Genomic DNA, 57137 nt, shown 5'->3' on the forward strand with positions numbered 1-57137 from the left:
GCCGTCTCCGGCCTGGTGCGCGCGGTGCGCGCGGTCCAGATAAAATCCTCGATCCCGCATTGCGGCGCGTATTCCGACACCGCTTCAAGCAGCAGCGCGCGCACGGTCTCCACGTCGAAGCGGTTGCAGGCCTCGTTGAGACGGTCCAGGATGCGCTGCAGCGCCGGCCATGCCAGCTCCGCCTCCTGCGCTCGCATGATCAGCGGATGCCCGGTGCCCTGGGCATTGGCGCCGATCAGCAGCTCCTCATACAGCTTTTCGCCGGGACGCAAGCCGATCTGCCGGATCTCTATCGTGCCTTCCGGCGTGGCATCGCTTTTGACCTCGTAGCCGCTCAAGTGGATCATGCGCTTGGCAAGGTCGATGATTTTAACTGGTTCGCCCATATCCAGAACAAACACGTCGCCGCCCTCGCCCATCGCGCCGGCCTGCAGCACCAGCTGCGCAGCTTCCGAAATGGTCATGAAGTAGCGGGTGATTTCAGGATGGGTCACGGTGATCGGGCCGCCGGCCATGATCTGGCTATGGAATAGCGGCACCACCGAACCCGAGGAACCAAGCACGTTGCCAAACCGTACCATGCAGAAGCGGGTATGTTTTTGCTCGCGGGCAAAGGCTTGCAGGATCAGTTCCGCCATGCGCTTGGTGCAGCCCATCACATTGGTCGGCCGCACCGCCTTGTCGGTGGAAATCAGCACGAAACGGCCGACCCGGGCGTCGACCGCGGCGCGCGCAATGGCCAGCGTGCCGAATACATTGTTGCGTATGCCCTCGACCGGGTTGTGCTCCACCAGCGGCACATGCTTGTAGGCCGCAGCGTGGTAGATGGTATCGACGTCGAAGGTCTGCAGCATGCGGGTGCATTTCTGCTGGTCCAGCACAGAGCCCAGGAAAGGAATCAGTTCCAGTTCGATGCCCAGCGACTGGCGCATGCCCTGCAGTTCCTGCTCGATGCTGTAGAGATTGAATTCCGCGCTTTCCAGCAGCAGCATGCGGCTGGGTTTCAGGCGCACGATCTGCCGGCACAGTTCGGAGCCGATGGAGCCGCCCGCGCCCGTCACCAGCACCGACTTGCCGGTGATGCAGGAGGACAGCAGGCCCATGTCCGGCGCGACGGGGTCGCGCCCCAGCAGATCCTCGATCTCGATGTCGCGCACATCCTGCAGGCGCAGCTGGCCGGACAGCAGGCTGCCCACCGGCGGCGTGATCTTGACCTTGACCTTCAGCGGTTCCAGCCGGTTCAGGATGGTCTTCTGCTGGGCGCGGCTCAGGCTGGGCATGGCCACCAGGATTTCCTTGATGGCGCGCCGGGTGATCAGCCGCTCCAGATTGTCCGAACCATGGACCCGGATGCCGGCGATGGTGGCGCCCTGCAGGTCGCGGTTGTCGTCGATGAAGGCCACCGGGGTGTAGTCAGGCACCATGCGCAAGGCGCTGGCCAGCTGCACGCCGGCATTGCCGGCGCCGTAGATGGCTACCCGGGTGCCGTCCAGCGGACCCATCGCCCGGATGAAGTAGCCGCGCGCAATGAAGCGTCCGGCCACCATGTACAGGATGGCGCTGACCCAGTAGATGCCGAATACGCCGCGCGACAAGCCTTCCAGGCGCGTGACGATGGCCGACATCGTGACCAGGACCACCAGCGACAGCGACACGCCCAGCACAACCACATAGACGATTTTCGGATCGATGAAGCGGATCATGGCCCGGTACAGGCCAATGCGGATGAAGACCGGGATGGAGACCAGCGGCGCGGCCAGCATCAACCAGGCATATTGCTTGATGAGCAACAGGTCGACATGGTCGTAGCGCAGCCAGATGGCGAAGAAGAGCGTGAGCGGCAGCATGACGGCATCGATGCTGGCTGCCAGGAGCTGTTTCTTGAAACGGGATAATTCGAGAATGGCTCTCATCGACGCCGGTTTTTGTGCAATAAAAACAGCATTTTAACCGGCGATGCCGCTTTGCAGCATTTCAACGTTGGCCGGTCTTCGAATTAATTGATCGACCGCAGCCTTTGTTAAAGAATTTGAAAAATCGTGAGAACAGCAATTTTTCATTCCTTAAAAACATATTTACTTGAATATCCAATGCTTCCCAGCAAGAAATCCAATGATGGCAATCACAGGCAGGGATAGGATCTTTCCAGTCAGCGGGCTCCCCAGCAAGGACGCTGCAAGCGACACCATGCCCAGTGCAATCCCGTAATTGAAGGCCACCACAACCAGGTATTTTCCGAACGACGAGGTACGTGCGGCAGAGGTAAAGGTGAACTTTGCATGAAACAGATAATTCACCACCAGTGAAACGAAAAAGCCGGTTGATGTGGCAACCACCAGGCTGGCGCCGTAGACCAGCAGCGCCTGGAAGAGGCCGACATCGATCGCCGCGCTCAGCGCACCGCCAGCCAGGTAAATGAGAAACCGCTGATCAAGCACCACGCGAGCGCCTCCTTGCAAAACGGGCGCTGCGATGCACGGCCCGTGACGGCACGGACGCAATGTCATAGGAGAAGAAGGCAAGAATCAGCTGGATGCCCATGATGACCGGCAGCGCCGACAGCATCACGGTGCCGGCCGGCGTGGCAACGCCCGCCTCGCTCGATCCAGCCCAGCGCAGCCCGCCGTAGATCAGGCCGAACAGCAGCGAGACCACGCCCAGCGGCAGTTCAAGCGAGGCCAGCGACATGTCGCGCAGATAGTAGTTGTAGAAAATCCGCTTGCCGAAATTGCGGATGTGCTTGCCCATGAATTCCCCGACGATCTTGGAAATCTTCAGGTTGCTCACCTCGTCGCCGTAGGTGGCATCCATCGGCACGTCCTGCACCACGGCACGCAGGGTATTCAGACGAAACAGGATGTCGGTCTCGAAGAAATAGCGCTTGCTGATCTTTGCATAGGGCAACTGCCCGGCGATATTGGCGTGGATCGCGGTATAGCCATTGGTGGGATCGAAGATATCCCAGTAGCCGGATGACAGCTTGGTCATCAGCGACAGCAGCGCATTGCCGAACATCCGCACCGGCGGCATGTTGCCGATCTCGTCAAGATTGAAGAAGCGGTTGCCCTTGGTGTAGTCCGCCTCGCCATCCAGGATGGGCTGAACGAAGGACGAGATCAGGTTCGGGTCCATCTGGCCGTCGCCGTCGATCTTGACGATCACTTCGGCGCCATCGGCCACTGCCGCCCGGTAACCCGTCATCACCGCGCCGCCGACGCCCTGGTTGACCTCATGCCGCAGCACGACTACCCGGTTATCGCGGCACTGTGCCGTCACCAGGTCGCCGCTGCCGTCAGGGCATTTGTCGTCGACGACATAAATAGCCGAAATTTCCGGGCCGATGGAGTCAATGACGCCGAGAATATGGCGGGTTACCTTGTAGCTTGGAATGACAACTGCAATGCGGCGTGCAGGCATTTCCTGCTCCTGGGGGAATTCACAAACCTCCGGCCTGGAATCGGTAAAAAACGAAGTTGTATTGTTGATCATGATGAGTGCTGCGTATCCAGTGCATTCACCGAGGCAAATGCGCTGACACGCCCTTTCCTGCGTTCAATGCAAGATGCTGAACCGGCTACTTTACGCCGCGAGCGACACCACGGAACAGGTCACCGAAGCCGGTTAACTGCCTTGAATATCCCGGACTGGCCGGGCAGCACAAGATAGCATCCATGGACAAGCCGCCTTTTGCTTGTCTGCAAAGGCTTGCCCAATTGTCCAGCTTGAATCAAGCCAGCCTGCTAATGCGTGACGCCCTCGCGACGCACTACTTTGAGGAAGGTAAGAACGAGGATATTGAGATCGAACAGCAAGGATTGCCGTTGCAGGTATTCGACATCGAGTTTCACCTTGTCCGGAATCGCCAGTTCATCCCGGCCATTGATCTGCGCCCAGCCGGTCAGTCCGGGCAGCAACGCGTCCACGTGGTAGCGGGTGCGCAGTTCGATCAGGTCATACTGGTTGAACAGCGCCGGCCGCGGCCCGACGAAGCTCATGTCGCCTTTCAGGATGCTCCACAGCTGCGGCAATTCATCCAGGCTGGTTTTGCGCAGGAAGGAACCGATGGGGGTCAGGAACTGGTCCGGGTTGCCGAGCAGGTGGGTGGCGACTGCTGGGGTGTCCGTGCGCATGGTGCGAAACTTGGGCATGCGGAAGATGGCGTTTTTGCGACCGACGCGGTCGGACCAGTAAAGGGCTGGACCGGGGGAAGTGAATTTGACGGCACATGCAACGAACAGGCACGGCAGCAGCAAAACCAGGGTCAGAAAGCAGCCAAGCAACAGATCGAACAGACGTTTCATGCGCGCCCAGACAGAAAGTGTTCAACGGTACGGCGAATGCCTGCCTCCATTGTGACGGGCGGCCGCCATGCCAGTTCGGCTCTGGCCGGCCTTGCATCGACAACAAGTGGGTCGGTAAGCCGCTGCATCATGGCCGTTTTCCCGATCAGACCGGCGCCGGTCTTCAGCAGCCAGACAGGAACAGGCAACAACCGCGCCGGCTTGTGCATCGCAGCAGCAATCATTCTCACCAGTTCGGGCAAGGAAACGTCGTGCTGGTCGGAAATCATCCATGTTTTTCCTGCGGCGCCCGGATGCAGCAGACACACGATTAAAAAATCCACCAGATTATCGATGCCGACCAGGCTTCGGGAACTGGCGACGGCGCCCAGAGGCAAGGGAAGGCCCAGTTGCACGATCTTCATCAGTTGAAGAAAATTTGCGCGCACGCCGGGTCCATAGACCAGCGGCGGCCGCACGATCACCATCTCCATGGACGATCGCCGCATGGCGCGCAACTGCTGCTCTGCTTCCCACTTCGAAAGACCATATGCGTCAGCGGGCGCGGGGACATCGCCGGCGGAAAACGGCTTTCCGACCGACGTCTCGCCATTGACCTTGACTGAACTGACGAACACAAAGCGCCGCACGCCTGCGGCCTCGGCCTGCCGCGCAAGATTGATCGTGCCGTCCACATTCACGCTGCGATACAGGGCCATGGAATCGGATGCGGTATCGTTCATTTGGTGAACGCGTGCCGCAACGTGCAGCACGGTGTCGCAACCGGACAGCGCATCGCGCCAGTCGGTACCAGCGCCAATATCACCAACGACGCGGTGGGATGCATTCCGGCCGGTCCTGACCGCAGGCACATGATCCATGCCCCGACTTTTCATTTCACTACATACAGCCGATCCGACGAACCCACCAGCGCCGGTCACAAGCGTCTTTATCACATTTGGTCCAAAAATAGCCGAGTGCCGGTATTGTAATGAAAACTGTTCGGCTCACGCGGTTCAAGGATCTTAACCCACCTATAATGACCGCCCAATTCGATTCACCGGATCATGCACCAGCATAAGACAGCAAACATGCATCTCGCTAGCGGCGTCAATTTCTCCATTTCCGTGGTCAGTCATGGTCATGCGGATTTCATCGAATCCTTGCTGAAGGATATCCTGCGTCTTCAGCGCGAAGATCTTGAAGTGATCATCACCTGGAATCTGACCAGCGAATCCATTTCCTTCGCGGAGAAATTCCCCGGTTTGCAAATCAGGGAAATCCGCAACCGGCTGCCGGCTGGCTTTGGTCAGAACCACAACAAGGCATTCGCCAGCAGCATTGGGAAGAATTTCGTCGTGCTTAATCCGGACATCAGTCTTGAGCGTGACCCGTTTGAACCCATTCTCGAACTTTTGCAACAATGCGACCATTGCATTTGTGCACCGACAATTCTCGGACCGGATTCGAAAATCGAGGATAGTGCCCGCCACTTCCCCAGTCCGTTGAGCCTGACGGCGAAGCTGGCGGCGAAAATTCTGCGCCGCGACATGCATGTCGAAAAAATACCGGACCTTGGAAGCCTGCTCGCCCCGGATTGGGTGGCAGGCATGTTCATGGCAATGCCACGCCAGGTTTTTCAGAGATTGGGCGGCTTTAACGAGAAGTACCACCTTTATTACGAAGACGTAGATTTATGCGCTCGCGCCCGCCTTTCAGGAATAGACATCTATGTACTCAAGGAAGCGGTCGCGATACATCATGCCCAGCGCAGCAGTCACAGGGAATTCCGTTTTCTCAAATGGCATTTACAAAGCGCTTTGCGTTTTTTTCTGTCAAAGGCGTATTTTCTGCACACCCTTACCAAGGCTAAAAATCGGCTTTTGCGAAATCGCTGAAACCCCGGAACAAATTGCGTTCATAGAGGGCATCCGGATAACGATTGGGGTAGCTCGCATATCCGCCCCGTGCGCTCTCACAGATGCCCGACATCATGTAAAAGGAAGGATCGCTTTCTACTTTTAACCAGGAAACTATGGATGGCGTCAGGCAGTAAAGCGGCTTCTCCTTGAGTTTCCTGACCAGATTTTCAACGCTTCTTGTCCTGGCACTGGACTTGATCAGAACAGGCACCTTGCCGATCAGGTCCTGGTTCCTGTCGTTTTCCGAATCGATCTGAAAATCCATATTGGTGTCACCGGTTTTAGTAAAAACGCGTCCCGGCAGGATATGTCTGTCGAAGAAATATTTCGCCATCGAAGGTTTATGGTCGCCATAGACTGCCACCAGATAGTCAGCCCCCTGTTGATCAAGCATCGTCACGAAATCATTAAGATCCGACACCGATTTTTCCAGGCGTTTTTCATATTCGTTCAGCCCGCCGTCCCCTTCGCTCTCGACATACGGCCCATGGGTATATACCGTCACTGCGGAGAGAAAAACGCGCTCTTCCGGGGTGTTTAACAAACCCTGCGCCGCCTCATACAGCAGCGAGTCGCGCGGAAAAAATTCATCGCCTTCGTAATTCATTTGCTCCAGCGAGACGAACTTCTCGAATCCCATCTTGGGATAGATCTTGTCGCGGTGATAAAAGCCGCGGTGGAAGTTATGCATTGCATATGAACGGTAGCCCAGCCTTTTCAGCTCACTGGGAAAAGTGACGGATTGCGGCGAGAGTTCATCCTGATACTCCTGGTACACATATCCCGTCAGTTTCGAGGAAGGCAGGCCCGTCAGCACTTCGAATTCGGCGTTCGCGGTGCCGCCGCCAAAAACCGGAGACACCATTTCAGTAAGGGTAAAACCATTTTCCAACAGGCTGAAAAAGCTGGATTTTCCTTGTTGCGCTCCCACGTCCCAACATGCCTCACACAGAACAAGAATGATTTTCCTTGGCAAAGGCAACTTGCTGCCTCCCGCAGCCTTGGAAGATTTCAACTTCAATGCCAGGGAAGCTGTTTCCCTGGGCGGTATATTCTGGATAAGACGCTTTTTACTGGTGTAGATCAGATGAAAAGGAAGTCCGTTCTTCCGGACGTCGGTCACCATATGCCAGCCCACATATTCCAATCCGAGAAATTGGGAAAAGAAGCGTTGGCTAATTAGCGGCGAATCCTTGTGTTCAGTGAAATGCGGGTATAAAGAAAAAATAGAAACCAGCCCGCCTAAAAATGCGAATTTCAATGAATTTCTCTTGCGGAAGCCATTGCGCCAAGCCGAATAAATGATGAAGAAGCAGACGAGAAGCAAGCCAACGGATAGCCAGAGAATGGTCGATGGCGCGTAGCTGGGAAGTTGGCTGACCTGCCTGATTGCCAGAAAATCGTAAAATCCCAAGGGTTCACCGTTCATTGCCAGCTTGGTGGAACTTACCTCGCCCAGCAGCACGATGATGAAAGACAAAAACAAGGAAGACTGAAAAAGGGTAAGAAAAGGAAGCAGCAAAAAAATGACAGCATAGACCGGCAGAAGTTTCGGCTGATCCAGAAAAAACGATTTCACGCCGAATTCCCAACCGCTGGCATGCGCTACCGAAAAATAAATCAGGGCAAGCGAAACAAGGAGGCGGGAAAATTTTGAAAAATTCATGAAATCGTCTTAAATAGTCGTGATCGTAATTTAAAAAATCAGACCCATCAGAAATGCGCTGTTAAATTTTGAATAAATCATTTCAGTGCAGCATGATCCATGATAAGAAACGAAATGCTTCCTGCTGGAAGGAGCCGGCACATAAATGGCTGAAAATATAAGCATTCGCCAAGGGCGAAAATACTTCAAAAGCGCCTGGACTTAGAAAGCTCAAAAATTGCGTTGCGTGTTCCTGCATCCAATGGCCTGCGAGCCGCAGGAAATGCACCGCCGACTCCAGCTTCAAAATGTAATCTATTAAATGAAGGGCAACTCCCATGCCCGATTTCCCCACACAGCGCAATGCTTGATGCCTGCAACAGGGCAGCATCCTACCTTATTTTCGCCGGGAAACTATCATGAAAAGTAAATTTTGGCAACATTGTTGCTAAATTCCGTCATACATTTTTACATTATTTCAGGTGGCAGACCGGGAGGAGGTACAGATTCACATCATTCCGGGAATCAGCTTTGCTGCAGGATGCGTCGTTGAAATTCCACCTGCATTCAGCGCGAGGCTCGCAATCCGGGATAGTTTGGGGAGGCAGAGAGACGCCTTGCGGGCAAGAAAGGATGAGCAGTCTGTGAAGGCAGGCCTGACGCACCCTGGATATCTACAGTGCTTTTGGTCAACGCGGCTTTTGCTTTTACCGCGTTAACGATTGTCGATGCAACGTCATGCCGGACGACCGGTCAGGGCCGGGTACTCACCGCTTTTAAAAACATAGCCGGCCGGCTTTAATTAATGCCGTGCCGCGTGACTATGAGGCTAGCGCATTCCCGAAGAGATTTACTGCGTCAAAGCGCGCGTACCAACTATTTTCAGAACGGAAGTTTCGTATTTCTTCCAGTTCTGGCTGGTAGTCTTTTACCAACTGCAACAGGCCTTGCAAATCGGTAGCATGATTAATGATGGATACACCATGCAGATTTCCTCGCAAGGCCATTTCCCCGAAGCTTGTGGAAATGACTGGCAAGCCCAGTGCGCGATATTCGTAATATTTGATGGGATCGACGGATGAGGTTAATGCATTGATCTTGAAGGGAATGAGTCCGGCAGAAAAATTTTGCATCATCTCGATTGCCTCTGGGTGCGGGCAAGCGGGCACAAGCTCGATATTTTTCGGCAGCGGCGCCGGAGGCGGCGAGTAAACCGGCCCGATCAGGCGCACAACGGTTTCGGGGTTTGCGATCGCCAGCCTGATCACCAGCGGCCAGTCAAACCAATTCGCAATTGTGCCGACATAACCGAACACCGGCTTACCGGAGTAACGCGCCACCCCGGCATCGGGAAGGACCTCGGTGGCGCAGGCATTATGCGCCAACACCGGCTTGGGCACATTTCCTGAAAATCTTTCGAGCAGCGCGGTGGACGACGCCAACAGCATGCTTACATTGGCGGCAATCCGATCTTCCCTGCGTCGCATGGCCCAGGAAGAAAATCCGCCATAGAAAGCAGCAAAGTCGTCCATGGCGTCGTAGACGCGCGGTATGTCGAAGTGTCTTTTCGTTAACTGCAAAGCGAGTTCGGACGGCTTTCCAATGACAAGGCAAGTCTCTTTCACTGAAACAAAAGACGCCACTTTATTCATCAGCTCCGTCCACAACAGGCGGTTGATCGCGCCTGACCCAGGACCCGGTTCGATAGGAAGCGATCGGGGCTTAAGCACCGTCAGCCAGGCATTCGCACCGGGTTTTGCGTCCTCTTTGCCCTGAATTGCCGACCTGGAAACGATCCGGCGCAAGTCGGACAATTCTGGAAATCTGGTGGGATAAGGATCTATCCATAAAACCCTGTCGCCGTGGCGGGCCTGAAACCATTCAACGAACTTGTGGGGACGTTGAGCAAAGCTCGCCCACGGCACCGGCGACAGGTAAACGAGCTGCATCAGGCTGCAAAAGCTTTCAGCACATTGACGATGCGCTCCGCGCCGCGGCCATCGCCATAGGGCGAGATGCCGCGCGACATGCCAGCATAGGCCGCTTCATCATCCAGCAGGCGTTGCGTTTCGCTCACGATTCGATCGTAGTCGGAGCCGACCAGTTTCACGACCAGTTGCTCAACCGCCTCGGGTCGCTCGGTTTCGTCACGCAAGACCAATACAGGCTTGCCCAGGGCAGGCGCTTCTTCCTGCACGCCGCCCGAATCGCTGATGATCAGATAGGAGCGCTGCATCGCAGCCACGAAAGGCGCATAGTCGAGCGGCGCACACAGGATGATGTTCGGACTGGCGCCCAGCATTTCGTGAGCAACATCCTTGACGTTCGGATTGGGATGCACCGGGTACAGGAACTGCACGTCAGGGTTACGCTCGGCAAGCGTTTTCAGCGCACGGCAGATGTTGCGGAACGGTTCGCCGAAATTTTCCCGGCGATGGGAAGTGATCAGGATCAGCCGTTTCGAGGCATCGATGTTGATCCCCAGGTCGAGGTCTTTTTTCGCAGTCATCAACAGCGCGTCGATGACCGTGTTGCCGGTAACCGTAATGGCGCTGTCGACAATGCCTTCCCTGAGCAGGTTTTGCCGCGAACTTTCGGTCGGCGCGAAATGCCAGCGCGCGAACCTCCCGGTGATGACGCGGTTGGCCTCTTCAGGAAACGGATTATCCATATCCCAGGTGCGCAAACCGGCTTCGACGTGGCCGATGGGAATACGGTGATAGAAACATGCCAGAGACACCGCCATCACTGTGGTGGTATCGCCTTGCACCAGAACCACGTCGGGCTTTTCGGCAAGCAGCACATCATCCATGTCGAGCAGCAGGCGCGCGGTCAGCGTTGTCAGCGCCTGGTTGGGGCGCATGATATCGAGATCGATATCGGGCGTAATATCGAAGAAATTTAATACCTGATCCAGCATATGGCGATGCTGGGCGGTAGCGAGAACCCTGACTTGCGCCCACGGTTGTTCTTTAAGCGCCAAAATGACAGGAGCCATCTTGATAGCCTCGGGCCGCGTACCAACAACAATTAGAATTTTCATTTCGCTAACCCCTTGCTCCCTCGATGGCTTGGCGAGTGGCGTTCAAATAAGCGTATCCATACCGCTTGTCTGGCTCAAGATAGGTGCCTTCACCCCATTCATTCCAAGCATTGATGAAGATGTACTGGTCTTCCAGATCGTCGCGATTCCTGGCTTCAAGCAGAATATCTTTCAGCCAGCGCTCATATAAAGCCGGCGTTGCTCCCTCAAAGATCATTCCTTTATTGTCACGTCGCGCGGTATTGTCCCACATCGGCATTGCAGCGCGATGCAGCTTAGGATGGTCATATGCGAAATACTTTTTCTGTTCTACGATATCGCGATAATCAAGCACGATGCCGCCGAATTCCTGCATATAGTCGATCTTCGAGCTTATATCAACACAATGCTTGAAAAGCGTGCCTGGATGAAATTCGCTTTGTGCGTCAAAACCGAGTTCAAGCAAATTGACGTCCCAAGTATGCTCTTTCACACCAATGATATAGATATCGCCAATGCCGGCGTCAATACAGTGTTTCCGCCAAGCTGCGATGGTACTGGCACATTCCGGAATGAATGATGGGCGATATACAGTGAGAACTGGTCTGCCATTCATCCGTATATACCGGGCATCACGCATGTATGGGACAACGCTTTCGATGAACGCAGTATAGCTTTCCACAGTTTCGCTCTGCTTCATCAGAATTTCACCACAGGACCCATCGAATCTGCGAGTCCAGGATTCATTTGCCCAGCAAAGCGAAAAGGGAAAATCAATATCCTGGGCTTCCAGAAACATATCGAGCGGCTTATCCAGCAAACGCTTGCCATCGAACCAGTAATAATAAAAACAAAAACCATAGACGCCGTACATCTGTGCCAATTCGACTTGACGCCGGATGTTATCCAGAATTCTTAAATCATAGTACCCAAGTTCACCGGGCAAGCGTGGCTGATAATGTCCCACATATTGCGGTACGGCCCGCGACACATTGTTCCATTCGGTGACTCCCTTCCCCCACCACAGATCGTTTTCTTCGGTCGGATGAAACTGAGGAAGATAATAAGCGAGTATCTTTGCATCGCCCTCCTCGCGCTGATAACGGCGCGAACTCAGCTCGACATGCTCTTCAGTCGGCTTTCCAGGCAACGCGAGAACTTGACTGACATATTTCTGAAGGAGTTCTTCACGGCTGACCGGCGCTGATACTGTCGCTGTGCCGGGGTCGCTCGCGGCTCTTTTCATATTGCGTGAAAATCTCCGAGCACGTCCGACGAGTGACTCCTTGGTTTCTTCAGGCAATGGCAGCCGCCAATATATTCTCCGTAGCAGTTGATATAAATTTTGGTTCACTCTTTTCTCAATTCATATGTTAAAAAAGCAGATTTCGATCTTGCCACTATGGGTTATTGACGGTTTTTATGCCTGCAAGAAGATACATTGACAGGGCCTTTTCAGCCCATGAATTTTTTTCCGCATCGTTGGCAAGCGCCTCCATGTAAGCAGCATCGTCCTTTGATGAAGCTCCAGTAACAAGATTACGCATGAAATCTTCATGAGTATTCGAGACCAGGCATGATTTATATTTGGCGCACTCAGGCAAATAAGTAGTAACAACCGGCTTCGAAGCGGCCATGTACTCGAACAGCTTTACCGGCGAGACAGATTCCGTAAGTTCGTAACGCTTGAATGGCAGGATGCCAATATCGTAGAAAGCTGCATATTCACTCAGAACAAAATAGGATTTGCTACCGAGAAAATGCACATTTGGCATTTGTAAAATGCCGCTCTGCGCCAGCGATTCGTCATGTGCGTATCCAATAAGCACCAACTCATACTTGCCATCGCGCGCTATTTTTTCCAGCAAATCGTAATCGATCCAATTTGCCAATGCGCCATGATAGCCAACTACCGTCCGCCCCGACGCCAATGCTGGCTCCATGTCTGCGGGTGGATAAGGAACTTGTTTGCGCCAATGTGCGAGATCCACCCCATTCGTGGAAAGAATGCATCGGTCACTACGGTATTTATTCACTTCCGCAAACAACTTGTCTGACGTAGCTACAACGAAAACTGCTTCGTGTTTCAATAGCCATTTATGCCGTTCAATTACGAACGAAGGAATTTCCCCGGTGATCTCCTCACTGATCTCGTCAATGTATTCATAAACGACCATAATCCCATCGCCAAGAAAACGCTCAACGTCGCTTATTTTTGTGGCAAGATCAATCGACTGCAAGCGCAGCAGTTTCGGCTGGCTAGCTTCCGAGAGTGCATTAAATACGCAATGCACGACTTGGTCGTCGAGTGCATCAAATACGATTACATTACCTTCGGCTCGATTGAAAACAAAAATATCCTTGTCCACTTGCAAATGGCCGCCGTAAAGGGCTAGTCCTCCGAGTTGGGCAGCCTGTAACGACATATGCTGAAAGCGCTGAAACAGCGGCGTGCTCCATCCCATTGGGACATGGAAAATATCAATGAAATCGGGATGTCCGATAATGATTTTTCTTAATTGCTGCAAGCGCTGTTCGTAGGTGCGGCGGCGGACCAGTTTTTCCATCCACGAGGTGCTTAATCTGTGGGAAGCGCGTACCGCCAGAGGAATAGAACGCAGCAGCCCATGTCGCCGGACACCCTGCCGATAGCGGGTTGCAAGATAGGCAAGCCGTTTACGCCAAAGCGGGTAATCCTCGTACGTTGAAACAGGAGCTGTCTCAACGCCGTCTACAGACACATTTCCCTGCGCCCTGCCCTGATTCTTCATGACCGCTCCTACCATTCTGAGCGGTCTGGTGACTTTCCATGAACGACTGCTTTTGAGAGCCGCGATCTGCTGGCCATATTGCTCTAACCATCTATCCCTTTCCGCGACAGCCTCTCTCAGGAAATTCATTTCCCCGTTCTGCACTTTGACTTCAGATGTCAGGGAATCGATTTCCTCCAGGCTACGTGCAATCTTGTCCTCTGCTTTAGCAATTTCATGGATACGCGCCTCTATGGCCTTCGCAAACTCTGATTGCTTCTCCTCCAGCAAATTGTTGAGGCGAGCTATTTGTTGCTTGTTTTCCTCAATGAGAGAATTTGCCACAATTAATTCTGACTCGCGAGCACTAATAGCTGATGACAAGCGCCCGATTTCAGTCGTCGTATCGCTGGCATACACCAGGGAGTCGGACAAATTTAGTTTGAGGCTGTCTAACCATTGGGGCTCCCCGTACACCACAATTACCTGATCGCCTCCCCACAGCGTATTTGGCAGAAAACGACAATCAACCACCTTGCACCATGCCAACCTGAATCCATTTTTTAAATTGGCTGGTATATTTTCTGGAAGGAAAGAATAAAAATGCTCATCGATCCTCTCATATTCCCTGTAAGGCAATGCCAGGACGACTGCCTTCCTTGCATGCAAGGAAATGTCTTCCAGAACATCGTATGGCTTATGAAAATGCTCAAGCGTATTTGATGAAAAAACAACATCGAATTGAGCACTTGGCTCTGACGGCTGCCCAACCCAATCTTCGGCAATAAAACGGATTGCCGGATAACGGCTTGTCGCCTGATTGATTGCGACATGTGAAAAATCCACACCCGTAATTTGGTCTGCAGCGATGTAGCTGGCCCAGACGTCAGTTCCGTCCCCCTGCGCGCAACCCCAGTCCACCAGGGAAAAAGCATTTCGCTTAATCTCTTCCAAAAGCCAGTCCGGAAGGTTATCGATCGCAATATGGGAAAAGAAACGGGATTGCCGGGGACCCTCGCGAGATTCCCAATTTTCCTGGAAACGGCCATCCCAGTAAATACTGGAATTAATAATATTTTCGTCTGTCATTTATTTAACTAGAACTTCCTGTTCAATGGACGGCTGGAACAAGCCAAAAAACCTCTCATTGGAAACCGAGGAAAAATAATGAGCACCCTCGACATATTCATAATAATGAATATCCCGATATTGGCGGTTCTCTACAGCAGCCACGAGCAAGTATTTTCCAGTAACCAGATAGTTAGTCAGGCGAAATACCATTTTAAACCGCCCGCTTTCTGGAAGCGACGCGACCTCTTGGTCATCGGTTGCGGACACAATCAAATCTGTGCCTTTCAGGTCTTTAATTGAAAAGGCAATGCTCAAATGTTCACGCGGTATATCCGGTGCAATATCGAGTTCAATTGCGATATTGAGTGGCTTGCCCCATGAATGAACGTCTCTGGCAATTCCGCTCTCATCACAGACGGCGGCAGAAAGTATAAGGCCTTTCCGTGAGCCCCAATGCGTGACGGGCCGGGAATCAAGTGATGGAGCCGAGATAACCGGTTCGGCGCCACTCTCCCCAGATTTTGTCGACAGGCCCTTGGCTGCCACGTCGGAACCTGTTTGCCCCTCCAAATGATCAACCTCTTCCCTGGTTTCTCCATTCAGCGATTCTTTGTCGGACTTTTCATCACTGAACATGAATTCCATGAAACGCCCCGAAACGGGAAAGACATCGCCGTCTTCGACCATATTTCCGTGATCAAGCCAGATGGCCCGTTCGCATAAAGTGCGAACCGAGGCAACATCATGGCTGACGAACAATATGGTTGCTCCCTTTTCCTGGATATCCTTAATCCGACGCATGCATTTGGCAACGAATCGAGCGTCGCCTACTGCCAGCGCCTCGTCGATAATAAGAATCTCGGGATCAACATTAATCGCAATAGAAAATGCCAGCCTGGCATACATGCCACTCGAATAGGTCTTGACTGGCTGATCAAGAAAATCTCCCAATTCGGAAAATGCGAGAACATCTTGCATTCTGGCAGCCATTTCTTCATGGGGAAATCCAAGTATCGCGGCATTCATGAATATGTTTTCCCGCCCAGTGAACTCGGGATTAAACCCGGCGCCTAGTTCAAGTAAAGCTGCTACCCGGCCATACGCACTCACTGTCCCATACGTTGGTGTTACAGTTCCGCAAATCATCTGGAGCAGTGTCGATTTTCCACTGCCATTGCGCCCTATGATTCCTACCGTTTCTCCTTTGTTTATAGAAAAAGAAACATTGCGCAGTGCCCAGAATTCACGGAAAAACTGTTTTTTTCCACGAGACAGCATCTGCATCAATCTGTCTCTCGGCTTATCATAAATGTGATAGCACTTGCTCAGCTCATCGACCTTGATTGCCAAACTAGAGGACATCTGCGAATCCTTTTCTCGTTTTCTGGAACCATGCAAAGCCTATCCAAGCAGTTGCCATTGCGACCAGAGTATATATGAGCAGACCAGTCCAATCAGGCATCTTCCCCCATATAAGAATATCTCTCGTCTGTTCAATAATGAAGGTTAGCGGATTCGCCATAATGACTGGCCTGAATCGCTCGGGAACTGCAGTGATTGGATAGAAGACCGGAGAGAGGAACATCAAAACGGTTGTAATAATCCCGACAGTTTGAGCAACGTCTCTGAGGTAAACGCCCAAGGAGGCAAGAATCCAGGCAATGCCAACAACGAGGACGACTAGGGGAAACAATACAGCTGGAATAAATATTGCGGTCCAGTTTAAGTATCCATTGAAAACGAGAAATGCCAGCAGCAGCACGCCAATATTAATAATGGCATGAAAAATTGCCGCACCCATTGAAATTACTGGAAGCACCTCAAGCGGAAACAGGACCTTTTTAACATAGTTTGTATTTGACAAAACCAGCCCGGGCGCGCGATTGATCACTTCGCTAAAAAGATTTAAAACTATCATGCCGACGAATAGCACCACAGCAAATTGCGTTTTGCTTTCGTCGCCTCCCACGCCGCCCCATCGCGACTTGAATATTTCCGAGAACACAAAGGTGTACACGAATAGCATGAAAACAGGACTGAAAAAGGACCAAGCGAGGCCCATGGCAGATCCTCTATACCGGCCAACAACTTCGCGCCTTGTCATTTGCAAAATCAGACGGCGGTTGCTCCAGAGGCTTTGGACCATGGCCAAGAAGGACAATTTTTGTGGACCATGTGGATTAACAGGAATCATAGAACCAACTAGAATATTTATTCGTATTACCGGATGCCTACTGCATTTTCAGCACTGCCAAGGATAGGCCTTCGGATGAACTTAACGAAGCCATTGGATTTTTCAGCTCTGCACTACGCCTGAATACGGTGAAAATTTCAAGTCTAAAATACAAATCGCCAATTTTGAAGAACTGCGCGCTTTCGCTGCAACGCGCAGAAGTACCAGACCACTCGCATTGCCAAAATTTTATAAGCTTAAAATTATTTCTTTTGATGAGAAAACTTAAGCGTAATACGAAATGGCCGCCAACCAACACAAAGATGAGCTAAACGGGGATGTTCTGAGCAGGATCTATTTTTGACACAGGGCGAGCGCAGTTTCCCATTCCGGCAGGTGGCAGAAAGTGCTAATCAACCGCTCACAGGAAAGGGAGGAGTTTTTTGGCCTGCTCGCTGGAAGTGGGTATTCTTCAGTACGAATCGGCAAGACACGGTTTTTTTTGGCATCCGCGTTCGCCAATATCGCCTTGGCGAAATCGTACCATGTGGCACTTCCTTGAGAACTTAAGTGATAGATGCCACTTAAGCCTTTCCTGTCCATCGTGGATCGTTTGCTGCCGTATAGCTGAGCGAGTACATTACTTGTCGTATCCGCAATCGTGCGACTCCATGTCGGGGCGCCATATTGATCACTGACAATTTTCAACTCGTCCCTTTCACGGGCGAGACGTAGAACGGTCTTTAAAAAATTGTTGCCATACATCCCGTACACCCAACTGGTTCGAAAAATAAAGAATTCGCAACCTGCTGCCTGTATTGCACGTTCACCTTCCGCTTTGGTCCGTCCATATACATTGATCGGACAGACTGCGTCATCTTCAGCGTAAGCGCCGTCCTTTGTTCCGTCAAAGACGTAATCCGTTGAATAATGAATCAGTGCCGCACCAATGCGCGCGCACTCCTCCGCCATAACGCCAGGCGCAACCCCGTTGATACGCATTGCTAACTCAGGCTCAACCTCGGCTTTATCAACTGCAGTATATGCTGCTGGATTAACGACGAGATCAGGTTTTAATTCGCGAATAACGTTACGTATCTGGTTGAAATTACCAATATCCAACTGCGCTCTATTAAGAGCCATAACTTCGCCCAAAGGCTGAAGGCTGCGTTGAAGCTCATATCCAACCTGTCCGTTCACCCCCGTAAGCAAGATTTTCATTGAAAAACCTCGGCCTCTGACAATGCCTTCGCGAGCCTGTCCTTGTTGGAGAGTATCGGCTCATCCGCTATTGGCCAGTCTATTCCCAATGATGGGTCGTTCCACAAAATAGATCTTTCGTGTTCCGGAGCCCAATAATCAGTCGTTTTGTACAAAAACTCAGCGTGATCGCTAGTTACAACAAATCCATGCGCAAACCCAGCGGGAATCCACAACTGAAGCTTGTTTTCGGCCGATAGTTGGAGCCCAAACCATTTCCCGAATGTCGGAGAATTCTTTCTTATATCCACTGCCACGTCGAATACACTACCCACAGTTACCCGCACCAGCTTTCCCTGAGGTTGCTGAATTTGATAATGCAGTCCACGCAATACATTTTTTGCCGAGCGGGAATGGTTATCTTGCACAAAGCTTGTCGAGACCCCCGTCAATTCTCTGAAACGCTGATCATTAAAGCTCTCAAAGAAAAAACCCCGATCATCACCGAATACTTTCGGCTCAATAATTAATAAATCAGGTATCGAAGTGGAAATAACTTGCATATATTTTCTATTTTTCAATCACAACGGAGTTACCGAGCATCAGTAAACACAGTCACGCAACAGACCGAGCAAATATTGGCCGTAGCCATTCTTTTTCAATGGCTCTGCCAGAGCCTGAAGCTGCTCTTCGTTAATGTATTTCCTGCGATAAGCTATTTCTTCGGGGCACGCAATTTTCAGCCCTTGACGCTTTTCAATCGTTGCAATGAAGTGAGATGCGTCGAGCAACGAGTCATGCGTGCCGGTATCAAGCCATGCCATTCCCCGTCCCATCAGTTCCACTTTAAGCAAGCCACGCTCGAGATAAATTCGGTTAACGTCAGTAATTTCAAGCTCGCCTCGCTTCGATGGCTTTATGCTTGCGGCGATATCACATACCTGATTGTCATAAAAATAAAGGCCTGTGACCGCATAATTTGTTTTAGGGTTAAGCGGCTTTTCCTCAATGCTGACAGCAGCGTTTTTCTCGTCGAACTCAACGACGCCGTAACGTTCAGGATCAGTTACATGGTAAGCGAATACAGTGGAACCATCCTCACGGTCGGATGCTGCGCGGAGCTGCGATTCGAAATCATGGCCATAGAAGATGTTGTCTCCCAAAATGAGCGCCGAGGGAGCATTTCCAATAAAATCCCGCCCGATGACATAAGCCTGCGCCAGTCCATCCGGAGTTGGTTGCTGCGCATACTGCAAATTCAGGCCCCACTGACTACCATCGCCAAGCAGTTCCGCAAACCTCGGCGTGTCCTGAGGCGTTGAAATAATCAGGATATCCCTGATGCCGGATAGCATCAGCGTCGACAAGGGATAGTAAATCATCGGCTTGTCATATACCGGCAACAGCTGTTTCGAAACCGATGTTGTCACCGGATAAAGCCGTGTTCCAGAACCACCGGCAAGAATGATGCCTTTGCGGCCTGTCGTCTTTTGTTCGATCATGCCTGCTCCTCGACGTTATCGCGTTGACTGTAGTTGCGCTCTATCCATTTCATATAATCGCCCGACTGCACGTTCTTCACCCATGCCTCGTTGTCCAGATACCAGCGGACAGTCTTGCGCAATCCGGTTTCAAAGGTTTCAACAGGCTTCCAGCCCAGGTCCCGCTCTATTTTTCTTGCGTCGATCGCATACCGGCGATCATGTCCAGGACGATCAGCCACGTAGGTGATCTGTTGACGATAGCTGCCTCCGGCTGAGCGTGGATCCATCTCGTCAAGGATGTCGCATAGGGCATGCACGACATCCAGATTCGCTTTTTCATTCCAGCCACCGATGTTGTAAGTCTCACCCAAACGGCCATCGGACAGCACCCGGCGGATAGCGGCACAGTGGTCTTTCACATACAACCAGTCGCGGATCTGTTGACCGTCGCCGTAGATTGGCAAGGCTTTGCCGGCGCGTGCGTTGGCGATTACGAGTGGAATAAGCTTTTCGGGAAAGTGATACGGACCGTAGTTGTTAGAGCAGTTCGTGGTCAGCGTGGGAAAACCGTAGGTGTGATGATAGGCGCGCACCAGATGGTCAGACGCTGCCTTCGACGCCGAATAAGGACTGTTGGGCTGGTAGGGATGGGTTTCGCTGAACGGCGCATCCGATGGGCCGAGGGAGCCATACACTTCGTCGGTCGACACATGCAGAAAACGAAAGTCGTCACGCGCTCGGTCGGACAAGGTAGACCAGTAAGCGCGGCTCGCCTCCAGCAGATTGAAGGTGCCGTTCACATTCGTCTGAACAAAGGCGGCGGGACCATGGATGGACCGGTCGACATGGCTTTCAGCAGCGAAATGTACAATGGCGCGAGGCTGGTGCTCAGCCAGCAAGCGGTCAATCAACTCGCGATCGCAAATATCCCCTTGCACAAAGGTGTGTCGTTTGTCTTCACGCAATGAAGCGAGATTGTTCAGGTTGCCCGCATAGGTCAGTTTGTCGAGGTTCAGAACACTTTCATCGTCAGCCCCTAGCCATTCCAGGACAAAGTTGGACCCAATGAAGCCGGCGCCGCCAGTGACTAAAATCATACTATTGCCTTTATACAATATAACAACATCCTGTGAGGGCAGTATTCTACGTGAATTAAATTACGTGGTTACGGTAATGCCTGCTGAAGTAGCCCCGTGATTCTCCGGACCGTCGGTATTCCTTAAACTAACGATTAGGAATACTGCTATGGATATGCCTATGCCTTCGGGAAGAAATCAGCAAGTGGAAGTCATTACCGGGGTCCAGCGGCGCAGACGCTGGACCCCGGAACAGAAGCTGGAATGGGTCAAGCGCAGTATGGAACCGGGGATGTCGGTGTCCCTGGTGGCTCGGGAAGCGGGTATCACCGCCAGCCAGCTGTTCCAGTGGCGCAAGGCCTATACAGAAGGATCGCTGGTTGCCGTGCGTGCCAATGAGCCCGTCGTGCCAGCGTCTGAACTGCAGGATGCAATGAAGCGCATCAAGCAACTGGAAGCGGCATTGGGACGCAAGACCCTGGAGAATGACATCCTCAAGGAAGCGGTGGACCTTGCCAAAGCAAAAAAGTGGATTGCGCGCTCGCCGCTGTTGCCCGGGGACGACCAATGAGACTGGTGTGTTCGACCCTTGGCGTGGCGCGCAGTCATCTCGTGGCACTGCTCAACCGTTCTGACGACTGGACTGACCGCCGCACGGCACGCAGCCGGATGGATGACACGTTACTGCTGGAAGACGTTCGGCACGTCATTCACGGCCTCGGCACCTATGGCTATCGACGGGTCTGGGGCGTATTGCGACATCAGCATCCCAGGCCGAACGGACAGTCTCCTAACCACAAACGCGTCTATCGGGTCATGCGGGACCATGGCCTGCTGCTCTATCGTCATGGTCAGCGACCGGTCTCTACCCGCAGACACGATGGCAAGGTAGCCGTCGACAGCAGCAATACCCGCTGGTGCTCGGATGGCTTTGAAGTGGCTTGCGACAATGGCGAACGGGTACGGGTAGCCTTTGCGCTGGACTGCTGCGATCGGGAAGTCATGAGCTGGGTGGCGACAACAAAAGGCATTGACGCCGGGCTGGTGGGCGACTTGATGATGCAAGCGATCGAGTCACGATTTGGTCCAAACAGCACGGCGCCATCGGAGATTGAATGGCTGACCGACAATGGCAGTTGCTATACCGCTGCTGAGACACGATCATTTGCGCGTGCACTTGGTCTCAAGCCGGTGACCACGCCGGTTTCCAGCCCGCAGAGCAACGGGATGGCCGAGAGTCTGGTCAAAACCATCAAGCGCGATTACGCCAAGCTGGCATTGCGTCCGGATGCCAAAACTGTGATGCAACAATTGGTGGACTGGTTTGAGCACTACAATACGAAGCACCCGCATAGCGCCCTAAAGTACCTGCCGCCACGCATGTTTAGAGAGAAACAGGCTTTGATTAACTAACGCCGGTGGTACGGGAATATAGGGGCGAGACCACCTGCCTCGCAAAAAATTTTCGCTTTCAAGCTATGTTTATCGGGCCTCTCTTTGTTTATGGTGTTGCAACCCAAACTCAGGCCAACCTAACGCTACATCAACTCAGCTTTACTCTATGACCACCTACGCCATCGGCGACATCCAGGGCTGCCACGCGCGCGCCATCGACCTGATCGACAAGATCCAGACCCGTACCCCTGACGCCCGCCTCGTCTTCGTCGGCGACGCCGTCAACCGCGGGCCGCAATCCCTTGCCATGCTGCGACTGGTGCGCGAACTCGGCGACCGGGCCGAAATGGTGCTGGGCAACCACGACCTGCACCTGCTGGCTGTATCGATTGGTATCCGCAAGCCCGGGCGCGGCGATACGCTTGACGATATCCTGTCAGCACCCGACTGCGCGGAACTGCTCGACTGGCTGCGGCACCGGCCGCTCGCGCTGCGCGAGGATGATTATCTGATGGTGCATGCCGGCCTGTTGCCGCAATGGACGGCCGACCAGGCGCTGGCCCTGGCCCGGGAGGTGGAAGCAGCCCTGCGCGGCCCTGACTGGAAGGATTTCCTGCGCGGCATGTATGGCAATGAGCCAGCGCGCTGGGACGATCACCTGCAGGGCGCCGACCGCCTGCGCTGCATCGTCAACGCGCTGACCCGCATCCGCTTCTGCAGCGCCGACGGCACCATGGATTTCCATACCAAGGATGGCACTGGCGAAGCGCCGGCCGGCTTCATGCCATGGTTCGATGTGCCGGGCCGGCGCTCCTCCGACGTGACCGTCGTGGCCGGGCACTGGTCGACACTGGGACTGGTGGTCCGCCCCGACTTCATCGCGCTCGATACCGGCTGCGTCTGGGGCGGCAAGCTGACTGCGGTGTGCCTGGAAGACAGGGAAATCCTGCAGGTCGATTGCCCGCAATACCAGCAGCCGGGCTAGCGCATCGTCAGCCAGCCGGCAATGGCCCGCTGAACAGGCATTACGCGGCCGCCTTTTCGGCGGCCAGCGCGCCGGCGACCGCATCATGGGCCGCCGCAGCCAGTTCGCGGCGGTGAGCGCCGGCGCTTGGCAGCGCCGGCAGCAGCAGCAGTTCGGCGCGGATGTCGCGGTGGCGCAGTATGGTCAGCATGCTTTGCACGAAGGTGGTGTCGCCAACGTATTCCACCGCCGGATGCGGCCGGCCATGGCGGTCCAGGTAGCGCAAGCCGTAGGGCTGCACCGGCACGTCGGCATCGATTGCCGCCTCGAACAGGTTGGCGTGAAAAGGCAGCACCGTTCCCTGCAGCGACACGGTGCCCTCCGGAAAGAAGGCCACCCGTTCGCCGGCATGGATGCTGTTCACCAAACCCTGGAAAATCCGCCGCACATCCCGCTGGCGGCCGCGGGCAATGAAAATCGTGCCCGAACGCTCACACAGCCAACCGACCAGCGGCCAGTCACGAATATCCGACTTGGCAACGAAGCGGCAGGGCCGCAGGCTGTTGATGGCGAAGATGTCCAGCCAGGACACATGGTTGCAGACGATCAGCGCCGGCGTATCCGACAGCACGCCGCTGACAGACAGCCGCACGCCGCAGATTGCCAGCAGCTTCGCCGACCAGCTGCGTATGCAGCGCTCGCGCAGCGCCGGTCCGGCCAGCGGGAACACTAGCGCACAGGTCGCCAGCCCTTGCAGCAGGTGCAGCACCACCCGCACCAGGTGCAGCGTGCTCACGCCCTGCCCTTTCCCGGCCGGCCGTCCTTGATCATGGGCGGCTGAAGACGACCTGGCCGGCGACAATGGTATGCCTGACCTGGCCGCGCAGTTCATAGCCGAGGAAAGGCGTGTGCTTGCCCTGGCTGGCCAGCGCGGCGGCCTTCACGGTCCAGCGCGCTTCCGGATCGAAGATGCAGAGATCGGCCGGCGCGCCCTCTTCCAGCCGGCCGCCGGCCAGCCCGGCCAGCTGCGCCGGCGCCGGGCTGATCTTGGCGATGGCCTGCGACAGGCCGTCGCCCTTGCCGTCTTCCTCGGCCCACTTCAACGCCAGCGACAACAGCAGTTCCAGACCGGTGGCGCCGGGCGAGGCCTCGCCGAACGGCAGCAGTTTCTCGTCGTCGTCGACCGGCGTATGGTCGGAGCAGATCGCGTCGACGGTGCCGTCCATCAGTCCCTGGCGCAGCGCATCGCGGTCGCGCTGCGAGCGCAGCGGCGGCGTCATGCGGGCATTCGAGTCGAAAAAGCCGATATCGGCATCGGTCAGGTGCACATGGTGGGCGGAAACGTCGCAGCTCAGGCGCAGGCCTTCCTTCTTTGCCGCCCGCACCAGCGCAACGCCAGCGGCGGAGGAAATCCGGCAGAGATGTACCCGGGCGCCTGTCGAGCGCATCAGTTCGAAGATCGTGTACAGCGCGATGGTTTCCGCCATCACCGGCACGCCAGACAAGCCCAGGCGCGAGGCGATCGGGCCGCTGTGGGCGATGCCGTTGCGGCCGAGGTGCGCATCCTGGGCGCGCAGCCAGACGGTGTAGCCGAAGGTCTGCGCATATTGCATTGCGCGCATCAGCACCGTGGTGTCGAGGATGGGCTCATCGGCCTGGGAAAAGCCGACGCAGCCGGCATCGGTGAGTTCGGCCATCTCGGTCAGCGACTGGCCCTTCAGGCCGACGGTCAGCGCGCCGAGCGGATAGACATGGGCCTGGTTCATGCTGCGGGCGCGGTGGCGCAGCATTTCGACCAGGCCGGGCTCGTCCAGCACCGGGTCGGTGTCGGGCGGGCAGACCAGGCTGGTCACGCCGCCCTGGATGGCCGCCTGCAATTCCGATTCCAGCGTGGCCTTGTACTCGTAGCCGGGTTCGCGCAGCCGCGCCGACAAATCGACCAGGCCAGGCGCCACCACCAGTCCCTGCGCATCGATGGTCCGGTCGGCCTGGAAGCCGGCCGGCGCGGCGCCGACCGCGGCGATCTTGCCATCGGCCAGGTAGAGGTCGCGGCTGGCGTCTATCCCGTTGGCCGGATCGATCAGCCGGCCATTCTTGATATGGAGTTTCATAAGTTCCTAGTTCTGCGGCCAGGCATGCCTGGCGATCTCTGTTCTTCTGCTCTGCTGTTCTTCGGCGTTGATGCGGGCATTAATTGCCGGCGAGGATGCTCATCACCGCCATCCGCACCGCGATGCCGAAGGTGACCTGGGGCAGGATCACCGCCTGGGCGCCGTCAGCCACGGCGGACTCGATTTCCACGCCGCGGTTCATCGGGCCGGGATGCATCACGATCGCATCCGGCTTGGCCATCGCCAGCCGTTCGGTGGTCAGGCCGTAGCTCTTGAAGTATTCCTGGGCCGACGGCAGCAGCGCGCCGCTCATGCGCTCGTTCTGCAGGCGCAGCATGATGATCACGTCGACATCCTTCAGGCCTTCGCGCATGTCGGTAAAGACCCGCACGCCCAGTTGCTCCAACCCGCTGGGCAGCAGGGTGCGCGGACCGATGGCCCGCACTTCCGGCACGCCCAGCGTGGTCAGCGCATGGATGTCCGAGCGCGCCACCCGGCTATGCAGGATGTCGCCGACGATGGCGACCGTAAGGTTGCTGAAATCCTTCTTGTAATGCCGGATGGTGTACATGTCCAGCAGGCCCTGGGTCGGGTGCGCATGGCGGCCGTCGCCGGCGTTGACCACGTGCACATGCGAGCGGCCGGTGTCGGTCAGGTGCTTGGCGATCAGGTAGGGCGCGCCCGACTGCGCATGGCGCACCACGAACATGTCGGCATGCATCGCCGCCAGGTTGTCGATGGTGTCGAGCAGCGACTCGCCCTTGCTGGCGCTGGAGGCGGAAATGTTCAGGTTGATTACGTCGGCCGACAGGCGCTTGGAGGCGATCTCGAAGGTGGTGCGGGTCCGGGTCGAGTTCTCGAAGAACAGGTTGAAGACGCTCTTGCCGCGCATCAGCGGCACTTTCTTGACTTCACGGTCGCTGATGCCGACGAAGGAAGAGGCGGTGTCGAGGATCTGATTGACGATGGCCTTGGGCAGGCCTTCGATGGTCAGGAGGTGCTGCAGTTCGCCATTCTTGTTCAGTTGCGGATTATGCATGGTCTACGGTAAAGGAAAGTTTGCCGTCGTCGGCGCGTTGCAGTACGAGGCGCTCGCCGGGGGCCAGCGCAAGGGTGTGGGCGACAAAGTCGGCGGCGATCGGCAGCTCGCGCTCGCCGCGGTCCACCAGCGCGGCCAGCATGATGCGCGCCGGGCGGCCATAGTCGAACAGCTCGTTGATGGCCGCGCGCGTGGTCCGACCGGTGTAGAGCACGTCGTCGACCAGCAGGATGGTCGCGCCATCCACGTCGAACGGGATCTGGCTGGGCTTCACATCCGTGGGCAGGCCTTTTTCGGCATAGTCGTCGCGGTAGAAGGAGACGTCGATATAGCCCAGGCGGCCATCGACATCGAGTTCCGTGGCCAGCCGGTCGGCCAGCCAGGCGCCGCCGGAGTAGATGCCGACCAGCGCGACCTTGTCCACATTGGCCAGCGCGTCTTTTACCTGCCGGGCGAGCGCGGCGTACAGCGCCTCGGCGTCGAGTTCATGATGGGGCATATTCGTCAAAGTATTGTTGCAGGATGATTGCGGCGGACTGGTCGTCGATGCGCTCGCCGCGGCGCTGCGACAGCACCGCCGACGAGTAGCGCTCGTCGACCAGCACGGTGTCGACGCCATAGCGGCCGTGCAGCTGGTTGGCGAAGCGGCGGCAGCGCACCGTCATTTCATGTTCGGCGCCGTCCGGATGGCTGGGCAGGCCGACCACGCAGAGCGCCGGCTGCCATTCGGCGATCAGCGCGCCCAGCGCGGCGAACTTGCCGTCATTGGTGGGCGCATCGATGATCACAAGCGGCTGGGCCTGGCGCATGCCGGTATTGCCTACCGCCACGCCGATCCGCCTGAGTCCGAAGTCAAAGCCGAGCACCGTCTTCACGCGGCCGCCGTACTCAGCGGCGCCGTACCCGGCCGTTTATGCATGCCCGGCCTCGCCGCTGAGCATCATCGGGTCGATGCCCAGCAGTTTCAGCGCGGCGGAAAAGCGTTCCTCCACCGGCAGGTCGAAGATGACGGCCGGGTCGGCCTTCACCGTCAGCCAGCCGTTGCGGGTGATCTCTTCTTCCAGCTGGCCGGCGCCCCAGCCGGCGCAGCCCAGCGTGACCAGCAGATGGCGCGGCCCGCCGGTGGCGGCCACGGTTTCCAGCACGTCCTTGGAGGTGGTCAGCACGATGTCGTCGGTGACTTTCATCATCGAGGAAAAGTCGCCGAACGGCGCATGCAGCACGAAGCCGCGCTCGACCTGCACCGGGCCGCCGAACAGCACCGGCTTGTCAGCCATCTGGCGGGCGTCGATGTCCAGGGAAAGGTCGATGCGCTCGAACAGCGTCGGCATCATCATGTCGGTCGGCTTGTTGATGATCACGCCCAGCGCGCCGTCTTCATTGTGCTCGCACATGTAGACCACCGCGCCGCCGAAGATCGGGTCGAGCATGGACGGCATCGCGATCAGGAAGTGATTGGCCAGATGCAGGCCGGGCTCGGCCGCGAAAGCCGCATCGCTGCGCGCCTGTGCCGTGCCGCGCGATCTGGAAGAGGGGTCTGGAGTATCGCTTTGCTTGGCCATAATCCGCGCATTTTATCAGTTTTGCCCAGCCGGATGCCCGATCTGGCATCATGGCAACTCTTTGCGAGGCGGCCCGGCCGCCCTGCGCCATTCTCCGCAATTTTCCCCGTCATGAGCTTATTCAACACATCACTCGTCTGGTTCCGGCGCGACCTGCGCACGTTCGATCAGGCCGCGCTGCACGAGGCGCTCAGCCTATCGGCCACCGTGCACTGCGTCTTCATTTTCGACCGTGAAATTCTCGATCCGTTGCAGGCGCAGGCCAACAAAGCCGACCGCCGGGTCGATTTCATCCACCAGAGCCTGGCCGAACTGGATGCCGAACTGCGCATGCACGGCGGCGGGCTGATCGTGCGCCATGCCCATGCATCGACCGAGATCCCGCGGCTGGCGGCGCAACTGGGCGTGCAAGCCGTTTTCATCAACGAAGACTACGAGCCGGCCGCGGTGGCGCGCGATGCCGCGGTCGCCGGCGCGCTGATGGCCGAGGGCCGCCGCCTGGTTCTCTGCAAGGACCAGGTCATCTTCGAGAAATCGGAAGTGCTGACCCAGGCTGGCCGGCCGTACTCGGTCTTCACGCCCTACAAGAATGCCTGGATGAAGGCCCTGATGGCCGCAGCCGATCCGCATGCGGACCATCCCCTGCTGCACAAATATGCGGCAGCGCCGGATTATCGCCGCCTGGCAGCTGCGCCGGCAGGCATGCCGTCGCTGGCCGACCTCGGCTTTGAAACCAGCGACCTGGCCAGCCTGGGTATCGCCGCGGGCATGACCGGCGGGCAGGACCTGATCGACGAATTCATGGACCGCATCCGCGACTACGACACGGCCCGCAACTTTCCGGCCGTGCGCGGCACCTCGCACCTGTCGGTGCATCTGCGCTTCGGCACCGTGTCGGTCAGGGCGCTGGCGCGGCGCGCGCTGCAGGCGATGCACAATGGCGAAGGCGGCCAGGGCGCGGCGGTATGGCTGTCGGAACTGATCTGGCGCGATTTCTACTTCAGCATCCTGCACCATTTCCCGCATGTGGCCACGCAGGCCTTCAAGCCGGAATACGACCGCATTTCCTGGGAAACCGGAGCGCATGCCGACCAGGCTTACCAGGCATGGTGCGAGGGCCGCACCGGCTATCCCCTGGTGGATGCGGCCATGCTGCAGCTCAACCGCACTGGATTCATGCATAACCGCCTGCGCATGGTGGCCGCCTGTTTCCTGATCAAGGACCTGGGCATCGATTACCGTCGCGGCGAACGGTATTTCGCCGAGAAGCTCAACGACTTCGACCTGTCCGCCAATAATGGCGGCTGGCAGTGGGCCGCCTCCTCCGGCTGCGACGCGCAGCCCTGGTTCCGGATTTTCAACCCGGTCACGCAATCGGAAAAATTCGATGCCGATGGCGCCTTCATCCGGCGCTGGCTGCCGCAGCTGGCCAGGCTGAGCGCCAGGGATATCCATGCGCCATGGAAGGCGGCGCCCGAGGCACTGAAGAAGGCTGGCGTGACGCTGGGCGAGCATTATCCGATGCCGCTGGTGCGCCACGAGGAAGCGCGCGAGCTTACCTTGCAGCGCTATGCGGTAGTGAAAAAAGAAGCGACGGAAGCAGCATGAATGGCTGCGGGCTTTGCGGCACATCGGACGGCGCGTAGGGCGGAATACCCGGAAAGGGCATGCCGCCTTTGGTCGACCTAGTGAGGTGTCCGGCCTGGCCCACCCCGGTTCATTGCCCTGCGGCCGCCTGCATCTCGCGCCCTGTGAATGCAAGGACGAACTTCAGCAGGTCGGCTTCCTGGTAGGGCTTGCCCAGATACTCGTTCACGCCCAGGTCCATTGCATAGTTGCGATGCTTGGTCGCAGTGCGCGAGGTGATCATGATGATGGGAATGTGACGGGTGCGGCTGTCGCCGCGCACGTTGCGGGTCAGGTCGAAGCCATCCATGCGCGGCATTTCGATGTCCACCAGCATCAGGTCGGGCGTGACGGTCTGCAACTGTTCCAGCGCGTCCACGCCATCCTTGGCCAGCATCACCTGATAGCCTTCGCGCGTCAGGAAACGCTGGGTCACGCGGCGCACTGTCAGTGAATCATCGACCACCATCACGATGGGTTGGCTCTGCGGCGAATGCGACGCCTGCTCGGATGCCAGCCTGGCGCCCTGCCGGGAACGTGGCGCGGCTTCCAGCAGACGCTGCGCCAGCGGCACCGGGTCGAGAATCAGCACGATATCGCCGGAGCCCAGCACCGTGGCGCCGGCCACGCCCGCCATCCGCGCCAGTTGCGGCCCGACGTTCTTGACCACGACCTCGCGGTTGCCCAGCACATCGTCCACATGCACCGCCACCCGGCTGTCACCGCTTTTCAGAATCAGCAGCGGCGAGTATTGCTGGGTCACCGGCGATGCCTTGGCGTCACCCAGCAGTTCGGACAGGTAATACAGCGGCACCTGCTCGCCGCGCCAGGTTACCGCGCCTTCGGCATAGGCATCGGCCAGCGCGCCGGCCTTCAGCTGCTGCACCTGCTCCACCAGCACCGAGGGCACCGCATAGGTATTGCCGCCGGTAGTCAGCACCACCACCTGCGTCACCGCCAGCGTCAGCGGCAGCCTGACCAGGAAGGTGGCGCCCTGGCCGGGGTGGCTGTCGATGGTCACGCGGCCGCCTAGCCCGGCGGCTTCGGAGCGCACCACGTCCATGCCGATGCCGCGTCCGGCCAGCTCGGTCACATCCTGCGCAGTGGAAAAACCGGGATGGAAGACCAGTTCCCGCAGCTCGGCGTCGCTGGGCGAGGCATGCGGTTCCAGCAAGCCCGCGGCCTCGGCCCGGGCACGGATGCGCGCAAGGTCGAGGCCACGGCCATCGTCGGAAAACTGGATGACGACTTCATTGCCTTCCTGGCGGATTTCAACCTTGAGCTCGCCAATGTCCTTCTTGCCCGCCGCCAGCCGCTCTTCCCTGCTTTCAATGCCGTGCACGATGGCATTGCGCAGCAGGTGTTCGAACGGGCCGGCCATCTTTTCCAGCACGCCACGGTCGATTTCCACGGCACCGCCGCGGATGTCGAGGTTGACGCGCTTGTCGAGTTCCTTGGCTGCCTGGCGCGTGACCCGGTACAGCCGCTCGGCCACGCTGCCGAACTGCACCATGCGCACCCGCATCAGGTCCTGCTGCAGGTCGCGCGTCAGGCGCGATTGCTGCTGCAGGTCGGCACTGGCCTGCTCCACGCCACGCACCAGATTCTGCTGCACCGAGGAGACGTCGCTCACGGTTTCGGTAATCATCCGGGTCAGTTCCTGCAGCCGGGTGAAACGGTCGAATTCAAGCGGATCAAAGCCGCGCTCGGCGGAATGCGCCATCTGGGAGGCCATCTGGCTTTCGGCCTGGATTTCCAGTTCCCGCAATTGGGAACGCAGACGCGTCACGTTGTCCGTCAGTTCGGACAGCGACTGGTTGAGGCCTGAAACGCCGTTCTCCACCCGCGAGCGGGAAATCGATACTTCGCCGGCCTGATTGACGAGCCGGTCGATGATATCCACACGCACCCGCAGCAGCGGCGCGCTGGCGGAAGCATGGGTTTTTTCGGCGGGCGCTTCGGCAACGACGGCACTCGATACCGCGCCGTGGACCACGGCGGGCGCCAGCTTGCCGGCTTCCGGATTCTGCAACTGGTCGTGCAGATACAGGCCGACATCGAAGCGGCCCAGCAGATCTTCGAACACGGCAGGCGTCGGCGTTCCGACCGCGCTGACCTGCTCGATACGGCTTTCCATATCATGCATCTGCTGGCCCAGGCGCATTGCGCCGGCCATCCTGGCGCTGCCCTTGACGGTATGCAGCAGGCGCAGCAGACCCTGCACCGGTTCCCTGGAAGCCGGTTCAGCCTGCCAGGCGCGCAACAGCAACTGGATCTGCGGCAGCAGGTCGCTGGCCTCCTCCAGGAACACCGGCAGCAAATCCGGATCGAGTTCATCGCGCGGCATGCGGCCGGTGTCGGCTGACGGCTCCACGGTCGCACCGGTTTCCGGCGTCGCAGCAAGGTCGGCGCCGGCGGATGCCTGGCTGCCAAAGCCTGCCAGCGGCCGCGTCCTGGCGCCGGGAATGCCTGGGTCTGCCGCCTCGACCTGATCCGGCTCGGCAAGTCCGCTCGTGTCCGCAGCGACATCGCCTGTTTGCCGGAGTTCCTCGGCAACGAAGGCAGGCAAGGCGGATTGCACTTCCACAGCCGCCGTGGCGGCGCGGGCCATGACCTGCTGGCGCATTTCTTCCAGGATGCGTACCTGATGCGGCGCGGCGGGCGGCATGTCGCCCAAGGCAAACTGCCGCAGCATCTGCCTGAGCTCGCTGACTGCGGCGTCGAGGTCGTCGAATTCCTGCACGCTCAAGGGAACGGGCTTGCGCGCCAGCGCCTGCAGTACCCGTTCCAGCGCATAGGCCACTTCCTGCAAGGGAACGAAGCCGACCGTGGCTGAGCTGCCGGCCAGCGAGTGCGCCGCGTGAACGGCAACCGTGTTGACGGTGCGGCCGGCCTCATGCCGCCATTCGGACAGGTCCTGGGCCAGCACCCGTACCAGGTCGTCGGTCTCGGCCAGGTAGATATTGTGCAGCGGCACACTGATTTCGAGATCGCCGATGCGCTTGATGCTGTCGTCCAGCCGGTTTTCCACCGCATGCACTTCGGGGAAACTGATCACCTGCGCCATGGGCGCGGTTTCGGCCGGAAGCGCCGGCGTGATGTCGTCAATGCTGGCGCCGTCTTCATGCGCTTGCACCATGTCGCCTGACAATTCCGGTTCCGCCGGTTCCGCCGGCTGCGCCGCCTCTGTCATCTGGGCGGGAATCGCCGGTTCCTGGACGTCATCCAGCAGCGCTTTGGTGTCCAGGACGCCGGCTTCTTCCAATGCCGGCAGTTCGGGCAACTCGACTTCCCCGACGGCAGGCAACAGATCCTCCTGCGCTGGAATCGCTTCCACCGGGTGCGCCTGCAAAGGCTCAGGGTGCAGCGGGTCCGACAGCTCCCCGTGCGGGAGCGCGACATGATCCGCATGATCGGCGGTGGCGAATGCGTCCAGTCCAGCATGCTCGACCCCGGCGGCAGGCGCCTGCCCGGTTTCAAGCGTCAACGTGACCGCTTCAAGGTTTTCCAGCGTTTCAGGCTGGTACGGTGCTTCGCCAGCGGCTTCGGGCTGGTCAGGCAACACCGGCGCCGCCTCGGCGGGCGCGGCCAGTGGCGCAGCTTCCTCGGCAGGCAACCTGCCGCCATCGCGGACTGCCTCTGCGGCGAATACCAATGCGTCGGGGCGGCGTGCAGACGAGCCTTCCTGCTTCAGGTCGGCCACCCAGGCGCTCAATTCGCGATGCGCCCGCTCGATCAGGTCGCACAGATCGGCGCTGGCGGGCGTGCCATCCGACAGGGCCAGGTTCAGGGTCTTTTCCAGTCCCCATGCGGCTTCGCCGAATGCATTGAGCCCAACCATGCGGCCACTGCCCTTGAGCGTATGGAAAGCCCGCCGCAACGTGGTCAGGCTGGCCTGGTCATGTGGCGCCAAGCGCAGCAGCGGCAGGGTAATCGCGACATTCTCCAGCACCTCTTCGGCTTCGCCGAGGAAGATTTCCAGCAATTCGGCGTCGACCGCTTCGTCAGATGTGCTTTCGGTTATCGGCGCCGGTACCGGGTTTGGTGCAGCCACGGACCCATGCGCCTGCTCTGCCGGCACAGGGTCTTCTTCTGACGGCTGGGTGGCGGCAATGCCTTGCCGCTCCGCGCCGTCGACAATCATGGCGGCTGCCATCGGCACCGCCGGGGCTGGCATTGCCGTGTCGGCGGCATCGGCTTCCGCCGCGACCGGCGACGGCGCTGTCACCGTTTCCGCCTGGAGTGGCTGCAACAAGTTCGTCGCCGCTTTGGCGGCCTCCGTTTCCAGAGGCGCAGCTGGCACGGTGGCATCAGCAGGTGCTGGCTCAGCCAGTACAGCGTCGGCTTTCGGTATGGCAGCGCCTTGCGACTCCGCGATGGCAGCGACATCGACCTCCCTGCCCTGGCCTCGCGGCACATTGACGTTTCTGAACAAGCCGTTATGGGCATCGAACACGAAACGGCCTTTCGCCGCCTCGCTATCCACCCGCAAGCTCTCCAGGAAGAAACTGAGCAGGCCAAGGTTACGCGCCACCTGCTGGAATTCGGGCCGGCCAGGCTCGCCCTCGAATTCCGGCAAGGCGAATTCCGCAACCCGCGCGCGCACATTGCGCACCGCAAGCACGGCCTGATCGAGATCGAGGATGGACAGCCCGCCCTCGATCTGGTGCAGGATGCCGTCAATCGGCGCCAGCGCGGTACGCTTGGCGGAATTGCTGAAGAATTCATCCAGCAGCTTTTCAACCTGCGCCAGGTTGCCGCGCATTTCATCTGCAAGCGTGGCGACCGTATCGCGCTGCTGGGCATCGCGGGAAAACTGATCCAGCCATTGCGCCTGGCCAGCCGGCGCGACGCCATCCAGCCGTGCCGCCAGGCGCGCAGCCAGGCTGGCTGCAGTGGCATGCATGCTGGCGCTGGAACGCGCACCGTGGCGCAACGCGTTTTCCAGGAAAAGCAGGCTGGCGGCGACATCCAGCGCCAGGGCTTCGTCCTGTGTTGCCCGGTGCTGGTCGGCGCTGCGGCGCAACTGCTGCGTCAAGTCGTCCAGAGAAGGAGACCGCAGGCCAGCCACCAGTTCGGCAAGGGCGGCAATCTCCTGCACAAAGCTGTCGCCGGCCTGCGCATCGCCGCCAGCCACGCGGTCCCATGCGGTCTTGGCGGCCTGCAGGCGCTCTCTTGCGCTGTGCAGGATGGCGCTGTCAACCAGGCCGTAGCGAGCGATTTCCACCTCATCGGGATTGATCGCGGAAAGGCCATATACCTGGCGGATCTGCTGCAGTTTCGGCGATGGATCTGCCGCTGTGGCGATGAAGAACAGCGCATCCCTGAGCAGGCGTTCGCTGGTTTCGGAAGGCGCATCGTCGAGCTTGCGCAACTGCATGTTGATGCGCCCGAACAGCTGCTTGACATGGACGGCGGGACTGATTTCGCCGGTTGCCACGCCGGCCGCGAAACCATGCAGCACCCACCAGTAGGCCTGCCCCAGCCTGCCCGGCGCGCGCCGCACGAAATCGGCCAGCACGTCGGCCAGCACCGCGGCGCTGCCTTTCTCGGCCTGCGCATCGGTGCTCTTGAGCAGGGGCAGCAATGCCTTCTCAAAGCGCTGACGCAACTGCGCCACGTCTGCCGCACTGGCGGCCGCTGCCGGCGTGGCCAGCCTGGGCCTGATCGTCAGGTCGGGGAAATAGAGATCGGAAGGATGTACCCGGCCTATCCCGCGCGCCTGCTGCAGGTCGCGGAAATAGGGATACAGCCTGAGCGCCTGCGGCGCCACGCCGGCCAGCAGTTCATCCAGGTATTCGACCAGGGCATGACAGCCAGCGGCCACTGCCGCAAGGCTTTCGCCTCCCGACGCGGCTTCGGCTTCGGCGGCTCGCGTCAGAAGCGCTTCCATTGCTTCGATAACCTGTGGTGCGCCCGCTATGTCGACGATCTGCAATGCGCCCCGCGCCTGGTGCAAGAGCGTGCCGGCCTGGCGCAGCGCCGTGGCCCGGGCATCGGACTCCTGCCCGCCGACCGAAAGGGCAAGGGCGCTGGCACGCGTCAGGCTGGCGCGGATCTCTTCCATCACCCAGGACAAGGGTCCGGTATCGAATTGATCCAGGGCACCCGGATTGGAAGAATGACTGCTCATGAATGCCTCATGGTTTCAAATGGGTACGATGCGCGCGCCTGCATCGGATGCGCCCGGTCAGGGTGCAGTGTCCGGCCGCGACACCGTCGGCCCGGCGTTACGCAACACGGAAGCGGGAGACGGAATTCTTCAGCTCCTCAGCCAGCTGGGAAAGCGTATGAATCGATTGCGCGGTCTGTTGCGTGCCCTGCTGCGTATGCTCGGTCACTGTCAGAATGTTCTGGATGTTGCCGGCGACGCTGCTGGCCGACTGCGCTTGGCGCCCCGTGGCCGCGGAAATCTCCTGAATCAGTTCCGCCAGCTGATTGGAAACCCGGCGGATATCCAGCAGCGCCGCACCGGCAGCGTCCGACAGGCGGGCGCCCTCGACCACGCCCTGGGTGGACTTTTCCATTGCCGCCACGGCATCGTGGGTGTCGGTCTGAATGGTGCGCACCAGCGCGCCGATCTGCTTGGTCGCTTCGGCCGACCGTTCCGCCAGCCGCTGCACCTCCTCCGCCACCACCGAGAAGCCACGCCCCGCCTCGCCGGCGGAGGCGGCCTGGATCGCGGCATTGAGCGCCAGCACGTTGGTTTGTTCGGTAATGTCGGAAATCAGCTCGGTGATCTCGCCGATTTCCTGCGAGGATTCGCCCAGCCGCTTGATGCGCTTGGATGTTTCCTGGATCTGCTCGCGGATCTCGGTCATGCCCTTGATCGCGTTTTCCACCGCGCGCGAACCCTGCTCCGCAGCGGTCACCGAGTGGCGGGCCACTTCGGCGGACTCGCTGGCCGAACGCGACACCTCGGTAATCTGGCTCGCCATCTGCAATACCGCCTGGCCGGTTTCCTGGATTTCCCTGGACTGCTTTTGCGATGCGTCCAGCAGTTCGGCGGAAATATTCTGCGCTTCATTCGATGCCGAGCGGACCTGCTCGGCGGTCTTGGTGACACGTCCGACCAGGCCGCGCAATTCCTCGACGGTGTAGTTCAGCGAGTCGGCGATTGCGCCGGTAATGTCTTCCGACACCGTGGCCTGCACGGTCAGGTCGCCGTCAGCCACCTCCTGCAGTTCATTCATCAGCCGCAGAATCGCCGCTTGGTTCTGGTCATTGGCGGCCTTGGCCTGCTCTTCCTGGCGCTGCGCCTCCAGCCGCTGGGCTTCCGCCGATTCGCGCCGCGTTTCCGCTTCCTGCGCGCGGTTGCGGCTGTCGAGCAGCAGCACGCGGGCAATGCCGGCAGCGGAAAGCAGCGCCGTGAGCGCGAAGACCAGCATGGGCCAGAAGGTCCAGCCTATCGATTCCTCATGGGCGCGGTAAGCGCGCTGCAGGTTGGTCAAACGCTCGCGGAGCGCTTCGTTTTCCGTGAAGATCAACTGTTCCGCCTGCTTGGCGGCGATGAAGTTCTGCAGGTTGCCGAGGATGCTGGATACCGATTTCTGATAGTCGCCAAAGGTCTTTTGCAGCTCCATCAGCTTTTCGCGGGTGTCCGGATCACGGGTCACGGACAGGCGCATGATGTCGCTGCCGCTCAGGAAGCCATCGGTAATGTCGCGGAAGGTATTGGTATCCTTGCCGAGCAGGAAAGCGGTTTCCGGATTCACGCCTTCGGAGGTCAGGAATTCGTTGGCGCTGCGGCCCAGACGCTGGGTCAGCATCACCAGTTGGCCGGCCGCGGCGATTTCACGCGGCGAAGCGCCGCCCTGGGCCTTGAGCGTGGAGATCTGCTCGGTCAGTTCCAGCAGCGTCGGCGACAGCGCGTTGAGCTTTTGCAGCGTGGCGCCGAAACCGGACAATTCCTTCTGCAGCTTCAGCACCGTGCCCGCGGCCTTGTCTGAACTGGCCCAGGCCTTGCGCGTCTCGGTGAGGATGTCGCTGATGTCGCCGCGCGCGCCGGGAATAGAGCGGCCCTGGTAGGCGCCGCCGTTGGCCAGCACATCGAGATCGGTGTTGAGTTCGCGCCGGCTGTCGACCAGCTGCGAGAACGCCGACGCATTGCCCTGGATCGCATTCGGCGCCGCCTTGCCGATACGCTGGGAGTGCATCAGCGCATTGCCGGCGATCTGGGACTGCAGCGAGTTGATGCTGGAGGTGGACGAATTAAGCCAGACCGCGCCGGAGCCGAGCAGCAGCGAGCCGCCCAGCAGGCCGAGCAGGATGCGCATCTGGTATTGCAGCGGAAAGTGCCGGAACATCGACGGGGAAAATCTGGCGCTCATCGCTGCGGCGGACGCAGCCGCGCTGCCGGCATTCCTGGTCTTGTCTTTTCCCCTGGCCTTGCGGCCAGCACCGGCGGAAGGCGGTGCGGACGGCGCGGAAGCGGTATTGGCCAGCGCAGGCTCGAGTTCAGGCAATGCGCGCTGCTTCTTGAGCTTGTTGAGAAAATCCAGATTGAACGCCATGCATAGTCTCCTGATGCCGATTACGGTAATTCCAGGCGCGACCGCCTGGCGGTCATGAACCTACATGCAAAAATCGGGAATCCCGCGTGATCAGGGAAAGATCCAGCTCAGTCCATTCGTGCGCCTCCTGGTCCAGATGCTTCCGGCCCAGCCATGACGCATTATCGGCAGCTGCGGCCGGATTCTTTAACGTCATGTCGTCGCTGCTGCGCAGGCCCAGCACCCGCGACACCAGAAGTCCGCAGTTGAAACCAAGCAACGGCGCGAAAGCCACGATGCGGCTTTCCTTCGTGATGGCGGTGGTTTCCTCGCCCTGGAAACGGGCAAGATCGATCACACCGATCAGGTTGCCGCGGACATTCACCAGCCCGCGATACCAGTCCTGCGTGAGCGGCACCGGCGTGATGCCGGCGATGGTCATGATTTCGCCGGCCTGCTTCAGGTCCAGCAGCAGGCGGCTTGCGCCGACCATCACGCCAAGCTGGTTGCGATGCAGCTCGGCGCCGCTGCGCGCGGCCTGCATGCGGTCGACCAGGTGCGTCTGGTAATCACGCAGTCGGGCCCGCCGGCCGGCCCGGTCGGCAACGCTGTGAGTGGCTGGGGAAGCGTGCTGCTGCGCGGGCTGGAGGTTGGCCATGGCTTAGCCAAGCGCCGCTATTTTTGCCAGCAGTTCCTGGGGATCGACTGGCTTGACGATGTAGTCGCGGGCGCCCTGGCGCAGGCCCCAGATGCGATCGGTTTCCTGGCCCTTGCTGGTGCACATGATGATGGGCACTTCCTGGGTTTCAGGGTTGCGGCTGATGGCGCGCGTGACCTGGAAGCCGTTCTGGCCCGGCATCACCACGTCCATCAGAATGAGCTGGGGCCGGTCGGCCTTGACCTTCAGCAGCGCTTCCTCGCCGTTTTCGGCAGTGGAAACGGAAAAACCGTGCTTGATCAGGATGTCGGACAGAAAGTAACGTTCTGTCGGCGAATCATCGACTACCAGAATTTTTTGTATGGCCATCGCATTAACCTTGGAATGAGTGCACTACCGGGAAACCGCGGCTGCGGTGTATTCGCGCACCGTGCGCAACAGGCTGTCTTTGGTGAACGGCTTGGTGAGATAGGCGTTGGAGCCGACCATGGCGCCGCGCGCACGGTCGAACAGGCCGTCCTTGGAGGACAGCATCACGACCGGCGTTGAATGAAACCGCACGCTTTTTCTGATCAGCGAGCATGTCTGATAGCCGTCCAGACGTGGCATCAGGATGTCGCAGAAGATCAGAGCCGGATTGTGGTCATTCATTTTCGCCAGCGCGTCGAAACCGTCTTCCGCCAGAACGGTCTGGTACCCGGCCTGCCCCAGGAAAATCTCTGCCGACCGTCGGATCGTGCTGCTGTCGTCGATCACCATGATTTTCAGGGCGACGTTTTCAGTAGGTGTTGTCATGGCGCCATCCTGTTGAAGCTTCGTAATATACGGCGCATTCATGACTAAAAGCAAGATCGTTAAATCGGCATTACGGGGCCATCATTCCCTGACGTGGTATTTATGCGAATGCTTGAGAAATTGCTACTGGCAATCGCACGAATGCGCGAAATGCCAATGTCACATTGTTAAACCGCGACCATTTCAAAGTCTTCCTTGCGCGCGCCGCATTCCGGGCAGGTCCAGTTCATCGGGACCTGGTCCCAGCGGGTGCCGGCGGCGATGCCTTCTTCCGGCAGGCCTTCGGCCTCGTCATAGATCCAGCCACAGATCAGGCACATCCAGGTTTTGTAGTCGGTTGCGGCCGTTGTGTCATTGCTCACGGTGTACTGCCCTTCAAGTAAAATGCAAAGTCGGATATCTTAATCTAGTCCCTGTGCAAAACCAAACTTCTCCGCTCGTGATGAGCTTCAATGTCGCCGATCCGGTCGGCGCCACCGGCATACAGGCCGACCTGGCTTCCTTCGCCGCGATGGGCTGCCACGGCCTTTCCGTCGTTACCGCGATTGCCGTCGGCGATACCGCCCGCGTCGAGGATGCGCAGACCATCGAGGCCGACTGGGTGTCGGACCAGGCCCGGGTCATGCTGGAGGACATGCCGGTGTCGGCCTTCAAGGTGGGTTACCTGGGCGGCATCGAGAATGTCTCGGTGATCGCCGAGATCGTCTCCGACTATCCCGACATTGCGCTGGTGCTCGACCCCTTCTCCAGCCGCATGCCCGACCTCGGCAGCGACGGCGAGGACCTGCTGGTGGCCGTGCGCGAATTGCTGGTGCCGCAGACCACCCTGCTGCTGCTGTCGGCGGTGGAGCTGTCGCGGCTCGCCGAAACCTGGCGCGAACCCAGCAGCCGCGACATGCTGGCAGACGATGCGATGCACCTGGTGGACCTGGGCTGCGAATACGTGTTCGTCACCAATGCGCCGGACGAGGTGCAGAAGGTCGCCAACAGCCTGTTCAACGAGTCCGGCCGGGTGCGGCACGACAGCTGGGCGCGCCAGCCCGGCGCCTTCAGCGGCGCCGGCAGCACGCTGTCGGCCACCATCGCGGCCATGCTTGCCAATGGCCTGGACGTGCCGGAAGCCGTGCTGGAAGCGCAGGAATTCATCGTGGCCGCGCTGGCCCATGCCGGTCGGATGGGCATGGGCAAGCTGATACCCGACCGCCTGTTCTGGGCCCGCGATACCGACGAAATGGCCTGACCGCGCCCCTGCCCTCTTCTCTCCCCGCAGCCGCCGCGCCAACCTTTATAAAGCGATTACCATGACCTCGAATAACGACATCCTGTTTGAACGCGCCCAGCGCACCACGCCTGGCGGCGTCAATTCCCCGGTGCGCGCCTTCCGTTCCGTGGGCGGCACGCCGCGCTTCATTACCCGCGCCGCCGGCCCCTATTTCTGGGATGCCGACGACCGCCGCTATATCGACTACATCGGCTCCTGGGGACCGGCCATCGTCGGCCATGCCCATCCCACCGTGATCAAGGCGGTGCAGGAAGCGGCCGAGCGCGGCCTGTCGTTCGGCGCGCCGACCGAGGGCGAGGTGCAGATGGCCGAGGAAATCTGCCGGCTGGTGCCGTCGCTGGAGCAGGTGCGTCTGGTGTCCTCGGGCACCGAGGCGGCAATGAGCGCGCTGCGCCTGGCGCGCGGCGCGACCGGCCGCGACCTGGTGGTGAAGTTCGAAGGCTGCTACCACGGCCACGCCGATTCGCTGCTGGTCAAGGCCGGCAGCGGCCTGCTGACCTTCGGCAATCCGACCTCGTCGGGCGTGCCGGAAGACTTTGCCCGCCACACCATGGTGCTCGACTTCAACGACCCGCAACAGCTCGAGGACACCTTCGCCAAGGTCGGCGACCGCATCGCCTGCGTGATCGTCGAGCCGGTGGCCGGCAACATGAACCTGCTGCCCGCCACGCCGGAATTCCTGCAGACCATGCGTCGCCTGTGCAGCAAGCACGGCGCGCTGCTGGTGTTCGACGAAGTGATGTCGGGCTTCCGCGTGGCCCTGGGCGGCGCGCAGTCGATCTACAACATCACGCCCGACATGACGGTGCTGGGCAAGGTGATCGGCGGCGGACTGCCGGTGGCGGCCTTTGGCGGACGCGCCGACCTCATGAAGCACCTGGCGCCGCTGGGCGGCGTGTACCAGGCCGGCACCCTGTCGGGCAACCCGGTGGCGGTGGCGGCAGGCATGACGACGCTGAAGCTGATCCAGGCGCCCGGATTCTACGAGGCGCTGTCGGCGCAGACCGCGCGCCTGGTGGCAGGCATGACGGAAGCGGCGCGTGCAGCCGGCGTGGCCTTCTGCGGCGATTCGGTGGGCGGCATGTTCGGCATCTATTTCGCGCAGGCGGTGCCGCGCTCCTATGCCGAGATGATGAAGTGCGACAAGAGCGCCTTCAACGCCTTCTTCCATGCCATGCTGGACGCCGGCGTCTACCTGGCGCCATCGGCGTTTGAGGCCGGCTTCCTCTCCGCGCAGCATGACGACGCGGTGGTGGATGCCACGCTGGAAGCGGCCCGCACCGCCTTTGCCGCCATCGCCTGAGGCGGCGCGCCATTGTTCGCCGTCATGCGGCTCCTGCCGTGGCTGTGCAGGCGGCATGCGGGCGGCGCAGAATAGTCCATCTGCATGAGGGAGCCTGATATGTCTCTTCCCGGCCAACTGGCGCGGCGGTTTCTGCCCTGGCTAGCCATTCTGTTTGTGCTGCTGCTCTCCGGCTGCGCCGGCACCATCGTGCGCAGCGAGGTCACGGCGTTTCATGAATGGCCGGCTGATGCGGGCGAGAAAAGCTATACCTTCCGGCGCGACGCCGCACAGGCCAACGACCTGGAATACCGCAATTACGAGAACCTGGTGCGCGCCGAACTGCAGCGCCTGGGCTTTGCTGAGTCGGAACGCGGCCGCCTGAACGTGGGCCTCGACTACCACGTCGATGCGCGCGACCTGCGGGTGGTCGAGCCGGTGGTTGTCGATCCCTGGTACGGACCCGGCTTCTTTGGCCGCCATCGCTATCCCTACGGCTACTACAGCCCGTTCGCCGATCCGTTCTGGTTCGGGCCGCCGGTGGTGCAGCCGGTCGAGCGGCGCTTCGTGGTCTACAGCCGGCAGCTGAAGATCACGATCAGTCGCGCCGCCGATGGCCGCAACCTGTATCAGGTCACGGTCAACAGCCAGGGTCAGACGCCGACGCTGGCGACCGTAATGCCGGCCATGGTGAAAAGCGCCTTTGCCGACTTTCCCGGACCGAGCGGTGTGCCGCGGGTGCTGGAGTTGAAAGTCGAGCCCGTCAACTGAGCCGGGCAACCGCAGTCAGTCAGGCCGCTTCCTGCGCCGGATGCGCCTGCCGGTGGTACAGGAATTCCAGCACCGCGGTGCGGTACTGCGAATAGCGCGCATCCTGCGCCAGCGCCACGCGTTCGCGCGGCCGCTCCAGTTCCACCTGCAAGATCTCGCCGATGGTGGCGGCCGGCCCATTGGTCATCATCACGATGCGGTCGGACAGCAGCACCGCCTCGTCGACATCATGGGTCACCATCACCACGGTGGAACTGGTGCGGGCAACGATCTTCAGCAACTCGTCCTGCAGATGGGCGCGGGTCAGCGCATCGAGCGCGCCGAAGGGCTCGTCCATCAGCAGCACCTTGGGCTCCATAGCCAGCGCCCGCGCAATCCCGACGCGTTGCTTCATGCCGCCGGAAATTTCATGCGGACGCTTCTGCGCCGCATGGGACAGGCCCACCATCGCTAGCGCGGCACTGGTGCGCTCCTTGAGTTGCGCCCTGCTCTCGCTGGCGCCGAACACCCGCTCCACTGCCAGATAGACGTTTTCGAAACAGGTCAGCCAAGGCAGCAGCGAATGGTTCTGGAACACCACTGCCCGTTCCGGCGCCGGGCCGGCAATCTCGCGGTTGGCGCACAGCAGCGCGCCGCCGCTGGCCTTGAGCAGGCCGGCGATCAGGTTTAGCAGCGTGGACTTGCCGCAGCCCGAGTGGCCGATCAGTGTGATGAATTCGCCCTTGGCCACGGTCAGGTTGATGTCGCGCAGCGCCTGGAACACGCCGTTGCGGGTGTTGAAGGACATCTGCGCGTCCTGGATATCGATGAATTTACGGTTGTCCATGGTGCTGTCCTCAGTTCTTGACATCTTCATAGGTGAATGCGCGGGCCAGCATGACCAGCGCCTGCTCCAGCACCAGGCCGACCAGGCCGATGGCGAAGATAGCGATGATGATGTGCGGCACGTTGAGGTTGTTCCATTCGTCCCACACCCAGAAGCCGATGCCGACGCCGCCGGTCAGCATTTCCGCCGCCACGATCACCAGCCAGGCGGTGCCGATGGACAGGCGCACGCCGGTCAGCATGTAGGGCAGCACCGAGGGGAACAGGATGCGGGTCAGGATCTTCCATTCCGACAGGTTCAGCACCCGCGCCACGTTCATGTAATCCTGCGGCACCCGCTGCACGCCGACCGCGGTGTTGATGATCATGGGCCAGATCGAGCAGATGAAGATGGCCCAGATCGATGCCGGATTGGCGGCCTTGAACACCAGCAGGCCGATCGGCAGCCAGGCCAGCGGCGACACCGGCTTCAGTATCGAGATGAGGGGATTGAACATCGCCGCCAGGATGCGGAAGCGGCCGATCAGAAAGCCGGCCGGGATGCCGACCGCGGCCGCCAGGCCGAAGCCCACCGCCACCCGCTGCAGCGAAGCCAGCAGGTTCCAGCCTATGCCCTGGTCATTCGGGCTCTTGCTGTAGAAGGGGTCGGAAAAGATCTTCACCGCCTCTTCCAGCGTGGCCAGCGGCGACGGGATGCCGCTGCTGCTGACCGAGACGATCTGCCAGATCAGCACCAGAAAGCCCATGCCCAGCATGGGCGGCAGCACCACGCCGGCCAGCGCGCGCAGCCGCAGCCGCAGGGACATGCCGGCCGGCCTGGCGCGGGCCACGGGCTTGTGCGCCGGGGCCGCCGCGGCGGCATGGCCGGCCGCGCCAGCCGGGCTCGCCGCGTCCGGCGTGGCGAGGGGATTGACAGGGTCGAGGGATTTCATCACAGCGCTCATGGCGTTTCCTGTTCTGGCGGTTGGTCGGTCAGACCTTGATGTTGAAGGAGGCCGCATAGGCCTGCGGATTCTTGCCGTCCCATACCGCGCCGTCGACCAGCTTGCTGCTGCGCATCGGGTCCTTCGGCACGCTGACCTTGGCCATGCCGGCGGCGTCCTTGTACAGGTCGATCTGGTTGATCTGTTTCGCCACGGCCAGGTAGTCGACGTCGCTCTTGAGCAGGCCCCAGCGCTTCTGCTGGGTCAGGAACCACATGCCGTCGGACAGGTAGGGGAAATTCACCGCGCCGTCGTTGAAGAACTTCATGTAGTTCGGGTCGTCCCAGGTCTTGCCCAGGCCGTTCTGGTAGCGGCCGAGAATGCGCTGGTTGATCACGTCCACCGAGGTGTTCACGTAGGACTTGTCGGCGATGGTTTCGGCCATCTTGTTCTTGTTCGACAGCGAGGCATCGATCCACTTGCCCGCTTCCAGCACCGCCGCGGTCAGCGCGCGCGCCGTGTTCGGATATTTCTTTACCCACTCGGCGCTGGTGCCCAGCACCTTCTCGGGATGATCGCGCCAGATGTCCTGCGTGGTGATGGCGGTGATGCCGATGCCGTCGGCGATGGCGCGGTGGCCCCAGGGCTCGCCGACGCAGTAGCCGTCCATGTTGCCGACCCGCATATTGGCCACCATCTGCGGCGGCGGCACGGTGATGATCTTGGCATCCTTCATCGGGTCGATGCCGTTGGCCGCCAGCCAGTAATAGAGCCACATCGCATGGGTGCCGGTCGGGAAGGTCTGGGCGAAGGTGTATTCGCGCTTCTCGGCTTTCATCAGCCTGGCCAGCGATGCGCCGTCGACCGCGCCCTTGTCGGCCAGCTTCTTCGACAGCGTGATTGCCTGGCCATTGTTATTGATGGTCATCAGCACCGCCATGTCCTTCTTCGGGCCCGACACGCCCAGGTGCACGCCATAGATCAGGCCATACAGCACATGGGCGGCGTCGAGTTCGCCGTTGACCAGCTTGTCGCGCACGCCCGGCCAGGACGCCTCCTTGGACGGCGTGATCTTGATGCCGTACTTTTTATCAATGCCCAGCACCGATGCCATCACCACCGACGCGCAGTCGGTCAGCGGAATGAAGCCGACCTTGACCTCTTCCTTTTCCGGCTTGTCCGAGCCGGCTGCCCAGGCGCCCCGGGTGGACAGGGCGGAAAAGGCGCCGGCGAGGCCGGCCGCGGCGCCCGCCTTGAGCATGCTGCGGCGGGTCAATGATGATGTGTCTGCTTTGGCTGTCATGGCTTCCTTGCGTCGAGAAACGGGAGCGATCCCATAAGATCGCGGCCACCATTGGCCGCGACCCACTACCGTGTTGTGCGCCTCCCTTGGCGCTCACTGCCATACAGCAATTGGTATGCCAGCACGGTGGAAAATCGGTTTGCTTCACCGCGAGGCGTGATTTGCCCTGCGCCTGTGCGACGCACCAGGACAGCGCGGGTTTTCAACGGGGAAGAAGAGGACGGCGGCGGGAAAAGTGCAGGCCATGCCCTAAACATGGCCCGGCGTTGGTGCGGTCAAATGAGCAGATCGGCCACGTCGATCATGCGCTGCGCCACATCGGACAGCTTCAGGTTCTTGTCCATGGCCAAACGGCGCAGCTTGCGGTAGGCCTCGTCCTCGCTGCAGCGGTGGCGCTCCATCAGCAGGCCCTTGGCGCGCTCGATCACCTTGCGTTCGGCCAGCTTCATGCGGGTTTCGGACAGCTCGTCGCGCAGCTTGCGGTCAACCTCGAAACGCGCCACCGCCACGTCCAGCACGGCCTTGACCCAGTCCGCCGACAGCCCGGCGGCGACATAGGCCGATACGCCGGCCTCCAGCGCCGCATGCATGCGGTCGCGGTCGCCGTCCTCGGAAAAGCAGATGATGGGCCGCGGCGCGTTGGTGGTGGCCGACACCACTTCCTTCAGCGCGGCGTCGGACTGGGCGTCGACGATGATCACATCCGGCTGCAGGTGGGCGATCTGCTCCTGCAGCCTGGCATCCGGCGGCAGCGCGGCCAGGATGTTGTAGCCGGCTTCGAGCAGGCTGATGCGCAGGGTGCGGGCGCGCTCGGCCCGCTCGATGGCGGCGTCGTCCGCGCCGTCGGCGGGAACCAGGGAATTGACGACGACAATGCGCAGCAGTTTCGAATCGGTCATGGAGGTCATGGGTCTGATAAGCGCAGGGGCGCTTTCCTTTACAATACCGCTTTGCAAAAAGCTTGCCACCCTCTTCCGGTCCTTCTGAATGATAGTCCTCGGCGTCGAATCCTCCTGCGATGAAACCGGCCTGGCCCTGTATGACACGCAGCGCGGCCTGCTGTCCCATGCCTTGCATTCGCAGGTGGCCATGCATGAACAATACGGCGGCGTGGTGCCGGAACTGGCCTCGCGCGACCATATACGGCGCGCGCTGCCGCTGCTGGAACAGGTGCTGGCCCAGGGCGGCACCGACCGCCATGCGATCGATGCGATCGCCTATACGCAAGGCCCCGGCCTGGCCGGCGCGCTGCTGGTCGGCGCCTCCGTCGCCTGCGGCCTGGGCCTGGCGCTGGACAAGCCGGTGCTGGGCGTGCATCACCTGGAAGGCCACCTGCTGTCGCCGCTTTTGGCCAGCGAGCCGCCGGAATTTCCCTTCGTGGCGCTGCTGGTATCGGGCGGCCACACCCAGCTGATGCGAGTCGATGGCGTGGGCCGCTACACGCTACTGGGCGAGACGGTGGACGATGCCGCCGGCGAAGCGTTCGACAAGTCGGCAAAGCTGCTGGGCCTGGGTTATCCGGGCGGTCCGGCGATTTCGCGGCTGGCGGAATTCGGCGATCCTGCCGTCTATACCCTGCCGCGGCCGATGCTGCATTCGAAGAATCTGAACTTCAGCTTTTCCGGGCTCAAGACCGCGGTGCTGACGCTGGTGAAGAACAACATCACCAATATCTGCGAGCAGGACAAGGCCAATGTGGCGCGTGCCTTCGTCGATGCAATCGTGGAAGTGCTGGTGGCGAAGTGCCTGGCGGCGCTGAAGCAGACCGGGCTGAAGCGGCTGGTGATCGCCGGCGGCGTCGGCGCCAACCGCCAGCTGCGGGAAGCGCTGAATGCGGCGGCGGCGAAAAAACGCTTCCGGGTGTTTTATCCGGAACTGGAGTTCTGCACCGACAACGGTGCGATGATCGCCTTTGCCGGCGCGATGCGGCTGCAATTGCAGCCGGAAGCGGCGCAGAAGGACTATGCCTTCAATGTGCGTCCGCGCTGGCCGCTGGATGAACTGAGGATCTGAGGCCAGGGCCGGCGCGGATGCCGCCTGCCGGCGCCTGCGATGGACCGCGATCCCGCACGGGCGCCAGAACAGCCGCTACGACTTCTTGCTGCCGATGCGGCTTTCCTTGCCGCTGATCAGGTTGGCGATATTCTTGCCGTGCCGGTAGACCAGCAGCACGCTCATCGCCACCACCGCCAGCAATTGCACATCGACGCCGAACAGCAGCACATAGAAGAACGGCGCGAACAGGCTGGCCACCAGCGCCGCCAGCGACGAGTAGCGGAAGGCATAGGCGATGATCAGCCAGGTGGCCAGCGTTCCCAGGCCCAGCCAGACATTCAGGCCCAGCAGCACGCCGAGCGCGGTAGCCACGCCCTTGCCGCCGACGAAGCGGAAAAACACCGGCCACAAGTGGCCGAGAAAGACCGCGATCGCCACCAGCGCGATGCCGCCCTCTTCCACGCCGAATTGCGGCGCCAGGCGAATGGCCAGCCAGACCGCGAACCAGCCCTTGGCGCAGTCGCCGATCAGCGTGGCGATTGCCGCCTTCTTGTTACCGCTGCGCAGCACATTGGTGGCGCCCGGATTTTTCGAGCCGTAGGTGCGCGGGTCGGCGATGCCGAACAGCCGGCTGCACACCACGGCAAAGGAAATGGAGCCGATCAGATAGGCGGCCACGGCGAACAGAACGGTATACATAGACTCCCTGGGTCTTATTGATAGTGTCGGAGCCGGCTATTGCCCGGCCAGCGCGCATGATACAGCGGTCACCGGGAGTATCGTAGGGAGAACGGCCGGATCGAGGCCGACCAGGTAGCCGCGCCGGCCGCCGTTGATGTAGATCCGCTCCAGCCCGAGGATGCCTTGTTCGACATACACCGGCATGGTCTTGCGGGTGCCGAACGGCGAGGTGCCGCCGACCTGGTAGCCGGAATGGCGCTGCGCCACCTCGGGCGCGCAGGGTTCGACCGACTTGCAGCCGATCTGGCGCGCCAGGTTCTTGGTCGACACCTTGCAGTCGCCATGCATCAGCACGATCAGCGGCTTGCCGGCCTCGTCCTGCATTACCAGGGTCTTGACCACCTGGTGTTCATCCACGCCCAGCTCGCGCGCCGACACCGCGGTGCCGCCATGTTCCTCGTACTGGTAGGGGTGTTCCGAGAAGACAATGCGCTGGCGCCGCAGATACTGGGTGGCCGGGGTCTCGGAGATATGCTCTTTCCTGCTCATGCGTGATACGCTCATTCGAAATTTTGGTGAGGTATTATGCAACAGGAAATTCGCTTAGCGACCTTCAACGTCCTGAACCTCGCCCGTCCCGGCCTGCGCTTCTACGACGGCATCGAACCCTATACCGAAGCGCAGTACGACGCCAAGATCGACTGGCTGGCGCGCCAGTTCGACCGGCTCGACGCCGACGTCATTGCCCTGCAGGAAGTGTTTTCACAGGATGCGGTCAGGGAAGTGATGGCGCGCAGCGCACGCTACCGCGACGCCGTCCATATCGGCTTCGAGCCCGAGCCGGGCAAGCTCACGCCCAGTGTTGCGCTGGTCACCCGGCTGCCGCTGGCCGGCGAACCTCTCAAGCATGTGGACCTGCCGCGCGGCCTGGCGGTGCCGCTGCTGGACCTGAAGGAAGCCATGACCCGCTTCACCCGGCCGGTGCTCCAGGTGCCGGTGCTGCTGGCGCCCGGACTGGCGCTGACGATTTTTGTGGTCCATCTCAAATCCAAGCGACCTGACTACCGAACCGATGACAATGAAACCGATCCCGCCAGCGTCGGCGCGGCGGTGTTGCGGTCCATGGTGCGGCGCGGCGCCGAAGCGCTGGGCCTGCGCTACCTGCTGACCGATTTCGCCGCCGGCCGACGCCTGCCGATGATGGTGATGGGCGACTTCAATGACGTGGCCGACGCGGTGCCGACCCAGATGGTGCTGGGTGGCGGCCGCGGCCCGAATGGCCATGACGAACGGATGTTTGAATGCTACCGGCTGCAGTCACGGCGCGACCCGCTGCGCGATGTCGGCTATACCCATGTGCATGACGGCAACTTTGAGACCATCGACCATGTGCTGGTCTCGGAGGAATTCAACCCTGCATCGAAGCATGCGCTGGGTGAAGTGCTCGACGTGGCCTACCTGAACGACCATGTGATTTTCCGCGCCCCCGAGACTTCCGATCATGGCGCGTTGCTGGTCAGGCTGCGCCTGTTCCAGGGTTGACCGGATCAGGGCGTTTCCGTCTGGGAATCGTGTTCCACCGGTTCGGGAAGCGCTTCCGTGCCGCTGGCCTGGGTATTGCCACCCTCGCCTCCCTCCCCTCCCTCGCCGCTCTCGCCGGGTTCGCTTGCACGCTCCTGCTTGCGTTTCAGTTTTTCTTCCTTCTTGCGCTTCTTTTCAAGCTCTTTCTGCCGCTTCTCGTACTGAAAATTGGTTTTCGCCACGACGTTCTCTCCGATGAAGGACTACTGGGTGGGCTGTCCCAGCATCCTAGCATGCCGAACTTTTATTCGATAATCGCTCCGCGCTCGATCAGGAGATCGCGCAATACAGTCCGGTGGCAACGGGCCGGGTCGGTGCAGTAACAGCCCAGGGAGAATCCGGTCTGATGCGACAGTGCCGCCAGCAGGTCGAGCAGGCGGGCGGCGTCGGGCTTGTTCATCTGGGCGATGAAGTGCTTGCGGCAGCGGGATAGAGTGGCGTCGTCGTCCGCCTGCAGCCAGGTTTTCACCAGTTCCGGCTCGGGCGAGAGCAGCGGCAGCCAGACGTCGTAGAAATCGCGCCGGGCGAAATCGGCCTTGGGCACGCCGCGCGGCGGACGCCGCACGGTGCCCAGCCGCAATCCCTCGCCTTCCACGCGCGGGCTGCCGAGACGCACGATGCGGATGGCCATGATTTCCGACTGTTCAGTCAGCCGCGCGGATGATGCTGCGCATGCAGCAGCTTCAGGCGCTCGCGGGCGACGTGGGTATAGATCTGGGTGGTGGAAATGTCGGCATGGCCCAGCAGCAACTGCACCACCCGCAGGTCGGCGCCATGGTTGAGCAGATGGGTGGCGAAGGCATGGCGCAGGGTATGCGGCGACAGCGGCGCATTGATGCCGGCTTTGAGCGCATGCTTCTTGATCAGTATCCAGAACATCTGCCGGGTCATCGCGCCGCCGCGGGCGGTGACGAACAGCGCGTCATCGGTTTGCCCGTTCAGGATGGCGCCGCGCGCCTCCTTCAGGTAGCGCTCGATCCAGCCACGCGCCTCGTCGCCAAAGGGCACCAGCCGCGTCTTGTCGCCCTTGCCGGTGATGCGCAGCACGCCCTCGTTCATGCCGACTTCCATGGATTTGAGCAGCACCAGTTCCGATACCCGCAGGCCGCTGGCATACATCAGTTCCAGCATGGTGCGGTCGCGCAGGCCCAGCGGCGTACTGGTGTCGGGCGCGGCCAGCAGCGCGTCGACCTGGGCTTCCGACAATGTCTTGGGGAAACGCTGCGGCTGGCGCGCCGAACGCATGCGCAGGCAGGGGTCGACCGCAATGCGGTTCTGCCGCAGCGCCATCTGGTAATAGCGCCGCAGCACCGCCAGCCGGCGGTTCGACGAGGTGGCGCGGCTGTCGGCATGGCGGGCGGCGAAATAGCCGTTGAGTTCAGGCGCGCCCGCCGCGTCCAGCGGCTTGCCGTGCTCGGCTTCCAGCCAGGTTGCAAACAGGGTCAGGTCGCGGCGGTAGGCTTCCAGGGTGTTCTTCGCCAGGCCGTCTTCCAGCCACAGGGTGTCGCAGAAGGCGTCGATCTGCGGCTGGCTGGCGAGCGCCTTTGCTGCCTGTTCCATCAGTAGCCCTCCACGCCTTCATGGGCCAGCAGCCAGCGCTTGACGCGCAGGTGAAAGCCGTCGGCGTCGGCGCTGTTGGCAAAGCCGCCCAGCCCGCCGGCCGCGGTGACGCGGTGGCACGGCACTGCCAGCGGAAACCAGTTGGCGCCGCAGGCCTGGCCCACCGCGCGTGGCGCCGAGCCGAGCAGGCGGGCGATGTCGCCATAGGTGCGCACCCGGCCGCGCGGGATGGCGGAAATCGCGGACCACACCTTTTGCTGGAACGGCGTGCCAGCTGCCTGCAGCGGCAGGTCGAAGCGGAAGTCGGGGTCGGCGAAATAGCGTTGCAGCTGGCGCGCGACCTGTTCGGCCAGGTCGTCGGCCGGGTCCAGCAGCGCATGGGATGGCGGCAGGTACACCAGTTCGCGCACCAGGCCATGGTCGGTGCGCACGCCCATCGCGCCAAACGGGGCCGGCAGGACGGCGGAGAAAATCGAGGGAATCGGCATGGCCGCCAGCATAAAGGAAAAATGCGCGCGCGGCACCGGCAAGGCTTGCGCCGGAGGGTAAAGCTTTCATCGGGCATGCGCTACAGTACAAAGGCAGCCCGAGCGGGCTGCATACCTGCCGGCACGCCACGTTACTGAGCAGGAACACGTTTTCCATTTACGGGGAGAAGAACAATGACACAGCCATTCATCCCGCACCGGCCCGCCATCAACTGGACGCCGCGCGCCGGCCGCCGCCGGTCGCGCACCCAGCGCATCGTGCGCCGCGAAGGCAAGCCGCTGATCGCCGCCACCGAATTCACCGCCGCCGTGGCCATCGTCGCCGAGCGCATCGACATCAAGGCGCTGGCTCACCTGCCGATGGTGGCGCAGTCGCCGCTGATGGTGCGCCTGCCCGGCGCCGGCGTGGCGGCCATCTTCCGCTATGGCGCGGTGGCCTTCTTCGCCGAAGAAGGCGGCGACCGCGAATGGCTGATGGCCAGCATCGGCCCCGCCAGTTCCGGCAAGGGTGATGCGCTGGCCGAGGAAAAGGCGACGGTCATCGTCGACCCCGAAACCCATGAAGGCCCGGTTGGCAATGCGATCCACATCCACGCCGCCGACCGCGACCGGCTGCAACTCCTGGCCGAAGTGATGTCCAAGGCGGCCATGCTGTCCTTCCAGGAGAGTCGCTCGGCCGGCGAATTCGACCGCATCGAACCCCTGGCGCAGGACCTGGCCGACGACGGCCGCTTCTCGGTGCGCTCCCAGGAGCTGATGCGGGCGGTGGGCAACATGCTGCTGTCGGAACACAGGCTGACGAGCCGGGCCGAGGTGATGGACAAGCCCGAGCTGTTGTGGAGCAACAGCCACCTTGAAGGGCTGCATGCGCGGCTGGAAGGCGACTATGAAATCATCGACCGCGCCAAGGCGCTGGAACGCAAGCTGGCCACGCTGGTGCGCACTGCCGAGACGCTGCTGGAGACGGTGCGCTACAAGAGTTCGCATCGGGTCGAGTGGTACATCGTGGCGCTGATCGTGATGGAGCTGGTGGTGTCGCTGTATGGGCATTTCGGGCACTAGGAGCGTGCTTCACGGTTGTGTGAAGGGACAATGACGAGGTGAGTGTTGGCAGGGTGCGGTGTGCCGTTGCCTTTGAAGTACGCGCAGCGACAGTTGCCGTTGCCGTTGCCGTTGCCGTTGCCGTTGCCGTTGCCGTTGCCGTTGCCGTTGCCGTTGCCGTTGCAGTGAAGTCCCGTTGAGCGCGCCGTGACGTCGGTGCGTGGAGCGGGAAAAGGTGCGGCGTCTGTCTGAGCGCCGCGCAGCGGAGCGAGTTTAGCCGCGCCCCGCTCCATGCATCGACGGCACGGGGACCCCGCGCAGCGGGGCGCGATCACCGGGTCGCCTTTTCTTGCCTACTTCTTTTGGCGAAGCAAAAGAAGTAGGTCGCCTGCCGGGGCGAACTCCCGGCTTGGTCATGACGATAGTGAGATGGTGTTGTTTCACCCGGCGTAAAGACGTCACTGCGAAGCAGCAGTTGCTTGTAAAGTTTGAAGTTTCAATACGAACGTCAACAACAACACCGACAGTGCTGCCCGAGCGTTGCCGGGTGACGCAATGCGGCTGCACTGCCGTGGAGACAAGCCGGGAATCCGTCCCGGCGGCCGGGTCACTTTTTTTGCTTCGCTGTATAGACCGGGGACATAGGTTACACATGTGCCGGGACATGGGTAACAGATTTAATCGTGCTTTTCGGCATTGCGCAAGTCGATTTGGCCAAATCGCTGATGCGCAAAGTACAGGTCATAAATGCCGTCCTGGCCTGACAGGGCGCGGGCCGCAATACGATGCCTGTGCAAGGCGCTGGAGACGCGAAAGCTGCGCTTGTGGAACTTCACATGCCCGTTCCACCCGACGGTCTCCACCAGGTCTTCCTGCGGATAAACAATCTCTGGCAATCGCTCGGGATAGGCCAGACGGCTTTGCCGGAACCGGGTTACCGGCGTGGCCATGCCGATGGCTTCATGCGGCCGCTCGTTGTTGTAGATCATTCGCCAGCGGTCGAATGCGTTCTGGACCTCCTCAAGGTCAACGAAGTGACGCCCGTGCAGCACATCTGCCTTGAGCGTGCGATGGAAACGTTCGTCCTTGCCATTGGTCTGTGGATGAGCCGGACGACTGTGACTGATGCGAATGCCCAACTGAATCAACCAGATGGTGAGCTTGGTGATGCCATGCTCGTGCTGCGACGGACTGCCCCATGGAGAACCGTTGTCAGCGTTGATCCGTACTGGCATGCCGTGATGGCGAAAGGCAGTTTCCAGAGCTGCCTGCACAGTGGCAGTGTCCGGGTTCAGGCAAGCCTGCAGGACGATGTTGTAGCGTGAATGATCATCCAGCACGGTCAGTGGATGACACGTGGCCTGGCCGGTCTGGAAATGGCCCTTGAAGTCGATCTGCCAGAGATCATTGGGCTGGGCATGCTCGAAGCGCTGCCAGGCGGTGCTGTTTGCGCTTGCCTTTTCTGAGATCAAGCCATGTCGATGCAGAATCCGGGTAATGGTGCTGGGGGTTGGCACCTGGATGTGACCCTGATTGAGCAGGCTGCGATGAATCTTGCGGCCGCCCCAGGTGGGGTGTTTCAGACGCACCTTCACTACCAGCTCTTCGTTTGCCTGGCTGGTACGCAGTGGCGTATTGCAGGGTCTGCGCGAGCAGTCCTGCAGGCCAGCAGGGCCCTGCGTCATGCTGCGTTCACGCCATTTGTATCCTGTCTTGCGACTGATTCCAAAACGCGTGCATAGGGCACTGAAGTTCACGCCATCCTGCTGCGCTAGCGCCGTAAATTCTTGTCGAAGGGTCATCATGTCAACGTCTTTCCAGGGCATGGTTAGAGAATCCTTTGGCTTGATATGGAATACGCCAAAGTGTTACCCATGTCCCGGCACAGTTGTTACCCATGTCCCCGGTCTATACACTTCGCCAAAAAAAGTAACCAAAAAAAGGCGACCCGGTGATCGCGCCCCGCTGCGCGGGGTTCCCGTGTCAGCGGTACCCGGAGCGGGGCGCGGCTAAACTCGCCAAGCTGCGCTTGACTCAGACAGACGCCGCACCTTTTCCCGCTCCGGGCACCGCTGACACGGCGCGCTCAACGGGATTTCACTGCAACGGCAACGGCAACGGCAACGTCAAAAGCAACGGCAACGGCAACGGCAACGGCAAAAGCCAACTGCAACTGCTACTGCTACTGCTACTGCTACTGCTACTGCTACTGCTACTGCTACTGCTACTGCTACTGTGGCCCTCTTCTTCCACAGTCAACTTCATCCCGGCCTCATACGACCGCCCAATAAAAAAACCGCCGCTCACAGGAGCGACGGTTTTTTGCCTGAGCGTCTCAACGCAACTCAGCTCCCGTACAGCAGATTAGGCAGCCACAGCGAAATCTGCGGCACGTACGTCACCAGCAGCAGGAAGCCCAGCATGGTCAGCAGCCACGGCATCACCGCCACCGTCAGCTCGCTGATGCCCATCTTGGTAATGCCCGAGGCCACGTACAGGTTCAGGCCCACCGGCGGATGGCACATGCCGACCTCCATGTTCACCACCATCATGATGCCGAAGTGCACTGGGTCGATGCCCAGCGTCATCGCCACCGGGAACAGGATAGGCGCCATGATCAGCACGATGGAGGACGGCTCCATCACGTTGCCCGCCAACAGCAGCAGCACATTGACCACCAGCAGGAAGCTGATGACGCCAAAGCCCTTGTCCATGATCCAGCCAGCCATCGCCTGCGGGATGTTTTCCGAGGTCATCAGGAAGGAGAACAGCACCGCGTTGGTGATGATGTAGAGCAGCATGGCCGACATCGATGCCGAGTCCAGCAGCACCTTGGGCACCTGCTTCATACCCATGTCCTTGTAGACGAAGACCGCAACGACGAAGGCATACACCGCCGACATCGCGGCCGCTTCGGTCGGCGTGAATACGCCGGTATAAATACCGCCCATCACGATAACGATCAGCAGCAGGCCCCATGCGCTCTTGCGGAAGGCCGCAAGGCGCTCAGCCCAGCTGGCCTTGGGCATGCGCGGATAGTTGTGCTTCTTCGCCAGGTACCACGTGGTCAGGCCAAGCAGCGTGGCCAGCATCAGGCCGGGCACCACGCCTGCCATGAACAGCTTGCCCACCGAGGTGTTGGTGGAGACCGAATACATCACCATCACGATCGACGGCGGGATCAGGATGCCCAGTGCGCCCGAGGTGGTGATCACGCCGGCGCCGAAGCCCTTGGGATAACCCTGGCGCACCATGGCCGGCATGATGATCGAGCCAATCGCCACCACCGTCGCCGGGCTGGAGCCGGACACCGCGGCGAACAGCGCGCAGGCGACCACGCCGCCCAGCGCCAGGCCGCCATGCCAGTGGCCCACCATCGCCGTGGCGAAGTTGATCATGCGCCGCGCCACGCCGCCATGGGTCAGGAAGTTGCCGGCCAAAATGAAGAACGGGATCGCCATGATCTCGAACTTCTCGATGCCGGTGAACAGCTTCAGCGCCACCGATTCGATCGGCACCTCGGTCATGGTGAACAGGAAGGTCAGCACCGTCAGGCCAAGCGAAATCGAGATCGGCATGCCGGTCAGCATCAGCGCCAGCAGCAGTACAAAGATAATCAGCGCATTCATACCTTGGCTCCGGCGATGTCTTCTTCATTGGGGTCGATGCCTTCGACATGGGCATGGTCATGCTTGGGCAGCTCGCCCGTGCGGATGAAGCTCCAGGCCACCTGCAGGAAGCGGAAGCACATCAGGTAGGAGCCGAGCGGCACGGCCAGGTAGACCATCCACATCGGAATTTCCAGCACTTCGGAAGTGCTGCTGGTGTGGCTGAGCTCATAGACGAAGGTTGCGCCCAGGGTGCCGACGATGCCGGTAAACAGCGCGCCGGCCAGGAGACCCAGCACCACGAAGCGGCGGTACCAAGGGCCGTTCATGCGGTTGATCAGCACGTCGACGCCGACGTGGATGCCGGTGCGCACGCCATAGGCGGCGCCGAACTTGGCCATCCAGACGAACATGTAGATGGTCAGTTCCTGTGCCCAGCTGGTGTTGAGTTGTATCAGCCAGTCCTGCACGCCCGGTATCGGCCAACCGGATGCATAGCGGTGCACCACCGCCACAAAGACGACGATGGTCG

At 59.9% G+C, this 57137-nt stretch carries 53 protein-coding genes (2 of these 53 running past the window's edge); 10 read left to right on the top strand and 43 right to left on the bottom strand.

What is annotated here, in order from left to right:
• The 5 genes from ABC383_RS09795 to ABC383_RS09815 form a co-directional block, all read right to left on the bottom strand.
• Positions 1-1913, bottom strand: partial view of a polysaccharide biosynthesis protein gene (locus tag ABC383_RS09795; protein ID WP_413013538.1) — the 5' portion only. 22 nt of this gene lie to the left of the window's left edge; only the first 1913 of its 1935 coding nucleotides appear in the window; the start codon lies at positions 1911-1913; the stop codon falls past the left edge of the window.
• A 162-nt stretch (positions 1914-2075) separates the two neighbouring features.
• Entirely contained in the window at positions 2076-2441 is a 366-nt protein-coding gene (locus ABC383_RS09800; protein ID WP_413013540.1) for a GtrA family protein, read from the bottom strand.
• Complete coding sequence (locus ABC383_RS09805) at positions 2431-3417, bottom strand: glycosyltransferase family 2 protein (RefSeq protein ID WP_413013542.1); 987 nt, start codon at positions 3415-3417, stop codon at positions 2431-2433. The genes ABC383_RS09800 and ABC383_RS09805 overlap by 11 nt, the downstream gene beginning before the upstream one ends.
• 323 nt (positions 3418-3740) lie before the next feature.
• The gene (locus ABC383_RS09810; RefSeq protein ID WP_413013544.1) at positions 3741-4301 is read right to left on the bottom strand and encodes a sugar transferase; all 561 of its coding nucleotides are present in this window, start codon (positions 4299-4301) and stop codon (positions 3741-3743) included.
• Positions 4298-5236, bottom strand: coding sequence for a UDP-glucose 4-epimerase family protein (locus ABC383_RS09815; protein WP_413013546.1), 939 nt, complete (start codon positions 5234-5236; stop codon positions 4298-4300). Before ABC383_RS09815 ends, ABC383_RS09810 begins: the two co-directional genes overlap by 4 nt.
• 135 nt (positions 5237-5371) lie before the next feature.
• On the opposite strand from ABC383_RS09815, the gene ABC383_RS09820 reads away from it, so the two are divergent.
• The gene (locus tag ABC383_RS09820; RefSeq protein WP_413013548.1) at positions 5372-6178 is read left to right on the top strand and encodes a glycosyltransferase; all 807 of its coding nucleotides are present in this window, start codon (positions 5372-5374) and stop codon (positions 6176-6178) included.
• Here ABC383_RS09820 and ABC383_RS09825 read toward each other — a convergent pair.
• The 12 genes from ABC383_RS09825 to rfbB form a co-directional block, all read right to left on the bottom strand.
• Entirely contained in the window at positions 6150-7868 is a 1719-nt protein-coding gene (locus ABC383_RS09825; RefSeq protein WP_413013550.1) for an LTA synthase family protein, read from the bottom strand. The two genes, ABC383_RS09820 and ABC383_RS09825, sit on opposite strands and share 29 nt — an antisense overlap.
• 82 nt (positions 7869-7950) lie before the next feature.
• Entirely contained in the window at positions 7951-8187 is a 237-nt protein-coding gene (locus ABC383_RS09830) for a hypothetical protein (protein WP_413013551.1), read from the bottom strand.
• A gap of 481 nt (positions 8188-8668) precedes the next feature.
• Entirely contained in the window at positions 8669-9796 is a 1128-nt protein-coding gene (locus ABC383_RS09835; RefSeq protein ID WP_413013553.1) for a glycosyltransferase family protein, read from the bottom strand.
• Positions 9796-10890, bottom strand: coding sequence for a non-hydrolyzing UDP-N-acetylglucosamine 2-epimerase (gene wecB / locus ABC383_RS09840; protein ID WP_413013555.1), 1095 nt, complete (start codon positions 10888-10890; stop codon positions 9796-9798). Before wecB ends, ABC383_RS09835 begins: the two co-directional genes overlap by 1 nt.
• A gap of 4 nt (positions 10891-10894) precedes the next feature.
• Positions 10895-12115: a glycoside hydrolase family 99-like domain-containing protein gene (locus ABC383_RS09845; RefSeq protein ID WP_413013557.1), complete on the bottom strand. Its 1221-nt coding sequence runs from the start codon at positions 12113-12115 to the stop codon at positions 10895-10897.
• Positions 12116-12269: 154 nt separating this feature from the next.
• Positions 12270-14708: a methyltransferase domain-containing protein gene (locus ABC383_RS09850; RefSeq protein WP_413013559.1), complete on the bottom strand. Its 2439-nt coding sequence runs from the start codon at positions 14706-14708 to the stop codon at positions 12270-12272.
• A complete protein-coding gene (locus ABC383_RS09855) occupies positions 14709-16052 on the bottom strand; it encodes an ABC transporter ATP-binding protein (protein ID WP_413013561.1) in 1344 nt (447 codons plus the stop codon). It abuts the gene before it with no gap.
• Positions 16042-16884 carry an ABC transporter permease gene (locus ABC383_RS09860; protein WP_413013563.1) on the bottom strand — a complete coding sequence of 281 codons (843 nt, stop codon included), beginning with the start codon at positions 16882-16884 and terminating at the stop codon, positions 16042-16044. Before ABC383_RS09860 ends, ABC383_RS09855 begins: the two co-directional genes overlap by 11 nt.
• A 333-nt stretch (positions 16885-17217) precedes the next feature.
• Complete coding sequence (rfbD, locus tag ABC383_RS09865) at positions 17218-18084, bottom strand: dTDP-4-dehydrorhamnose reductase (protein WP_413013565.1); 867 nt, start codon at positions 18082-18084, stop codon at positions 17218-17220.
• Positions 18081-18626 carry a dTDP-4-dehydrorhamnose 3,5-epimerase gene (rfbC, locus tag ABC383_RS09870; protein WP_413013566.1) on the bottom strand — a complete coding sequence of 182 codons (546 nt, stop codon included), beginning with the start codon at positions 18624-18626 and terminating at the stop codon, positions 18081-18083. The genes rfbD and rfbC overlap by 4 nt, the downstream gene beginning before the upstream one ends.
• 39 nt (positions 18627-18665) lie before the next feature.
• Positions 18666-19565 carry a glucose-1-phosphate thymidylyltransferase RfbA gene (gene rfbA, locus ABC383_RS09875; RefSeq protein WP_413013567.1) on the bottom strand — a complete coding sequence of 300 codons (900 nt, stop codon included), beginning with the start codon at positions 19563-19565 and terminating at the stop codon, positions 18666-18668.
• On the bottom strand, positions 19562-20644 hold the full coding sequence (gene rfbB, locus ABC383_RS09880) for a dTDP-glucose 4,6-dehydratase (RefSeq protein ID WP_413013568.1): 1083 nt from the start codon (positions 20642-20644) through the stop codon (positions 19562-19564). The genes rfbA and rfbB overlap by 4 nt, the downstream gene beginning before the upstream one ends.
• Positions 20645-20792: 148 nt before the next feature.
• On the opposite strand from rfbB, the gene ABC383_RS09885 reads away from it, so the two are divergent.
• Positions 20793-22036 (top strand): IS3 family transposase gene (locus tag ABC383_RS09885; protein WP_413011525.1). Its coding sequence is split into 2 segments (ribosomal slippage): positions 20793-21138 and positions 21138-22036, totalling 1245 coding nucleotides; the frame shifts between segments, so codons are not numbered across the junction.
• A gap of 148 nt (positions 22037-22184) precedes the next feature.
• The gene (locus tag ABC383_RS09890; RefSeq protein ID WP_413013570.1) at positions 22185-23003 is read left to right on the top strand and encodes a symmetrical bis(5'-nucleosyl)-tetraphosphatase; all 819 of its coding nucleotides are present in this window, start codon (positions 22185-22187) and stop codon (positions 23001-23003) included.
• A gap of 40 nt (positions 23004-23043) precedes the next feature.
• Here the strand turns inward: ABC383_RS09890 and ABC383_RS09895 are convergent, their stop codons facing one another.
• The 6 genes from ABC383_RS09895 to ABC383_RS09920 all read right to left on the bottom strand — a co-directional run bounded on the left by ABC383_RS09895 (position 23044) and on the right by ABC383_RS09920 (position 27694).
• Entirely contained in the window at positions 23044-23778 is a 735-nt protein-coding gene (locus ABC383_RS09895) for a lysophospholipid acyltransferase family protein (protein WP_413013572.1), read from the bottom strand.
• 31 nt (positions 23779-23809) lie between these two features.
• Positions 23810-25093, bottom strand: coding sequence for a dihydroorotase (locus ABC383_RS09900; RefSeq protein ID WP_413013574.1), 1284 nt, complete (start codon positions 25091-25093; stop codon positions 23810-23812).
• Positions 25094-25172: 79 nt separating this feature from the next.
• Positions 25173-26132, bottom strand: a complete 960-nt coding sequence (locus ABC383_RS09905) for an aspartate carbamoyltransferase catalytic subunit (protein ID WP_217345514.1) — start codon at positions 26130-26132, stop codon at positions 25173-25175.
• The gene (gene pyrR, locus ABC383_RS09910) at positions 26125-26631 is read right to left on the bottom strand and encodes a bifunctional pyr operon transcriptional regulator/uracil phosphoribosyltransferase PyrR (RefSeq protein WP_194711681.1); all 507 of its coding nucleotides are present in this window, start codon (positions 26629-26631) and stop codon (positions 26125-26127) included. The genes ABC383_RS09905 and pyrR overlap by 8 nt, the downstream gene beginning before the upstream one ends.
• The gene (gene ruvX / locus ABC383_RS09915) at positions 26618-27007 is read right to left on the bottom strand and encodes a Holliday junction resolvase RuvX (RefSeq protein ID WP_413013577.1); all 390 of its coding nucleotides are present in this window, start codon (positions 27005-27007) and stop codon (positions 26618-26620) included. Before ruvX ends, pyrR begins: the two co-directional genes overlap by 14 nt.
• 36 nt (positions 27008-27043) lie before the next feature.
• Positions 27044-27694 carry a YqgE/AlgH family protein gene (locus tag ABC383_RS09920; protein ID WP_413013579.1) on the bottom strand — a complete coding sequence of 217 codons (651 nt, stop codon included), beginning with the start codon at positions 27692-27694 and terminating at the stop codon, positions 27044-27046.
• Between the two features lie 111 nt (positions 27695-27805).
• Here ABC383_RS09920 and ABC383_RS09925 point away from each other — a divergent pair, with 111 nt between their 5' ends.
• A complete protein-coding gene (locus ABC383_RS09925; RefSeq protein WP_413013581.1) occupies positions 27806-29302 on the top strand; it encodes a cryptochrome/photolyase family protein in 1497 nt (498 codons plus the stop codon).
• A gap of 109 nt (positions 29303-29411) precedes the next feature.
• Here ABC383_RS09925 and ABC383_RS09930 read toward each other — a convergent pair whose 3' ends face one another.
• The 6 genes from ABC383_RS09930 to ABC383_RS09955 all read right to left on the bottom strand — a co-directional run bounded on the left by ABC383_RS09930 (position 29412) and on the right by ABC383_RS09955 (position 39585).
• Positions 29412-35453: a hybrid sensor histidine kinase/response regulator gene (locus tag ABC383_RS09930; RefSeq protein WP_413013583.1), complete on the bottom strand. Its 6042-nt coding sequence runs from the start codon at positions 35451-35453 to the stop codon at positions 29412-29414.
• A gap of 97 nt (positions 35454-35550) precedes the next feature.
• A complete protein-coding gene (locus tag ABC383_RS09935) occupies positions 35551-37833 on the bottom strand; it encodes a methyl-accepting chemotaxis protein (RefSeq protein ID WP_413013585.1) in 2283 nt (760 codons plus the stop codon).
• Positions 37834-37885: 52 nt separating this feature from the next.
• Positions 37886-38470, bottom strand: coding sequence for a chemotaxis protein CheW (locus tag ABC383_RS09940; protein ID WP_413013587.1), 585 nt, complete (start codon positions 38468-38470; stop codon positions 37886-37888).
• 3 nt (positions 38471-38473) lie between these two features.
• Positions 38474-38839 (bottom strand): response regulator transcription factor, encoded by a 366-nt coding sequence (locus tag ABC383_RS09945; RefSeq protein WP_413013589.1) that lies wholly within the window; start codon positions 38837-38839, stop codon positions 38474-38476.
• A gap of 24 nt (positions 38840-38863) precedes the next feature.
• Positions 38864-39265, bottom strand: a complete 402-nt coding sequence (locus ABC383_RS09950; RefSeq protein ID WP_194713863.1) for a response regulator — start codon at positions 39263-39265, stop codon at positions 38864-38866.
• A 167-nt stretch (positions 39266-39432) separates the two neighbouring features.
• Complete coding sequence (locus ABC383_RS09955; protein ID WP_194713895.1) at positions 39433-39585, bottom strand: rubredoxin; 153 nt, start codon at positions 39583-39585, stop codon at positions 39433-39435.
• A 95-nt stretch (positions 39586-39680) separates the two neighbouring features.
• Between ABC383_RS09955 and thiD the strand changes: the two genes are divergently transcribed.
• From thiD to ABC383_RS09970, 3 genes are all read left to right on the top strand, one after another.
• A complete protein-coding gene (gene thiD / locus ABC383_RS09960; RefSeq protein WP_413013591.1) occupies positions 39681-40505 on the top strand; it encodes a bifunctional hydroxymethylpyrimidine kinase/phosphomethylpyrimidine kinase in 825 nt (274 codons plus the stop codon).
• A gap of 61 nt (positions 40506-40566) precedes the next feature.
• Positions 40567-41850 carry a glutamate-1-semialdehyde 2,1-aminomutase gene (gene hemL / locus ABC383_RS09965; protein ID WP_413013593.1) on the top strand — a complete coding sequence of 428 codons (1284 nt, stop codon included), beginning with the start codon at positions 40567-40569 and terminating at the stop codon, positions 41848-41850.
• 99 nt (positions 41851-41949) lie between these two features.
• Positions 41950-42600 (top strand): DUF4136 domain-containing protein, encoded by a 651-nt coding sequence (locus ABC383_RS09970; protein WP_413013594.1) that lies wholly within the window; start codon positions 41950-41952, stop codon positions 42598-42600.
• A gap of 19 nt (positions 42601-42619) precedes the next feature.
• Here the strand turns inward: ABC383_RS09970 and ABC383_RS09975 are convergent, their stop codons facing one another.
• From ABC383_RS09975 to ABC383_RS09990, 4 genes are all read right to left on the bottom strand, one after another.
• Positions 42620-43426, bottom strand: a complete 807-nt coding sequence (locus ABC383_RS09975) for an ABC transporter ATP-binding protein (protein WP_413013596.1) — start codon at positions 43424-43426, stop codon at positions 42620-42622.
• A gap of 10 nt (positions 43427-43436) precedes the next feature.
• Positions 43437-44369: a nitrate ABC transporter permease gene (gene ntrB / locus ABC383_RS09980; protein ID WP_413013598.1), complete on the bottom strand. Its 933-nt coding sequence runs from the start codon at positions 44367-44369 to the stop codon at positions 43437-43439.
• 28 nt (positions 44370-44397) lie between these two features.
• A complete protein-coding gene (locus ABC383_RS09985; protein WP_413016290.1) occupies positions 44398-45609 on the bottom strand; it encodes a CmpA/NrtA family ABC transporter substrate-binding protein in 1212 nt (403 codons plus the stop codon).
• Positions 45610-45926: 317 nt separating this feature from the next.
• Complete coding sequence (locus ABC383_RS09990; RefSeq protein ID WP_413013600.1) at positions 45927-46550, bottom strand: ANTAR domain-containing response regulator; 624 nt, start codon at positions 46548-46550, stop codon at positions 45927-45929.
• An 88-nt stretch (positions 46551-46638) separates the two neighbouring features.
• On the opposite strand from ABC383_RS09990, the gene tsaD reads away from it, so the two are divergent.
• Positions 46639-47664 (top strand): tRNA (adenosine(37)-N6)-threonylcarbamoyltransferase complex transferase subunit TsaD, encoded by a 1026-nt coding sequence (tsaD, locus tag ABC383_RS09995; RefSeq protein WP_413013602.1) that lies wholly within the window; start codon positions 46639-46641, stop codon positions 47662-47664.
• 75 nt (positions 47665-47739) lie between these two features.
• Here tsaD and plsY read toward each other — a convergent pair whose 3' ends face one another.
• Positions 47740-48345 carry a glycerol-3-phosphate 1-O-acyltransferase PlsY gene (plsY, locus tag ABC383_RS10000; protein WP_194713854.1) on the bottom strand — a complete coding sequence of 202 codons (606 nt, stop codon included), beginning with the start codon at positions 48343-48345 and terminating at the stop codon, positions 47740-47742.
• Between the two features lie 36 nt (positions 48346-48381).
• Positions 48382-48876, bottom strand: coding sequence for an aminoacyl-tRNA deacylase (locus tag ABC383_RS10005; RefSeq protein ID WP_413013604.1), 495 nt, complete (start codon positions 48874-48876; stop codon positions 48382-48384).
• A gap of 36 nt (positions 48877-48912) precedes the next feature.
• On the opposite strand from ABC383_RS10005, the gene ABC383_RS10010 reads away from it, so the two are divergent.
• Positions 48913-49869, top strand: a complete 957-nt coding sequence (locus ABC383_RS10010; protein ID WP_413013606.1) for an endonuclease/exonuclease/phosphatase family protein — start codon at positions 48913-48915, stop codon at positions 49867-49869.
• A 5-nt stretch (positions 49870-49874) separates the two neighbouring features.
• Here the strand turns inward: ABC383_RS10010 and ABC383_RS10015 are convergent, their stop codons facing one another.
• The 4 genes from ABC383_RS10015 to ABC383_RS10030 form a co-directional block, all read right to left on the bottom strand.
• On the bottom strand, positions 49875-50090 hold the full coding sequence (locus ABC383_RS10015; protein ID WP_413013608.1) for a hypothetical protein: 216 nt from the start codon (positions 50088-50090) through the stop codon (positions 49875-49877).
• 62 nt (positions 50091-50152) lie between these two features.
• Positions 50153-50539: a DUF488 domain-containing protein gene (locus ABC383_RS10020; protein WP_413013610.1), complete on the bottom strand. Its 387-nt coding sequence runs from the start codon at positions 50537-50539 to the stop codon at positions 50153-50155.
• Between the two features lie 17 nt (positions 50540-50556).
• A complete protein-coding gene (gene xerD, locus ABC383_RS10025) occupies positions 50557-51468 on the bottom strand; it encodes a site-specific tyrosine recombinase XerD (RefSeq protein WP_413013612.1) in 912 nt (303 codons plus the stop codon).
• Entirely contained in the window at positions 51468-51956 is a 489-nt protein-coding gene (locus ABC383_RS10030; protein WP_413013614.1) for a methylated-DNA--[protein]-cysteine S-methyltransferase, read from the bottom strand. The genes xerD and ABC383_RS10030 overlap by 1 nt, the downstream gene beginning before the upstream one ends.
• Before the next feature lie 174 nt (positions 51957-52130).
• Here ABC383_RS10030 and ABC383_RS10035 point away from each other — a divergent pair, with 174 nt between their 5' ends.
• The gene (locus ABC383_RS10035) at positions 52131-53018 is read left to right on the top strand and encodes an RMD1 family protein (protein WP_413013616.1); all 888 of its coding nucleotides are present in this window, start codon (positions 52131-52133) and stop codon (positions 53016-53018) included.
• On the opposite strand, the gene ABC383_RS10040 is transcribed toward ABC383_RS10035, so the two are convergent.
• The 4 genes from ABC383_RS10040 to ABC383_RS10055 form a co-directional block, all read right to left on the bottom strand.
• A complete protein-coding gene (locus tag ABC383_RS10040; RefSeq protein ID WP_413013618.1) occupies positions 53015-53290 on the bottom strand; it encodes a hypothetical protein in 276 nt (91 codons plus the stop codon). The genes ABC383_RS10035 and ABC383_RS10040 overlap by 4 nt on opposite strands.
• 384 nt (positions 53291-53674) lie before the next feature.
• Positions 53675-54823, bottom strand: a complete 1149-nt coding sequence (locus ABC383_RS10045; RefSeq protein ID WP_413012297.1) for an IS481 family transposase — start codon at positions 54821-54823, stop codon at positions 53675-53677.
• Between the two features lie 519 nt (positions 54824-55342).
• Entirely contained in the window at positions 55343-56626 is a 1284-nt protein-coding gene (locus tag ABC383_RS10050; RefSeq protein WP_413013620.1) for a TRAP transporter large permease, read from the bottom strand.
• A protein-coding gene (locus tag ABC383_RS10055) for a TRAP transporter small permease (protein WP_413013622.1) crosses the window boundary here: on the bottom strand, positions 56623-57137 show its 3' portion. The gene runs 55 nt beyond the window's last position; 515 of the gene's 570 nt are visible here — the last part of the coding sequence; its start codon lies off the right edge, out of view; the stop codon is at positions 56623-56625. The genes ABC383_RS10050 and ABC383_RS10055 overlap by 4 nt, the downstream gene beginning before the upstream one ends.

The sequence above is a fragment of the Noviherbaspirillum phoenicis genome, assembly GCF_047237965.1.
Classification (GTDB): Bacteria; Pseudomonadota; Gammaproteobacteria; order Burkholderiales; family Burkholderiaceae_D; genus Noviherbaspirillum_A.

Excerpts from the sequence above, each read along its gene's own strand:
- ABC383_RS09860 (WP_413013563.1), bottom strand. The coding sequence starts at position 16,884 with ATGATTCCTGTTAATCCACATGGTCCACAAAAATTGTCCTTCTTGGCC.
- ABC383_RS09955 (WP_194713895.1), bottom strand. The coding sequence starts at position 39,585 with ATGTGCCTGATCTGTGGCTGGATCTATGACGAGGCCGAAGGCCTGCCG.
- rfbA (WP_413013567.1), bottom strand. The coding sequence starts at position 19,565 with ATGATCGAACAAAAGACGACAGGCCGCAAAGGCATCATTCTTGCCGGT.
- ABC383_RS09905 (WP_217345514.1), bottom strand. The coding sequence starts at position 26,132 with ATGCATAATCCGCAACTGAACAAGAATGGCGAACTGCAGCACCTCCTG.
- ABC383_RS10010 (WP_413013606.1), top strand. The coding sequence starts at position 48,913 with ATGCAACAGGAAATTCGCTTAGCGACCTTCAACGTCCTGAACCTCGCC.
- tsaD (WP_413013602.1), top strand. The coding sequence starts at position 46,639 with ATGATAGTCCTCGGCGTCGAATCCTCCTGCGATGAAACCGGCCTGGCC.
- wecB (WP_413013555.1), bottom strand. The coding sequence starts at position 10,890 with ATGAAAATTCTAATTGTTGTTGGTACGCGGCCCGAGGCTATCAAGATG.
- ABC383_RS09845 (WP_413013557.1), bottom strand. The coding sequence starts at position 12,115 with ATGAAAAGAGCCGCGAGCGACCCCGGCACAGCGACAGTATCAGCGCCG.
- rfbD (WP_413013565.1), bottom strand. The coding sequence starts at position 18,084 with ATGAAAATCTTGCTTACGGGGGTGAACGGACAGGTTGGATATGAGCTT.
- ABC383_RS09925 (WP_413013581.1), top strand. The coding sequence starts at position 27,806 with ATGAGCTTATTCAACACATCACTCGTCTGGTTCCGGCGCGACCTGCGC.
- ABC383_RS09940 (WP_413013587.1), bottom strand. The coding sequence starts at position 38,470 with ATGGCCAACCTCCAGCCCGCGCAGCAGCACGCTTCCCCAGCCACTCAC.
- ABC383_RS10040 (WP_413013618.1), bottom strand. The coding sequence starts at position 53,290 with ATGGAGCGGGGCGCGGCTAAACTCGCTCCGCTGCGCGGCGCTCAGACA.
- ABC383_RS09900 (WP_413013574.1), bottom strand. The coding sequence starts at position 25,093 with ATGAAACTCCATATCAAGAATGGCCGGCTGATCGATCCGGCCAACGGG.
- ABC383_RS09920 (WP_413013579.1), bottom strand. The coding sequence starts at position 27,694 with ATGGCCAAGCAAAGCGATACTCCAGACCCCTCTTCCAGATCGCGCGGC.
- ABC383_RS09820 (WP_413013548.1), top strand. The coding sequence starts at position 5,372 with ATGCATCTCGCTAGCGGCGTCAATTTCTCCATTTCCGTGGTCAGTCAT.
- pyrR (WP_194711681.1), bottom strand. The coding sequence starts at position 26,631 with ATGCCCCATCATGAACTCGACGCCGAGGCGCTGTACGCCGCGCTCGCC.
- ntrB (WP_413013598.1), bottom strand. The coding sequence starts at position 44,369 with ATGAGCGCTGTGATGAAATCCCTCGACCCTGTCAATCCCCTCGCCACG.
- ABC383_RS09830 (WP_413013551.1), bottom strand. The coding sequence starts at position 8,187 with ATGGGAGTTGCCCTTCATTTAATAGATTACATTTTGAAGCTGGAGTCG.
- ABC383_RS09945 (WP_413013589.1), bottom strand. The coding sequence starts at position 38,839 with ATGGCCATACAAAAAATTCTGGTAGTCGATGATTCGCCGACAGAACGT.
- ABC383_RS09990 (WP_413013600.1), bottom strand. The coding sequence starts at position 46,550 with ATGACCGATTCGAAACTGCTGCGCATTGTCGTCGTCAATTCCCTGGTT.
- ABC383_RS09835 (WP_413013553.1), bottom strand. The coding sequence starts at position 9,796 with ATGCAGCTCGTTTACCTGTCGCCGGTGCCGTGGGCGAGCTTTGCTCAA.
- hemL (WP_413013593.1), top strand. The coding sequence starts at position 40,567 with ATGACCTCGAATAACGACATCCTGTTTGAACGCGCCCAGCGCACCACG.
- ABC383_RS10005 (WP_413013604.1), bottom strand. The coding sequence starts at position 48,876 with ATGAGCAGGAAAGAGCATATCTCCGAGACCCCGGCCACCCAGTATCTG.
- ABC383_RS09890 (WP_413013570.1), top strand. The coding sequence starts at position 22,185 with ATGACCACCTACGCCATCGGCGACATCCAGGGCTGCCACGCGCGCGCC.
- ABC383_RS10035 (WP_413013616.1), top strand. The coding sequence starts at position 52,131 with ATGACACAGCCATTCATCCCGCACCGGCCCGCCATCAACTGGACGCCG.
- xerD (WP_413013612.1), bottom strand. The coding sequence starts at position 51,468 with ATGGAACAGGCAGCAAAGGCGCTCGCCAGCCAGCCGCAGATCGACGCC.
- ABC383_RS09855 (WP_413013561.1), bottom strand. The coding sequence starts at position 16,052 with ATGTCCTCTAGTTTGGCAATCAAGGTCGATGAGCTGAGCAAGTGCTAT.
- ABC383_RS09810 (WP_413013544.1), bottom strand. The coding sequence starts at position 4,301 with ATGAAACGTCTGTTCGATCTGTTGCTTGGCTGCTTTCTGACCCTGGTT.
- ABC383_RS10050 (WP_413013620.1), bottom strand. The coding sequence starts at position 56,626 with ATGAATGCGCTGATTATCTTTGTACTGCTGCTGGCGCTGATGCTGACC.
- ABC383_RS10030 (WP_413013614.1), bottom strand. The coding sequence starts at position 51,956 with ATGCCGATTCCCTCGATTTTCTCCGCCGTCCTGCCGGCCCCGTTTGGC.
- rfbB (WP_413013568.1), bottom strand. The coding sequence starts at position 20,644 with ATGATTTTAGTCACTGGCGGCGCCGGCTTCATTGGGTCCAACTTTGTC.
- ABC383_RS09985 (WP_413016290.1), bottom strand. The coding sequence starts at position 45,609 with ATGCTCAAGGCGGGCGCCGCGGCCGGCCTCGCCGGCGCCTTTTCCGCC.
- rfbC (WP_413013566.1), bottom strand. The coding sequence starts at position 18,626 with ATGCAAGTTATTTCCACTTCGATACCTGATTTATTAATTATTGAGCCG.
- ABC383_RS09950 (WP_194713863.1), bottom strand. The coding sequence starts at position 39,265 with ATGACAACACCTACTGAAAACGTCGCCCTGAAAATCATGGTGATCGAC.
- ABC383_RS09930 (WP_413013583.1), bottom strand. The coding sequence starts at position 35,453 with ATGAGCAGTCATTCTTCCAATCCGGGTGCCCTGGATCAATTCGATACC.
- ABC383_RS10045 (WP_413012297.1), bottom strand. The coding sequence starts at position 54,823 with ATGCCCTGGAAAGACGTTGACATGATGACCCTTCGACAAGAATTTACG.
- ABC383_RS09935 (WP_413013585.1), bottom strand. The coding sequence starts at position 37,833 with ATGGCGTTCAATCTGGATTTTCTCAACAAGCTCAAGAAGCAGCGCGCA.
- ABC383_RS10020 (WP_413013610.1), bottom strand. The coding sequence starts at position 50,539 with ATGGCCATCCGCATCGTGCGTCTCGGCAGCCCGCGCGTGGAAGGCGAG.
- ABC383_RS09975 (WP_413013596.1), bottom strand. The coding sequence starts at position 43,426 with ATGGACAACCGTAAATTCATCGATATCCAGGACGCGCAGATGTCCTTC.
- ABC383_RS09805 (WP_413013542.1), bottom strand. The coding sequence starts at position 3,417 with ATGCCTGCACGCCGCATTGCAGTTGTCATTCCAAGCTACAAGGTAACC.
- ABC383_RS09970 (WP_413013594.1), top strand. The coding sequence starts at position 41,950 with ATGTCTCTTCCCGGCCAACTGGCGCGGCGGTTTCTGCCCTGGCTAGCC.
- plsY (WP_194713854.1), bottom strand. The coding sequence starts at position 48,345 with ATGTATACCGTTCTGTTCGCCGTGGCCGCCTATCTGATCGGCTCCATT.
- ABC383_RS09850 (WP_413013559.1), bottom strand. The coding sequence starts at position 14,708 with ATGACAGACGAAAATATTATTAATTCCAGTATTTACTGGGATGGCCGT.
- ABC383_RS09825 (WP_413013550.1), bottom strand. The coding sequence starts at position 7,868 with ATGAATTTTTCAAAATTTTCCCGCCTCCTTGTTTCGCTTGCCCTGATT.